The 57,086-nt window shown below is 66.7% G+C and carries 52 protein-coding genes and 2 pseudogenes (2 of these 54 only partly in view); 31 read left to right on the forward strand and 23 right to left on the reverse strand.

The genetic code is table 11. From position 1 onward, the window contains the following. Nucleotides 1-20, reverse strand: partial view of a LysR family transcriptional regulator gene (locus AC1DY7_RS19650; protein ID WP_477495376.1) — the 5' end (the start) only. The gene continues 931 nt to the left of window position 1, outside the view; only the first 20 of its 951 coding nucleotides appear in the window; its start codon is at nt 18-20; its stop codon lies beyond the left edge, outside the window. Between the two features lie 36 nt (nt 21-56). Then, nucleotides 57-1,253, reverse strand: a complete 1,197-nt coding sequence (locus AC1DY7_RS19655) for a cytochrome P450 (protein WP_477495377.1) — start codon at nt 1,251-1,253, stop codon at nt 57-59. A gap of 238 nt (nt 1,254-1,491) precedes the next feature. Between AC1DY7_RS19655 and AC1DY7_RS19660 the strand changes: the two are divergent. Continuing rightward, nucleotides 1,492-2,201: pseudogene (locus tag AC1DY7_RS19660) on the forward strand (SDR family oxidoreductase). On the opposite strand, the gene AC1DY7_RS19665 reads toward AC1DY7_RS19660, so the two are convergent. Both AC1DY7_RS19665 and AC1DY7_RS19670 read right to left on the reverse strand, forming a co-directional pair. Then, on the reverse strand, nt 2,166-3,464 hold the full coding sequence (locus AC1DY7_RS19665; RefSeq protein WP_477495378.1) for a TetR/AcrR family transcriptional regulator: 1,299 nt from the start codon (nt 3,462-3,464) through the stop codon (nt 2,166-2,168). The pseudogene AC1DY7_RS19660 and the gene AC1DY7_RS19665 sit on opposite strands and share 36 nt — an antisense overlap. A gap of 109 nt (nt 3,465-3,573) precedes the next feature. Further along, the gene (locus AC1DY7_RS19670) at nt 3,574-4,854 is read right to left on the reverse strand and encodes an amidohydrolase family protein (RefSeq protein ID WP_477495379.1); all 1,281 of its coding nucleotides are present in this window, start codon (nt 4,852-4,854) and stop codon (nt 3,574-3,576) included. Between the two features lie 255 nt (nt 4,855-5,109). Here AC1DY7_RS19670 and AC1DY7_RS19675 point away from each other — a divergent pair, with 255 nt between their 5' ends. After that, nucleotides 5,110-5,946: an SDR family oxidoreductase gene (locus tag AC1DY7_RS19675; protein ID WP_477495380.1), complete on the forward strand. Its 837-nt coding sequence runs from the start codon at nt 5,110-5,112 to the stop codon at nt 5,944-5,946. A 10-nt stretch (nt 5,947-5,956) separates the two neighbouring features. Here the strand turns inward: AC1DY7_RS19675 and AC1DY7_RS19680 are convergent, their stop codons facing one another. Both AC1DY7_RS19680 and AC1DY7_RS19685 read right to left on the reverse strand, forming a co-directional pair. Next, nucleotides 5,957-7,033 carry an NAD(P)H-dependent amine dehydrogenase family protein gene (locus AC1DY7_RS19680; RefSeq protein ID WP_477495381.1) on the reverse strand — a complete coding sequence of 359 codons (1,077 nt, stop codon included), beginning with the start codon at nt 7,031-7,033 and terminating at the stop codon, nt 5,957-5,959. An 8-nt stretch (nt 7,034-7,041) separates the two neighbouring features. After that, nucleotides 7,042-8,037 carry an LLM class flavin-dependent oxidoreductase gene (locus AC1DY7_RS19685; protein ID WP_477495382.1) on the reverse strand — a complete coding sequence of 332 codons (996 nt, stop codon included), beginning with the start codon at nt 8,035-8,037 and terminating at the stop codon, nt 7,042-7,044. 262 nt (nt 8,038-8,299) lie between these two features. Between AC1DY7_RS19685 and AC1DY7_RS19690 the strand changes: the two genes are divergently transcribed. The 7 genes from AC1DY7_RS19690 to AC1DY7_RS19720 are packed head-to-tail and all read left to right on the forward strand — an operon-like array spanning nt 8,300 to nt 15,946. Continuing rightward, nucleotides 8,300-9,487 carry an MCE family protein gene (locus AC1DY7_RS19690; protein ID WP_477495383.1) on the forward strand — a complete coding sequence of 396 codons (1,188 nt, stop codon included), beginning with the start codon at nt 8,300-8,302 and terminating at the stop codon, nt 9,485-9,487. Then, nucleotides 9,484-10,500, forward strand: a complete 1,017-nt coding sequence (locus AC1DY7_RS19695) for an MCE family protein (protein ID WP_477495384.1) — start codon at nt 9,484-9,486, stop codon at nt 10,498-10,500. Before AC1DY7_RS19690 ends, AC1DY7_RS19695 begins: the two co-directional genes overlap by 4 nt. Next, nucleotides 10,500-11,582, forward strand: coding sequence for an MCE family protein (locus AC1DY7_RS19700; protein WP_477495385.1), 1,083 nt, complete (start codon nt 10,500-10,502; stop codon nt 11,580-11,582). The genes AC1DY7_RS19695 and AC1DY7_RS19700 overlap by 1 nt, the downstream gene beginning before the upstream one ends. Then, the gene (locus AC1DY7_RS19705) at nt 11,582-12,871 is read left to right on the forward strand and encodes an MCE family protein (protein ID WP_477495386.1); all 1,290 of its coding nucleotides are present in this window, start codon (nt 11,582-11,584) and stop codon (nt 12,869-12,871) included. The genes AC1DY7_RS19700 and AC1DY7_RS19705 overlap by 1 nt, the downstream gene beginning before the upstream one ends. Next, nucleotides 12,868-13,995: an MCE family protein gene (locus tag AC1DY7_RS19710; protein WP_477495387.1), complete on the forward strand. Its 1,128-nt coding sequence runs from the start codon at nt 12,868-12,870 to the stop codon at nt 13,993-13,995. Before AC1DY7_RS19705 ends, AC1DY7_RS19710 begins: the two co-directional genes overlap by 4 nt. After that, entirely contained in the window at nt 13,995-15,461 is a 1,467-nt protein-coding gene (locus AC1DY7_RS19715; RefSeq protein ID WP_477495388.1) for an MCE family protein, read from the forward strand. Before AC1DY7_RS19710 ends, AC1DY7_RS19715 begins: the two co-directional genes overlap by 1 nt. Beyond that, a complete protein-coding gene (locus AC1DY7_RS19720) occupies nt 15,461-15,946 on the forward strand; it encodes an Rv2253/PknI dimerization domain-containing protein (protein WP_477495389.1) in 486 nt (161 codons plus the stop codon). Before AC1DY7_RS19715 ends, AC1DY7_RS19720 begins: the two co-directional genes overlap by 1 nt. On the opposite strand, the gene AC1DY7_RS19725 is transcribed toward AC1DY7_RS19720, so the two are convergent. From AC1DY7_RS19725 to AC1DY7_RS19740, 4 genes are all read right to left on the reverse strand, one after another. Beyond that, nucleotides 15,943-17,208: a TetR/AcrR family transcriptional regulator gene (locus AC1DY7_RS19725; protein WP_477495390.1), complete on the reverse strand. Its 1,266-nt coding sequence runs from the start codon at nt 17,206-17,208 to the stop codon at nt 15,943-15,945. The genes AC1DY7_RS19720 and AC1DY7_RS19725 overlap by 4 nt on opposite strands. Nucleotides 17,209-17,308: 100 nt before the next feature. Further along, a complete protein-coding gene (locus AC1DY7_RS19730; RefSeq protein WP_477495391.1) occupies nt 17,309-18,241 on the reverse strand; it encodes an SDR family NAD(P)-dependent oxidoreductase in 933 nt (310 codons plus the stop codon). Beyond that, complete coding sequence (locus AC1DY7_RS19735) at nt 18,238-19,344, reverse strand: acyl-CoA dehydrogenase family protein (protein WP_477495392.1); 1,107 nt, start codon at nt 19,342-19,344, stop codon at nt 18,238-18,240. The genes AC1DY7_RS19730 and AC1DY7_RS19735 overlap by 4 nt, the downstream gene beginning before the upstream one ends. Then, the gene (locus tag AC1DY7_RS19740; protein WP_477495393.1) at nt 19,341-20,483 is read right to left on the reverse strand and encodes an acyl-CoA dehydrogenase family protein; all 1,143 of its coding nucleotides are present in this window, start codon (nt 20,481-20,483) and stop codon (nt 19,341-19,343) included. Before AC1DY7_RS19740 ends, AC1DY7_RS19735 begins: the two co-directional genes overlap by 4 nt. 74 nt (nt 20,484-20,557) lie before the next feature. Here AC1DY7_RS19740 and AC1DY7_RS19745 point away from each other — a divergent pair, with 74 nt between their 5' ends. From AC1DY7_RS19745 to AC1DY7_RS19795, 11 genes are all read left to right on the forward strand, one after another. Beyond that, entirely contained in the window at nt 20,558-22,258 is a 1,701-nt protein-coding gene (locus tag AC1DY7_RS19745) for a nitric oxide reductase activation protein NorD (RefSeq protein WP_477495394.1), read from the forward strand. Between the two features lie 72 nt (nt 22,259-22,330). Beyond that, on the forward strand, nt 22,331-23,164 hold the full coding sequence (locus tag AC1DY7_RS19750) for an AAA family ATPase (RefSeq protein WP_477495395.1): 834 nt from the start codon (nt 22,331-22,333) through the stop codon (nt 23,162-23,164). A gap of 1 nt (nt 23,165) precedes the next feature. Next, entirely contained in the window at nt 23,166-24,278 is a 1,113-nt protein-coding gene (locus AC1DY7_RS19755; protein ID WP_477495396.1) for an ABC transporter substrate-binding protein, read from the forward strand. Between the two features lie 4 nt (nt 24,279-24,282). Continuing rightward, the gene (locus AC1DY7_RS19760; RefSeq protein ID WP_477495397.1) at nt 24,283-25,407 is read left to right on the forward strand and encodes a spirocyclase AveC family protein; all 1,125 of its coding nucleotides are present in this window, start codon (nt 24,283-24,285) and stop codon (nt 25,405-25,407) included. After that, nucleotides 25,400-26,425 carry an SDR family oxidoreductase gene (locus AC1DY7_RS19765; RefSeq protein WP_477495398.1) on the forward strand — a complete coding sequence of 342 codons (1,026 nt, stop codon included), beginning with the start codon at nt 25,400-25,402 and terminating at the stop codon, nt 26,423-26,425. The genes AC1DY7_RS19760 and AC1DY7_RS19765 overlap by 8 nt, the downstream gene beginning before the upstream one ends. Continuing rightward, nucleotides 26,418-27,908 (forward strand): aldehyde dehydrogenase family protein, encoded by a 1,491-nt coding sequence (locus tag AC1DY7_RS19770; RefSeq protein WP_477495399.1) that lies wholly within the window; start codon nt 26,418-26,420, stop codon nt 27,906-27,908. Before AC1DY7_RS19765 ends, AC1DY7_RS19770 begins: the two co-directional genes overlap by 8 nt. An 8-nt stretch (nt 27,909-27,916) precedes the next feature. Beyond that, a complete protein-coding gene (locus AC1DY7_RS19775; RefSeq protein WP_477495400.1) occupies nt 27,917-29,125 on the forward strand; it encodes a cytochrome P450 in 1,209 nt (402 codons plus the stop codon). Continuing rightward, entirely contained in the window at nt 29,118-30,029 is a 912-nt protein-coding gene (locus AC1DY7_RS19780) for an SDR family NAD(P)-dependent oxidoreductase (protein ID WP_477495401.1), read from the forward strand. Before AC1DY7_RS19775 ends, AC1DY7_RS19780 begins: the two co-directional genes overlap by 8 nt. 14 nt (nt 30,030-30,043) lie before the next feature. Then, the gene (locus AC1DY7_RS19785; RefSeq protein WP_477495402.1) at nt 30,044-31,303 is read left to right on the forward strand and encodes a cytochrome P450; all 1,260 of its coding nucleotides are present in this window, start codon (nt 30,044-30,046) and stop codon (nt 31,301-31,303) included. Between the two features lie 17 nt (nt 31,304-31,320). Continuing rightward, nucleotides 31,321-31,953 (forward strand): nucleoside/nucleotide kinase family protein, encoded by a 633-nt coding sequence (locus AC1DY7_RS19790; RefSeq protein WP_477495403.1) that lies wholly within the window; start codon nt 31,321-31,323, stop codon nt 31,951-31,953. A gap of 146 nt (nt 31,954-32,099) precedes the next feature. After that, on the forward strand, nt 32,100-33,362 hold the full coding sequence (locus AC1DY7_RS19795) for an HNH endonuclease (protein WP_477495404.1): 1,263 nt from the start codon (nt 32,100-32,102) through the stop codon (nt 33,360-33,362). Between the two features lie 8 nt (nt 33,363-33,370). Here the strand turns inward: AC1DY7_RS19795 and AC1DY7_RS19800 are convergent, their stop codons facing one another. After that, nucleotides 33,371-34,216: a helix-turn-helix domain-containing protein gene (locus AC1DY7_RS19800; protein ID WP_477495405.1), complete on the reverse strand. Its 846-nt coding sequence runs from the start codon at nt 34,214-34,216 to the stop codon at nt 33,371-33,373. Nucleotides 34,217-34,292: 76 nt separating this feature from the next. On the opposite strand from AC1DY7_RS19800, the gene AC1DY7_RS19805 reads away from it, so the two are divergent. The 4 genes from AC1DY7_RS19805 to AC1DY7_RS19820 are packed head-to-tail and all read left to right on the forward strand — an operon-like array spanning nt 34,293 to nt 37,203. Further along, on the forward strand, nt 34,293-35,327 hold the full coding sequence (locus tag AC1DY7_RS19805; protein WP_477495555.1) for a zinc-binding dehydrogenase: 1,035 nt from the start codon (nt 34,293-34,295) through the stop codon (nt 35,325-35,327). Beyond that, on the forward strand, nt 35,324-35,725 hold the full coding sequence (locus tag AC1DY7_RS19810; protein ID WP_477495406.1) for a nuclear transport factor 2 family protein: 402 nt from the start codon (nt 35,324-35,326) through the stop codon (nt 35,723-35,725). The genes AC1DY7_RS19805 and AC1DY7_RS19810 overlap by 4 nt, the downstream gene beginning before the upstream one ends. Next, nucleotides 35,722-36,531, forward strand: a complete 810-nt coding sequence (locus AC1DY7_RS19815; RefSeq protein ID WP_477495407.1) for an SDR family NAD(P)-dependent oxidoreductase — start codon at nt 35,722-35,724, stop codon at nt 36,529-36,531. Before AC1DY7_RS19810 ends, AC1DY7_RS19815 begins: the two co-directional genes overlap by 4 nt. A 21-nt stretch (nt 36,532-36,552) precedes the next feature. Then, nucleotides 36,553-37,203, forward strand: coding sequence for a nitroreductase family protein (locus tag AC1DY7_RS19820; protein WP_477495408.1), 651 nt, complete (start codon nt 36,553-36,555; stop codon nt 37,201-37,203). On the opposite strand, the pseudogene AC1DY7_RS19825 reads toward AC1DY7_RS19820, so the two are convergent. Further along, nucleotides 37,198-39,894 (reverse strand): annotated as a pseudogene (locus tag AC1DY7_RS19825) (MMPL/RND family transporter); the annotation flags it as partial. The gene AC1DY7_RS19820 and the pseudogene AC1DY7_RS19825 overlap by 6 nt on opposite strands. Before the next feature lie 135 nt (nt 39,895-40,029). Between AC1DY7_RS19825 and AC1DY7_RS19830 the strand changes: the two are divergent. The 3 genes from AC1DY7_RS19830 to AC1DY7_RS19840 all read left to right on the forward strand — a co-directional run bounded on the left by AC1DY7_RS19830 (nt 40,030) and on the right by AC1DY7_RS19840 (nt 42,787). Further along, nucleotides 40,030-41,238 (forward strand): sensor histidine kinase, encoded by a 1,209-nt coding sequence (locus tag AC1DY7_RS19830; RefSeq protein ID WP_477495409.1) that lies wholly within the window; start codon nt 40,030-40,032, stop codon nt 41,236-41,238. Nucleotides 41,239-41,243: 5 nt separating this feature from the next. Continuing rightward, nucleotides 41,244-41,909: a response regulator transcription factor gene (locus AC1DY7_RS19835; protein WP_477495556.1), complete on the forward strand. Its 666-nt coding sequence runs from the start codon at nt 41,244-41,246 to the stop codon at nt 41,907-41,909. 68 nt (nt 41,910-41,977) lie between these two features. Continuing rightward, complete coding sequence (locus AC1DY7_RS19840) at nt 41,978-42,787, forward strand: acyl-CoA thioesterase domain-containing protein (protein WP_477495410.1); 810 nt, start codon at nt 41,978-41,980, stop codon at nt 42,785-42,787. A gap of 2 nt (nt 42,788-42,789) precedes the next feature. Here the strand turns inward: AC1DY7_RS19840 and AC1DY7_RS19845 are convergent, their stop codons facing one another. Both AC1DY7_RS19845 and AC1DY7_RS19850 read right to left on the reverse strand, forming a co-directional pair. Then, nucleotides 42,790-43,800, reverse strand: a complete 1,011-nt coding sequence (locus AC1DY7_RS19845) for an alpha/beta hydrolase (RefSeq protein ID WP_477495411.1) — start codon at nt 43,798-43,800, stop codon at nt 42,790-42,792. Nucleotides 43,801-43,870: 70 nt separating this feature from the next. Continuing rightward, nucleotides 43,871-44,410, reverse strand: a complete 540-nt coding sequence (locus AC1DY7_RS19850; protein WP_477495412.1) for a cysteine hydrolase family protein — start codon at nt 44,408-44,410, stop codon at nt 43,871-43,873. 263 nt (nt 44,411-44,673) lie between these two features. Here AC1DY7_RS19850 and AC1DY7_RS19855 point away from each other — a divergent pair, with 263 nt between their 5' ends. Next, nucleotides 44,674-45,057, forward strand: coding sequence for a hemophore-related protein (locus tag AC1DY7_RS19855; protein WP_477495413.1), 384 nt, complete (start codon nt 44,674-44,676; stop codon nt 45,055-45,057). A 15-nt stretch (nt 45,058-45,072) separates the two neighbouring features. Here the strand turns inward: AC1DY7_RS19855 and AC1DY7_RS19860 are convergent, their stop codons facing one another. Both AC1DY7_RS19860 and AC1DY7_RS19865 read right to left on the reverse strand, forming a co-directional pair. Further along, a complete protein-coding gene (locus tag AC1DY7_RS19860) occupies nt 45,073-45,546 on the reverse strand; it encodes an RDD family protein (protein WP_477495414.1) in 474 nt (157 codons plus the stop codon). A gap of 9 nt (nt 45,547-45,555) precedes the next feature. After that, nucleotides 45,556-46,794: a mechanosensitive ion channel family protein gene (locus tag AC1DY7_RS19865; RefSeq protein WP_477495415.1), complete on the reverse strand. Its 1,239-nt coding sequence runs from the start codon at nt 46,792-46,794 to the stop codon at nt 45,556-45,558. Nucleotides 46,795-47,008: 214 nt separating this feature from the next. On the opposite strand from AC1DY7_RS19865, the gene AC1DY7_RS19870 reads away from it, so the two are divergent. Together AC1DY7_RS19870 and AC1DY7_RS19875 are read left to right on the forward strand one after the other, a co-directional pair. Further along, the gene (locus AC1DY7_RS19870; RefSeq protein WP_477495416.1) at nt 47,009-47,917 is read left to right on the forward strand and encodes an EamA family transporter; all 909 of its coding nucleotides are present in this window, start codon (nt 47,009-47,011) and stop codon (nt 47,915-47,917) included. 55 nt (nt 47,918-47,972) lie between these two features. Beyond that, nucleotides 47,973-48,323, forward strand: coding sequence for a hypothetical protein (locus AC1DY7_RS19875; RefSeq protein WP_477495417.1), 351 nt, complete (start codon nt 47,973-47,975; stop codon nt 48,321-48,323). Between the two features lie 9 nt (nt 48,324-48,332). On the opposite strand, the gene AC1DY7_RS19880 is transcribed toward AC1DY7_RS19875, so the two are convergent. The 4 genes from AC1DY7_RS19880 to AC1DY7_RS19895 are packed head-to-tail and all read right to left on the reverse strand — an operon-like array spanning nt 48,333 to nt 52,389. Continuing rightward, on the reverse strand, nt 48,333-49,160 hold the full coding sequence (locus AC1DY7_RS19880; protein WP_477495418.1) for an ABC transporter permease: 828 nt from the start codon (nt 49,158-49,160) through the stop codon (nt 48,333-48,335). Further along, nucleotides 49,157-50,032, reverse strand: a complete 876-nt coding sequence (locus AC1DY7_RS19885; protein WP_477495419.1) for an ABC transporter permease — start codon at nt 50,030-50,032, stop codon at nt 49,157-49,159. The genes AC1DY7_RS19880 and AC1DY7_RS19885 overlap by 4 nt, the downstream gene beginning before the upstream one ends. Before the next feature lie 2 nt (nt 50,033-50,034). After that, the gene (locus tag AC1DY7_RS19890; RefSeq protein ID WP_477495420.1) at nt 50,035-51,219 is read right to left on the reverse strand and encodes a polyamine ABC transporter substrate-binding protein; all 1,185 of its coding nucleotides are present in this window, start codon (nt 51,217-51,219) and stop codon (nt 50,035-50,037) included. A gap of 54 nt (nt 51,220-51,273) precedes the next feature. Beyond that, nucleotides 51,274-52,389, reverse strand: coding sequence for an ABC transporter ATP-binding protein (locus AC1DY7_RS19895; protein WP_477495421.1), 1,116 nt, complete (start codon nt 52,387-52,389; stop codon nt 51,274-51,276). Between the two features lie 308 nt (nt 52,390-52,697). Here AC1DY7_RS19895 and AC1DY7_RS19900 point away from each other — a divergent pair, with 308 nt between their 5' ends. Further along, complete coding sequence (locus AC1DY7_RS19900) at nt 52,698-54,107, forward strand: purine-cytosine permease family protein (protein ID WP_477495422.1); 1,410 nt, start codon at nt 52,698-52,700, stop codon at nt 54,105-54,107. On the opposite strand, the gene AC1DY7_RS19905 is transcribed toward AC1DY7_RS19900, so the two are convergent. The 3 genes in view from AC1DY7_RS19905 to AC1DY7_RS19915 are tightly spaced (at most 13 nt apart) and all read right to left on the reverse strand, a layout consistent with a single transcriptional unit that may run on beyond the window. Further along, complete coding sequence (locus AC1DY7_RS19905; RefSeq protein WP_477495557.1) at nt 54,079-55,233, reverse strand: epoxide hydrolase family protein; 1,155 nt, start codon at nt 55,231-55,233, stop codon at nt 54,079-54,081. The two genes, AC1DY7_RS19900 and AC1DY7_RS19905, sit on opposite strands and share 29 nt — an antisense overlap. A gap of 13 nt (nt 55,234-55,246) precedes the next feature. Beyond that, a complete protein-coding gene (locus AC1DY7_RS19910; RefSeq protein WP_477495423.1) occupies nt 55,247-56,713 on the reverse strand; it encodes an adenylate/guanylate cyclase domain-containing protein in 1,467 nt (488 codons plus the stop codon). After that, nucleotides 56,700-57,086, reverse strand: the 3' portion of a protein-coding gene (locus tag AC1DY7_RS19915) for a hypothetical protein (RefSeq protein WP_477495424.1). Its footprint extends 219 nt past the window's final position; 387 of the gene's 606 nt are visible here — the last part of the coding sequence; its start codon lies beyond the right edge, outside the window; its stop codon occupies nt 56,700-56,702. The genes AC1DY7_RS19910 and AC1DY7_RS19915 overlap by 14 nt, the downstream gene beginning before the upstream one ends.

Below are 57,086 nucleotides of genomic sequence, written 5' to 3' on the forward strand. Positions count from 1 at the left end.
TGCAACCGGCGGGGGTCCATGCACCCATTCTGCGTCGTGGCAGGCGCCCCGCGCGGCTATCCGACGTGGACGGGGAGTTGCGCCCAGCCGCGCACACTGGAGGTCCTGGCCCGGATGGCACTCGGGTAGTCGACCTCCCAGTCGGGCCAGCGCTTGAGGACCTCTTCGAAGGCCACCCGCGCCTCCAACCGGGCCAGCGCCGAGCCCAGGCAGAAATGCAGTCCCTGGCCGAAGCTGAGATGACCTCCGGTGCGGTGGATGTCGTACCGGTCCGGATCGGGAAAGTGGGATTCGTCGCGATTGGCCGATCCGTTGAGCAACAACATGTATGAACCCTCCGGCAGCGTGTGCCCGTGGAGTTCCACCGCTTGTGCGACGTAGCGGCCCTGAACCGGCGACGGCGGGTCGTAGCGCAGCGTCTCCTCGACCGCGGAGGGGATCAGCGCGGGATTCTCGACCAGTTCGCGGCGCTGGTCCGGGTGTTCACCGAGCAGCTGCCCCATGAAGCCGATCAGGCGTGCGGTGGTCTCGTCACCCGCCCCCGCGATCATCGCGGTGTAGGCCAGTACCTCGTTACGTTCCAGCGAGCGCATCGACCCGTCCGGCTCTTCGACCTGGGCGTTGAGCAGCTCGGTCATCAGGTCGTCGGAAGGATGGGCGGACCGCCACTCGATGTACTCGGCGAACATCGCGATGGACTCGGCGAAGATGGTCGCCCTGACCTCACCCTGTTCCGATGCGACGGTGATGTTCTGGTCGTTGCGGTCCCGGATGGCCTGCTGACCTTCCTCGGGAATGCCCAGCAGATAGCCGATGGTGCGCATCGGCATCACCGCACCGAGATCCTTCACAAAATCGAATCCCTCCCCACCGACCAGGGGATCCAGTGCGCGACAACACAAGTCACGCACCAGGTCCTCGACAGCGAGCATCCGGCGGGGAGTGAACACCCGGGACAGCAGCCGGCGGTGCAGGTCATGTATCGGTGGATCCTCGAAGAGCAGGATGCCCGGGGGTACCTCGATACCGCTGAACAGGATGTCCGCCGTGGTGCCGTGCCCCGACCGGTAGGTCTGCCAGTCCGGTAGGGCACGGGCCACGTCGTCGTAACGGCTGAGGGCGTAGAAGTTGTACTTCTCGTTGTAATACAGGGGTGCCTCTGCGCGCATCCGCCGCCAGACGGAGTGCGGGTCGTCATCGATGACGTGGTCGAACGGGTCGTAATACAGCTCGACAGTCTGGTTGCCCGTCACCCTAGTGTCCTCCAAAGCCGCTTCACCCAAACATTTGTTTCAAATTACCGCCACGTGACAGCGCGCGTCAATCCGACTTTCGCGCGGCCACCTTCCTGGTTTCGCGTAGGACCAAAACTTTGTCTCATTCCGTTGATTCAGACGGACGTCTGCCTTACGTTGGGATCGGCGGCCGCCTGCGCCGCGCCAACCAGAGTGGAGGTCGGATGCCTGGAAGCTCGACGGCAAGGTCGCATTCATCACCGGGGCGGCCCGCGGGCAGGGCAGAGCCCGTGAGGGCGCCGACATCATCGCGGTCGACATCTGCCGCGACACCCCTTCCAACCCATACTCTTTGGCGACACCGGACGACCAGGCGGAGACCGAGCGCTCGGTCAAGGAGGCGGGCCGCCGAATCGTGGCCAGGATCGCCGACGTCCGCGAGCGGCACGAGCTGCGCGAGGCGGTGGATGCCGCCCCGATCGAACTCGGCCGGATCGACATCGTCGTCGCCAACGCAGGCATCCTGCCGATGGCGATGGGCACGCCCGATCCGATGCAGTTCGTCGACGCATCGGATGTGGACCTGGTCGGGGTGATGAACACCTTCGCCGTCACCATCCCGCACCTCCGGAACGGCGCGTCCATCATGGTCACCGGGTCGACGGCGGGCATGATCCGGGTGAACGCCATGCACCCGACCAACTGCAACACCCAACCGCTGCAGAACGACGGTATGTACAGCATGTTCCGGCCCGACCTCACCAACGCCGGCCAGCAGGCCACCCGCGCGGACGCCGAGCCGTTGTTCACCCTTTTTCAGGCCATGCCCATTCCGTACGTCGAGCCGGAAGACATTGCGAACCTGGGGGTATTCCTGGCCTCCGACGACAGCCGGTACATCACGGGCAGCACATTCGCGTGGACGCGGGATCACTTCTGAAGTGGCCCAACGGTCCCGGCGGATAGGTCACGGCGCTGCGATACGCCGCGGAACACCGTCTCGCGCGCCAGCGTGAGCGCACCGCGGATGCCGGTATCGCGAATGATGTCCTCGGGGACCCACAACACGTCCATCACGCACCGCGTCAGCAGATCGCGCGAGATGCCGTGGCCGCGAAGGTCGCCCGAGTCGATGCCGGCGGTCAGCAGTTCGCGCAACTGCTGCATCCGTTCGCCGAACGCGTAGCCGGGATTCGGCGTGCCGGGCGGCGACTGGCGCATCCAAGCGAGCTGGATCTTCCACTCGTCGGGGAACTGCGCGACCGCGTTGATGAAGATCCAGCTCAGCGCGTCCAGTTTCTGCACCGGGGTCGCGGGCGCATCCATCGCCGCGACCGACGCCGTCACCGTCTTCGCACCGAAGTCGCGCATGATCGACGCCAGCAGGTCCTCCTTGGACCCGATGATCCGGTACACGGTGGCCGCGTTGAGGCTCGCGGCGGCCGCGATGTCGCGGATCGTGGTGACCTCGAAACCCTTGCGCCCGAACACGGTGAGTGCCGTCCGGCGAATGTGCGCGGCTTTGGCGTTCAGACCCGCAACGGCCGTCTGGTTGTCAGTCCAGGTGTCGATCACCTGTTGGGCGGCCCGCAACGCCGCGGACTCATCCAGACCGTCATCGGCGGGCGGGTCGAAAACCAGGCCTTTCAACATGATCCGGCACAGCGCGGTGGCCACTTCGGCCGGCGGTAGGTCGCCACGGACGACATCGAAACCCACATGCAGCATCGATTGACACAGCCGGTTCGCCAGCACCGGCAGGTCCAGCTCGGGTCTGACGGCACCGTTCCAGCGTCCGGCCCGCAGGGTCTGGACCATCGCGTCCACGGCCGATACCGGTGAGGCGCGCAGCAATTCCACCAGTTCCGCGTTGTCGAAGGGTGCCCCGTAGAAGGACATCTGCAGCGCGGCACGATTCCGGACCGCGCATTGGGCGATGGCGGCACCCAGCTCGATGATCTTGTCCTCGGCCGTCACCGAGTCATGGGCGTCGAGTCGCCGCAATCCGGCCGCACTGACGTCGGCGAGGTCGGAATGGTAGCGGCGCACCAAAGCCAGCAGCAGATCATCGCGGGAGACGAAGTGATGGTAGAGACTGCCGGTGAGGATGCCGGCGGCACTGGCGATCTCTTGCAGGGAGGTCCGCAGGCCTCGGGTGGCGATCAGGAATTCGGCGGTGTCGAGGATCTCGGATCGCCGGGTGTTGTCTGACGGCTTTGCCGGTGCCATCACACCTCCCGCGACTCGCCTCTGGTTACCTCCGAGCGAAAGCCCTTCGCTCGGAGGCTATCAGACCATCGCAGGCCGGCGGCTCAGCGCGACATGACCCTGCTAACCGTCAGACGGGTAGCTTTTGCGCCAGATCGAGCACCGTGACCGTGTCGGTGCCCGTCTTCTTGAGCCGCTCCGAGGAGCGGAAGCCGAGATCGACATCCTTGGCCAGCGCCCGCAGCGCACCGACCGTCAACTGCTCCTTGGGTATGTGGGAGAACATGTCGAAGGAGTAGAGCCGCAACGCGTTCCGGTGGGTGATCTTGTCGATCTCGTCATCGTCGACACCGTCGAGGTAGATCGCCAGGGTCTCCGGAGCCAGCGGCCACGTCGAGTCGGAGTGCGGGTAGTCGCACTCCCACGCCACCATGTCGAGGTTGAGTTTGTCCCTGGTCTCGATACCGAACGCATCATCGATGAAACACAACGCAATTCGGTCCAGGAAGACCTCGCTGGGCAACTTGTCGCCAAAGTCCTGGTGCGTCCAGGCCCGGTGCATCTTGTACACCCGGTCGATGCGCTCCAGGAAGTAGGGCACCCAGCCGATCCCGCCTTCGGACAGGGCGAATGTCAGGTCCGGGAACCTGCGCAGGGTCGGCGACCAGATGAGGTCCGCCGCTGCCTGCACGATGCTCATCGGCTGCAGCGTCATCATGGTGTCCACCGGGGCGTCGATCGAGGTGATGACCACCGATGACGACGATCCGATGTGCAGGTTCACGATCACGTTCTCGTCGCTGCAGGCCTGCCAGAAGGGGTCCCAGTGCTGATCATGCAGCGACGGATAGTTCAGCTTGGTGGGATTCTCCGAGAATGTGACGGCATGGCAGCCCTTCTTGGCCACGCGCCGAACCTCGTCGGCCATGGCCTGCGGATCCCAGATCGGGGGGAGAGCCTGCGGGATCATCCGGCCCGGGTAGGTGCCGCACCACTCATCGATATGCCAGTCGTTGTAGGCGCGCAGGACCGCCAGACCGAGGTCTTTGTCCTGCGCCCTGGCGAAGTACTGGCCACAAAATTGGGGATATGACGGAAAGTTGAGTGCCGCGGCAACACCATTGGCGTTCATGTCGCGGATGCGTTCGTGGATGTCGTAGCAACCGTCGCGGATCTCGGACAGCTTCGTGGGTTCGGCCCCGTACTCGTCGGGCGGGCGGCCGGCGACGGCGTTGAGGCCGACGTTGGTGGCCTCCTGACCTTCGAAAACCCAGGCGTCGGTGCCGTCGGCGCGCTGAATCAGCTTGGGAACGTCGTCCTTGTACTTGTCGGGGATGTGCCCCTCGAACATGTCGGGTGGTTCGACGAGATGATCGTCGACCGACACCAGAACAAACTCGTTCATATCCATGCGCTACCCCCTGAATGTGGACGGTGACGGATCCGCGCCCGCGGAAGCTGTACTGATTCGGACTGTAGAACTAAACAGATATTTGGTCAATCGCTGCGACTCCGATGATCTCGTTCGCGCGGGTTGACGCCGACCTAGTTTTCCGGTCTGAACTGCAATGAAAGTCTCCTGACGGGCATTGACCCGATCCGTTGCTCTCGGCTAACGTAGAACAATAATTAGGTATGAGACTTCGATCGACACAGAGGAGTGGACATGGGAATCGAGCAGTTCCGCTATGACGGCAAGAAGGTGCTGGTCGTCGGGGGTGCCACCGGGATGGGAGCCGCCGCTGCGCAGACCGCCGCGGCCCTCGGCGCACACGTCACCGTCATGGACTGCGCACCCGTCGACCATCGGGTGAACCGCGTCATCGCGATGGACCTGCGCGACCCGGCATCGATCGACACCGCGGTGGACAGCGTTGACGGTCCGGTGGACGCGGTCTTCGCGGCCGCCGGTATCGCCGACGGACCAGACCTGCTGCGCGCCAACTTCATCGGACATCGCCATCTCGTCGAACGGCTCGTCGCCCGAGACCAATTGGCGGCCGGGTCGGCCGTCTGCTTCATCTCATCGGTCGCAGGCATGGGCTGGGAGAACAACCTCGCGACCGTGCAGGACTTCCTCGCCACACCGGATTACGCCGCGGCCGTGGCGTGGGTGGAGCTGCAACCCGAGGGCTCGATGCACTACGGCTTCAGCAAGCAGGCCATCAACGGCTATGTCGCATTGCAGGCATATCCCCTGCTGAAGAGGGGGATTCGTATCAACGCCATCTGCCCGGGCCCCACCGACACGCCACTCGCCCGAGCCAATGCGGACCTGTGGCTCAGCTTCGGACAGGATTATCGCGACGCCACCGGAGTGGCGGTGCACCAGCCCGAGCAGATGGGTAATGCGATGATCTTCCTCAACAGTGCGGCCGCGAGCGGTATCAGCGGAATCACCCTGACGGTGGACAGCGGGCATTCCATGTCGTCCCTGACGGGTGCCTACGCCCCGGGCAAGCCGCTGATGGAGATCCTCACCGGCCGAGTGCAACTCGCCTAGCCGGTCGGCGTCAGTCGAAAGCATGCCGGGGATAGGTGGCCGGTAGGTCCAGTGAGCTCAGCAAGCCGCAGGGGGCGGCCACGACGAAGGGCACGGCGTTGACCACGCGCATCGCCGTGGCCACCATGGCCGCTCGTCCTGCACCATGGCCCGCTGCGGCACCGAGGGTCATGGTGCAGTGGATGTCCGGGTCGCCGTCGACGTCGACCCGGTAGGTCGCGTCGGAGTCCGAGCTCAGCCAATCCGGTGCGACGTCCCGTGCCATCCGGATGATGTGCTCGACGACGAGCGCCTCCCGGCCGTTCACCACGCCGGCCGCCCGGGTACGCACCGCCCCACAGGTTCCCGCCGGGATGGTGCCGAAGGCCACCTCGATATCGCGACCGGTCAACCGACGGTCCAGGGTGCCGCGCACCTCCTCGACCTCCACGCCGAAACCCTGCGCCATCAATCGGATCGGTGCACTCCACGCCATCTCGATGAAGCCCGGGGTCTTGAGCATCGGCACGAAGTCGAGCGGGCGCCCGAACCCCATGCCGTCCATCATGACGTCGGCAACCGGGTAGTGGTCGTTCAGCGAAACCTCGGTGACCGTGACGGTTCGGATCTTGCGCGACTGGGTGCACAGCGTCAGCGCGAGGTGGTCGGAGCCGAACCCGGGGAACACCCCGGAGGCGTAGAACGACGACTGACCCTGCGTGGCAGCCGTTTCCAGCCGGTCGCGCCAGTCCTTGACGTAGTACGACGGCGGGTACACCAAGCTGGTCGAGGTCGTCGACACCACGTTGATGCCGGCCCGCAGAAGTCGTTCGTAGTCGGGCAGCGCAGCCATGTCACGTTCCGGCCCGCTCGCCGCGTACACGACACAGTCAGGTGCCAGGGCGATCAGCGCGTCGGCGTCGGCGGTGGCGGTGACACCCACGGCGGCTCCGCCGGCAAGCCGGCCCGCGTCGCTGCCGACCTTGTCCGGGCTGTGCACCCAGACGCCGACGAGTTCCAGGTCGGGCCGCTCCACGACCGCGGTCACCGCGATCGACCCCACGCCCCCGGTGGACCAGACGACGACCCGGTGCGGTGACGCTGCCATGGTGCTCCTCACGTTGTTCGGACAGATGGTTCGAGGCGCGCCCGCTCCACGGCCGCGGCGGCACGTTCCAGGTACGGCCAGGCGATCTCGGGCGGTAGTCCGCCGCACAGGGGGAGCAGTGGCAGGGGCCGGCCGCCACGGATCATCCCCACCGCCTCGTCCGTGCTGATGACGCGGTACGGGCCGCGTGCCGAGCGCAGGGCACTGACGGTCTCCGCACGCGAGATGCTGGCCACCGAGTCGTCGCCATGCCGATAGGACGCCGCCATCCTGGCGTCGTGCAGCAGGTGGGCACCCAGTTCCGTCCAGGCTCGATCGACATCGTCGGCGACGAACACCGTCGTCGGCGCCCCGGGGTCCGGGAACCGCACGAATCCCGGGGTCTTTCCGTGCACCCGGCACCGGTCCTCGTAGTGGTCTTTGAGTTTCGGATCCGCCGTCTGGCAGATGAACCCCAGCCCGTGCTTGGCGGCCCGGTCCGCGGCAGCCCGACTTCCCCCGGCGATCAGCATGGTCGGCCCCGCCGACGAACGGCACCGCGGCGTCACCTGGATGCGCCGGCCGGCATGCTCGACGGGGTCACCCCGCAGGAGATCCAGCAGCAGAGTCAGCTTTGCGTCGGCCAGGCGGCCGCGCTCACCGAACCCGATGCCGAAGTGCTCGTACTCCTGTGGCCGGTGTCCGACGCCGAACGCATAGGCCACCCGTCCGTTGCTGATCAGGTCGAGCACGCTGATGTCCTCGGCCAGGCGGACCGGATCCCAGAACGGCAACACCACCGCGGCGAGCATCAGGTGCAACCGTTCGGTACGCGCCGCCATCGCCGAGGCGAGCATCAGCGGCGCCGGGAGATGCCCGTCCGAAGTCCCATGATGTTCGGAGAGCACGGCCATCATCGCCCCATGCGATTCGCCCCACTCACACATGTCGATCGCAGCCGCGTACAGCCGGTCGGCCGGCGCGCCGGACTCTGGCGCACGCATGTCGAAGCGGAGCGTGAACATCTCTTCGGCCCTCCATGGCTAACGCGCACGACTATAACCTAATTTTTGTTGCATACTGGTCGATCGAGCCTGGTTCGGCGAAATCGCAGGACGCGGCCCAGAACACACAATTGCACTGTCTTAAGGCATTTCATGCGTCGAACGCGGCGCGCGGCCACTCTTGACCACATCGCCGGCGACTAGTAGCTTCCGAATCAAACGTTAGGTTTTCAGAACGCCGCAGGCGAACAGGGGCTGGAGCCATACCGGGGAGGAGGACGCGGTGCGTGGTGCCGCGCTGAGGCCGCTGGCCGGTCTCGCGACCATCGGCGCGGTCGCCGGCGTGGTCGGCGTGTCGGCCTACTCATTCCAAGACGGATTCCGGGACTCCGCAACGATCACCGTGATGGCTCCCCGGGCCGGGTTGGTGATGAACCCCGATGCCAAGGTTCAGTTCCATGGGGTGCAGGTCGGCAAGGTCGCCGGTATCGATGAACGCACCGACGGGTCCGCGGCGATCCGCCTGGCGATGGACCCGGAGCGGCTCCACACGATTCCCGCCAATGCGGTTGCCGAGATCGCCTCCACCACCGTGTTCGGCGCCAAGAACGTCCAGTTCATCCTGCCTGACGACCCCGCCGGCGACTCGCTGCACCCCGGCCAGGTGATCGACGCCCAGCAGGTGATGGTGGAGGCCAACACCGTCTTCGGCCAACTGGTGTCCGTGTTGTCCACCATCGCACCTGAGAAACTCAACGAGACGCTCGGCGCCATCGCCGCGGCGACCGGAGACAACGGGCAGCGCGTGGGCACGATGCTCTCCGATCTCAATTCAGCTCTGCAGCAATTCAATTCGCATACCGAAGCGATGAACACCGACCTGTCCCTGACTCCCGGAGTGTTCCGGTCGTATGCCGATGCCGCACCCGACCTGATGACGGTGGTACGCAACGTCACCACCATCGGGCACACGGTCGTGTCGCAAGAACAGAACCTCGACGCGATGCTGCTCGGAACCATCGGATTGGCCGACGTCGGCAACGACGTGCTCACCGCGGTTCGGCAACCCTTCACCGACGCGGTCCGGCTGCTGACCCCGACCACCGAGCTGACCAGCCAGTACAACGATGCCCTGCGCTGCGCCCTGGGTGGTGTGGCACGGATGGCGACCAATCCGCCCCTGACAGTGCCGGGGGTGGAGATCCTGGCCGGCTTCATGTGGGGGCAGGAGCGCTACCGCTACCCCGACAACATCCCGAAGGTGGCCGCCAAGGGCGGTCCGCAATGCACCGACCTGCCGGTCGTCCCGTTCAACACGGTCCCGCCTTTCGTGGTCACCGATGTCGGTGCCAATCCGTGGAAGAACACCAACCCGGGCATCATGCTGAATGCCGATGGCCTCAAACAGCTTCTGCTGGGCCCGCTTTCCGGTCCGCCCCGCAACACCGCACAGATCGGCCAGCCCGGGTGAGGGGGCTGGGAATCAAATTCGGCGCCTTCGTGGTGGCGATGGTCGTTGTCACGATCGCCCTGTTCGCCACCTTCGGGCAGTACCGGACCGGCGCGGTCAACGCATATTCGGCCGTCTTCACCGATGTTTCCCACCTGAAGAAGGGGGAGTCGGTCCGGTTCGCCGGCGTCCGGGTGGGCACGGTCGACAAGATTGCCATCCAGCCGGACAAGTCGGTGATCGTATCCTTCTCGGCGGACCGCGATGTCGTCATCACCGACGGCACCAAAGCGATAGTGCGCTACCTGAATCTCGTCGGTGATCGCTTTCTCGAGCTCGTCGACGACCCGGGCTCCACCCGGCTGCTACCGCCGGGCGCGCAGCTCCCGCTGACCCGCACCGCCCCGGCACTCGACCTCGACCTGTTGCTCGGTGGTCTCAAACCCGTTGTCAAGGGGCTCGATCCGGGGGATGTCAACGCACTCACCGGATCACTCATCCAGGTGTTCCAGGGGGAGGGCGGCGCGATGGAATCCCTGATGTCCCAGACCGCGACGTTCACCAACGCGCTGGCGGACAAGAGTGCCACCATCCGGCAGGTTATCGACAACCTGCGCAGCACGCTGGGCACGCTGTCGAATCAGGGGTCGGACTTCTCGACGACGATCGATCGGTTGCAGCAGATGGTCACCGAACTCGCCGCCGACCGCGAACCCATCGGGACGGCCGTGGAGGCGCTCAATGCCGGAACGGCCTCCCTGGCAGACCTTCTCGGCACGGCGCGGGCTCCGCTGGCCGGTACGGTCGATCAGCTCAACCGGCTTGCGCCCGAGCTCGAGCACCAGAAGGACTTCATCGACACGGCCCTGCAGAAGGCGCCGGAGAACTACCGCAAGCTGGTGCGGATCGGATCGTACGGCAGCTTCGTGAACTACTACATCTGCTCCATGGCGGTGCGGGTCACCGACCTGCAGGGGCGGACCGCGGTGTTCCCGGTGTTCAAGCAGGCGCAGGGCAGGTGTCAGGAACCCTGATGCTGAAATACCGTTCCGGCAATCTGATTCGGGCCGGCGTCATCGGCGCCGTGCTCTGCGCCCTGGTGGTGGCGGTGGGGCTGCAACCCCAGCAGCTCCTCACCTGGGCCACCGCCGTGCGCTATCAGGCGGCGTTCGAGGACGCGGCGGGGCTCAACGTCGGCAACAAGGTCGCCGTGTCCGGCACGGATGTGGGTGCCGTGTCGGACATCCGCCTCGGTAAGGACGGTGCCCTGGTCACGTTCACCACCGATGCACGGCTGCAGTTCGGCGCGGGCACCACGGCCCACATCCGTACCGGGACCATCCTCGGTCAGCGTGAACTGACGCTGGAGTCGGCCGGCGCGGGAACCTTGCGGCCGATGTCACTGATCCCACGTTCGCGCACCTTCACCCCCTACAGCCTCACCGACGCGGTGGGAGAGATCACCACCAACACCGCGGCCACCGATACCGCTGCGATCAACCAGTCCCTGGATACCTTGTCGGCGACCATCGACCAGGTGGCGCCGCAGTTGGGGCCCACCTTCGACGGTCTCACCCGAATCTCGGCGACCCTCAACGCGCGGGATGAGTCGCTGGGCGAGTTGTTGCGCAGCAGCCATGCGGTGACCGACATCCTGGCCCAGCGCGGAAATCAGGTGAACACGCTGCTGTTGGATGCGGACGACTTGGTCGGGGTGTTGTCCGAGCGCCGTTGGGCCATCGTCGAACTGCTGTCGCACATCTCCGCGGTATCGCGCGCCCTGACCGGCGTGATCGGCGACAACGAGAGCAAGCTGGCGCCGACGCTCGACAAGCTCAATGCGGTGACCGCGGTGCTGCAGCGCAACCGGGACAACATCGCTGCGGCCCTACCCGGGCTCGCGAAGTACCAGATCACCCTCGGCGAGACCGTCGCCAACGGCCCCTTCTACAGCGCCTACATTCCCAACCTCGACCTGCCGCCGTTGCTGCAACCGTTCCTCGACTACGCCTTCGGTATGCGGCGTGGGGTGAATGCCGGCCAGCCACCCGACAACGCCGGGCCGCGGGCCGAATTCCCGTTCCCGTACAACGGGATCCCCGAGGGGCCACACTGATGAACCGCCGCCATCTGCGTACCGCCGCCGGGGCCATACTCATCACCGTCCTCGCCATCGGCGGGTACCTGGTGGTGACCGAACGCTACTTCGCTCCGCGTACCGTCACCGCGGTCTTTCAGTCCGCGACGGGGATCTACCCGGGTGATGAGGTCCGGGTCGCGGGCGTGAAGGTCGGCACCATCACCGCCATGAAGCCCGACGGCACCCAGGCCGTGGTGACCATGACGGTCGACCGCGACGTGGCGGTTCCCGCCGACACGCGCGCGGTCATCGTCGCGCAGAACCTTGTCTCCGCCCGTTTCGTGCAGCTGGCCCCGTTCTACACGAGCGGACCCGTCTTGGCCGACGGTGCCACGATTCCGTTGGACCGCACCGCCATCCCCGTCGAATGGGACGCAGTCAAGGATCAACTCACCCGGCTCGCCACCGACCTGGGGCCGCACGGGGATGTGTCGGGGACCGCCGTCGGCCGGTTCATCGAGAGCGCCGCAAACGCACTCGACGGCAACGGCGCCAAGCTTCGCGAGACCATCGCCCAATTGTCCGGCACTGCCAGGATATTCGCGGACAGCAGCGGTGACATCGCTGGTACCGTCCGGAATCTGCAGACGTTCGTCACCGCCCTGCACGACAGTGGCCGGCAGTTGGTGCAGTTCCAGGACCGGCTGTCCACCCTTTCCGCGGCGGTCGATGGCAGCCGAACCGATCTCGACGCGGCCTTGACCGACCTGTCCCGGGCCGTCGTCGATGTCCAGCGGTTCGTGCACGACACCGGCGACAAGACCAGCGAGCAGGTGCAGCGCCTGGCCGATGTCACGCAGAACCTGGTCGATCACCGGATGGACCTCGAGCAGGTGCTACACGTCACCCCGACGGCGCTGGCCAACGCGTACAACATGTTCGATCCCCGAACCGGCGGCGCCAGCGGGGTATTCGTGCTCAACAACTTCTCCAACCCGACGAAGTTCATCTGCGGAATGCTGGGCGCACTGGAGAACGTCACCGCGCCCGAAACCGCCAAGCTCTGTGATCAATACCTGGGGCCGGCCCTGCGCACCGCGAACTTCAACTATCTGCCGTTCCCGTTCAACCCCTTCCTTACCGCCGCCCCGTCGCCCGGCAAGCTCGTCTACAGCGAACCGCAACTGGCCCCCGGGGGCGATCAGGGCGGACCGCCCGCCGGTCCCGATGCCGCGGTCTCCGCCTATACCGGCGCTCCGGGGGATCCGTCTGCCACCGTCGACGACCTGATCTTCCCGCCCGCGGCAGAGGCGCCGGCGCCGTGACCCCGATCCGATTGGCCGCGACGGTCACTGCTCTGCTGCTCACGGTGCTGTGTTGCGCCTCCTGCGCATTCAGCGGCGTCAACTCGTTGCCGCTGCCCGGCACGGTAGGTCGCGGATCCGACGGCGTCCAATATCACGTCGAACTCGCCAATGTCGCCATGCTCGAACCCAATTCGCCGGTACTGATCGACGACGTGGTGGTCGGGACGGTGGACCGGATAGCTGTCGCCGGCCGGCACGCCCAACTTGACATCTCCGTGCGGCGGGAGGTGACGGTGCCCGCCAACACCGTCGCCGCGGTGGGCCAGACCAGTCTGCTCGGCTCGATGCACCTGCAGTTGGGGGCGCCGTTGGGGCAGGCGCCGCAGGGCCGCCTGCCCGCCGGGGCGACCATCCCGCTGGGCAAATCGTCGACGTATCCCACCACCGAGCAGACCCTGGCGGCGCTGTCTGCCGTCGTCAATCCCGGTGGGCTGGGCCAGATCGGCACCATCATCCCCGGACTCAACGCGATGTTCGATCAACGCCAAGGTGATATCCGGGAGCTCATCGAGCAACTCAACACCTTTGTGGGAACGCTGAACAACCAGCGCGACAACATCATCGACACCGTCACCGAGGTCAACCGCTTCGCTTCGACGCTGGCCGCCGAACACGACACCATCGCCGGGGCGCTGCGCTCCCTGCCGAAGGCACAGGAAGTGCTCCTGAAAGAGCGTCCCAACCTTGTTGCCGCGCTGAATCGGCTCGGGGTGTTCAGTGACACCGCGTCTGCGGTCATCAACGACACCCAGTCCTACCTGGTGCGAAACCTGCAGAATCTGGAGCCCACGCTGCGGGCGCTGGCTGACGTAGGACCGGAACTGGGCAGGACCATCGCCTTCTTACCGGTCTTCCCGATCGGCCAGAACATCATCGACCGCGGGATCCGGGGTGATTACATGAACCTCTGGGTCACCGTCGATCTCACGCACGCACGTCTCAAGCGGGGATTGTTCGCCGGCACCAGATTCGGTGACGAGAACGCGCCCTTGGTGCCTGCCCCCGGCGATCCCGGCTATGACGCGTTCTACTCGACCAATCCCTTGGGTGCACCGGTGGGTGCTCCGGCGGGGGGTGGCTGATGCTCACTCGCCTGGTACGGATCCAGCTGATCGTCTTCACCGTGGCGGCGGTGGTGGGGTCGGCGGTGATGATCGTCAAATATCTACAGATTCCAACGCTTCTCGGGATCGGCCGAATCACGGTCACCCTGGATCTGCCTGCAGCGGGCGGGTTGTACCGGTTCGCCAACGTCACCTACCGCGGGATCCAGGTCGGCAAGGTGACCGAACTCGACGTCCACCGCGACGGCGCCGTCGCGACGCTGTCCCTGGCCACGTCACCGCCCATCCCGGCCGATGTACAAGCCGCGGTACGCAGTGTCTCCGCCGTCGGTGAGCAGTATGTCGACCTGCTTCCCCGCACGGCGGCCGCGCCCTACCTGCACGACGGATCGGTCATCGACCGCGACAACACCACCGTTCCCCAGCCGGTGGGCCCGATGATGGACCAGCTCAGCGCCTTGATCGGCAGCGTGCCCAAGGACAAGCTCAACCAGGTGATCGACGAATCCTTTCAGGCGTTCAACGGTGCGGCACCGGATCTGAGGTCGCTGATGGATTCCGGCGGCCGGCTGAGCGCCGACTTCAACGACGCCGCCGCCCAGGCGGGCACGTTGATCGACGACGCCGTACCCTTCCTGGACGCCCAGGCGCAGAGCGCCGATTCACTGCGGTCGTGGTCGCAGCACCTGGCCGGTGTCACCGATCAGCTGGTCTCCGACGATCCCCAGATCCGCGCGGTACTCCGTGACGGGCCGGGCACCACCCACGCGGTGACCAAGCTGCTCGATCAGCTCAAGCCGACTCTGCCGGTACTGATGGCGAACATGTCCACCCTGGGTCAGGTCGCGGTGACCTATCGGCCTGCGCTGGAACAGGTCCTGGTCCTGCTGCCGCCGCTGGTCAGTTACTACCAGGCCTCCAACGGAAGTCAGAACGCCACCGGACTGCCGGTCGGCGACTTTCGCGTCTCGGTGAGCGACCCGCCGGCCTGCACCGTCGGGTTTCTGCCACCTTCGTCCTGGCGCAGCCCGTCGGAGACGAGCACCGTCGACACCCCGGACGGCCTGTACTGCAAGTTGCCCCAGGATTCACCGATCGCGGTGCGCGGCGCGCGGAACTATCCGTGTATGGGTGTCCCCGGCAAGTACGCGCCCACGGTGCAGGAGTGCTACAGCGACAAGCCGTTCACGCCGCTGGCGATGCGCCAGCATGCGTTGGGTCCATACCCGTTGGACCCCAATCTAATTGCCCAAGGCATTCCGCCCGATGACCGAGTCACCGCGGACGACAGGATCTTCGCACCGGTGCAGGGGACACCACCGCCACCTACCGGACCGGCGCCTCCGGTAGCGGTCGCCCACTACGACCCGGCCACCGGCCAATTCGCCACCCCGGACGGCCACGTCTCCACCCAGACCGACCTGGCCGCGCCGGTACCCCCTGGCGACTGGAAGCGCCTACTGCTGCCGCCTGGAGTGGGCTGATGAAAGTCATCCACCTCATGTTCGCCGCCGTCCTGCTGACCGCGAGTGCGCCGCCCGCCTCCGCGACGGTCGATGGGATCGCGCTCGACGGCACCTTCACGGCGGTCTCCGACGGGACCTGGGCCAAGACCAACGACTCGTTCCACGACGAGGCGACGACCACCAGTACCTGGACCATCACCTCGATCTGCACCACCTTCCAGGATTGCACCGGACAGGTCGTCAGCGATCAGGGGTGGACCGCACCGCTGGTGTACCTCAGTGGCCGGTGGCGGGCCGTCCGCACCGTCCCGGACTGGGAGCGCTGCGCCGACGGCAGCACCGCGCCCGGCCGGCAGTCCTTCAGCTTCTGGCCGGCTCGGGCCGACGACTACGATGCGGTATCGCTCGGTGGCTGGGATGAGACGACCGGCCCCAGTGGAGCGTGCGGGATCAACAGGTCGCTGGTGGTTCGAATGCCGTTGCGCCTGAACCGAATCGGCTAACGGCGGACCGCGACGCCCCGGATCACCGTGTCCCGCGAGTGGGCCAGCGCCCGGTCGGTGCCGAGTTCGGCCAGGATGTTCTCCGGAATCCACTGCACGCCGATCACACACCGCGCCAGCATCTCCGCGTTCGGGCTCTCGATCCTGATCTCCCCGGATCGGATACCGGCGGACAACATCGATTTCGTCTGGCGCACACGGGTGGTGAAAACCCAACCCGGGTCGGCGATATCGGGCGGGGACTGGCGCATCCACGCGAGCTGGATGCGGAACTCGTCGGGAAACTGGTCCAGCGCATTGATGTTGAGCCAGCTCAGCGCGTCGAGCTTGGCCAATGTCCCGGAATCCGACCGCAACACCTCGGTCCAGCCGTCACCGACCTTCTGGCCGAAGTCCATCATGATCGACATCAGCAGTTCGTCCTTCGAACCGATGATGCGGTACACCGTCCCGGTGCCCATTCCGGCCGCCGCGGCGATGTCGCGGATCGTGGTCATCTCATAGCCGCGTCTGCCGAATTCGCTTCGTGCGACGGCACGCACATGGGCGGCCTTGCTGTCGATACCCGACTCGTCACCCGCCGACCAGCTCTTGACCACCTCGTCGGCCGCCGCGAACGCCGCGGACCGGTCCAGGTCAGCGTCGGCGGGCTCCTGAGCCGCCAACCCGTGCAGGTGAATCCGGCACAGCAGGGTTGCCACGTCGTCGCTGGACGCCTTGTGCCGAATCATGTCCAGACCGACGTGCAACATGCTCTGACAGATCCGGTCGGCCAGCGTGGGCAGGTCGATCTCGGGTCTGATGAATCCGCTCCATCGACCGGCGCGCAGCATCTGCAGCATCGCCGACAGAATGCCCTCTGGCCTGCGACGCGTGAGCGCCGCGAGTTCGGGGTCCGCGCTCGGACCTTCGTAGAACGACATCTGCAGTGCCGCCCGGTGCGCGACGGCACAGCCCGCGATGGCGCGGCCGAGATCGATGACCTGGTCCTCGATGGGCCGCGGATCCGGCTCGTCCAATCCACTGAGCGCGCGCTCACCGATCCGGTCCAGGTCGGCGTGGTACCGCCGGGTCAGCTCCGCGAGGATGGCTTCCTTGGATTCGAAATGGTGATACAGGCTGCCCGCCAGAATTCCGGCGGCATCGGCGATCTGTTGCAGGGATGCGCGCAGACCGGATGCCGCGATCACATCGTTGGCGGTCCGAAGGATCTCGGTGCGGCGTGTGTCGATGGGGGAGTCTGCCGGGATCGACGGGTTCAATGCCGCGCACTCCCTTCCGGTTCGCGAAGTTCGACACCTCTGAAAGGTCGAGTCTACGACCTTTGCCGTTCCGAGCGGCTGATTGCTCCGCCCAGAGGCCTCACAGGGCGCTCACGCCCAACCGGTGACACAGGGCGAACACCTCGTCGAAGATCGAGCCCGGCACCGTATACGGGTCGGTGGCGCTTACCTCGGCGATGTGCTCGGCAAGTTCCTCGGCCGTCGGCACGGTGCCTGGTTGCGCACTCCAGCCCTCTGCGAGACCCGTGAACACCCGGGCGAAGTGCCCGGCGCCCGCCGAGTAATTCTGGTGCGTCAACTGACATTCCCGGCTGGCCAGATACACCACGATCGGTACCACCAGTTCCGGGGCGATCAGTTTCAGGAAGCCCGTTTCCGCCAAAGCCTCGGGATCGCCCAGGGTCTCGGTGACCATCCGCGAGAACCCGAACGGCAGAACCGAATTGGCTTTGATGCCGTGTTCTGCGCCTTCGATCGCTATCACGTTGGTCAGCCCGACCAGTCCTGTCTTGGCGGCGGCGTAATGGGCTTCCCAGGGTTGGCCGAACATCCCCGCCGACGACGAGATGAAGACGAACCGGCCGTAGCCTTGGCGCTTCATCGCCCGGTAGGCGGGCTGGGCCAGGTAGAAGCCGCCGTCGAGGTGGACCTGCAACATGGTGCGCCAGTCGGACTCGGTGAGTTCGTCGAAGGCCACACTGCTGAAGATGCCGGCGTTGCTCACCACGGCATCGACGCGGCCGTACGTGTCCAGGGCGGCGTCGACCACGGCCGCGCCACCGGCGGCCGTGGCCACCGAGTCGTAGGAGGCGACAGCCGTGCCGCCGCCGGCGCTGATCTCGGCAACGACCTCATCGGCGACGTCGCGGTCGGAACCCTCGCCGTGCATGGACCCACCCAGATCGTTCACCACGACGGAGGCTCCGCGGCGCGCAAGGTCCAGCGCGTAGAGCCGGCCGAGTCCGCGACCGGCACCGGTGACGATCGCCACCTGTCCTTCGAATTCGATCATGCCGACGCCGTTTCCGTTGAGGTGCGCAGTGTTTCCGCAAGGAGCGACGCCCCGAGATCAGTCAAGTAGGTGTCGCTACGGCCGAGATACCCGCTGAACGCCAGGAGGCGGCGCAGGTACAGATGGGCGTCGTGCTCCCAGGTGTAGCCGATCCCACCCAGCACCTGAACGGCATTGTCTCCGACGCTCGCCAACCGCGCCGCGAAGCCCTTCAACCGCGCGGCGGCGAGATGATGGACCGCAGGCGCGGAATGGTCTGCGGTCCACAGGGCTCGCAACACCCCGCCACGGAACAGTTCCACCGTCTCGAACGTGGCGACGCACAGCTGCTGCACGGCCTGAAAGCTGCCGATGGGTTGTCCGAACTGCCTGCGGTCCTTGGCGTGTGCGACGGTGAGGTCGAGCAGTCGCTGTGCCGCCCCGAGCGCCTCGGCTGCGGTGATGGCGAGGGCGTCGTCGCGCAAGGCCGCCGCCGCACCGGCATCGGCGACCGCCAGCAGCCGCGCCGGAAAGTCCTCGAGATGGACGCGGGCGCTCTTGCGGGTGGGATCGATGCCGGTGGCCGGGCTGGTCGGCAGATCCTCGGTGGACACCGCGAACAGTGCCCAGCGATCGTCGTAGCGGGCCGGCACCAGCAGCACATCGGCGGCCTCGACGTCGGCGACCACCGCCGGTGCCGCACGCAGGGTGACGGATTCACCGTGCCCCGTGGCCACCACCGAGTCGGCGCTCAGCGGCCCCACCGCGACCCGGACCGAACCGTCGGCAATGCCCCCGAGCATTGCGCCGTCCTCGGCGCCGAAGCGCAGCAGCGCCCGCGGCGCGAGGACCGACGTGGAGATCCACGGCCCGGGGTCTGCCGCCGCGCCCAGTTCCTCGGCGACGATCCCCGCTTCGTCCATCGTCAGTCCGGTACCGCCGGCTGCGACGGGGACGAGCAACCCGGTGGCGCCCAGTTTCGCGAGACCGCGCCAGAGGGCAGCGGTGGTGCCCGACGGCTCGTCGAACATCGCCCTGGCATGGCCCGGCCCCGCACGCGCAGTGAGGAATTGACGAATTGTGTCGCGCAGCGCCAGCTGCTCGTCGCTGTATTCGAGGTTCATCGTCGTGGCAGCCCCAGCACACGCTGGGCGGTGATGGTGGTGTTGATCTGGGTGGTGCCCCCGGCGATGCTCAGCGCCCGGGCGTTGAGTCGATGGTCCGCCCAGCGTCCGTCCGCCGCGTCGTCACCGAGCATCTGGTAGCCGAAAGCCGCCAGATCCTGGCCCAGGCGCGCCCACACCGTCTTGGCCAGGCTCGCGGTGCCGAATCCAGTTCCACCGTACAATGTTTCGGACACCGATCGCTGACAGAGTGTCTCCAACAAGCCGATCTCGAGTTCCAACTCGCCCAACCGTTTGAGCACCGATGTGTCGGTCAGAGCCCCGGCCGCGGCCAGATCCGATACCAGATCATGCAGCCGCATCTGCAGCTCCGCGTAGAGTCTTGCGGCTCCGGCTCGTTCATGGGACAGGGTGGTGGTGGCCACCTGCCAACCCTGATTCAGCGGACCGAGCAGCGCCGCCGCCGGCACGCGGACATCGGTGAAGAAGATCTCGGCGAAGTCGGCGTCCCCGTTCAGCGTCACCAGCGGGCGCGCCTCGATACCGGGCAGCGCCATGTCCACGACGAAACACGAGATACCTTGATGTTTGGGCGCATCGGGATCCGTGCGCACGTACAGCTGACACCAGTCGGCGCGATGTCCCAGCGAGGTCCAGATCTTCTGGCCGTTGACTATGTAGTCCTCCCCGTCCCGCACGGCGCGGGTTCGCAGCGAAGCCAAATCCGAGCCGGCCTCCGGTTCGGACATGCCCTGGCACCAGATGTCGTCGGCGCGCAACATGCGGGGGAGCAGACGGCGGCGCTGCGCCTCGGATCCGTACTGCATGATCGCCGGAGCGATGTTGTTGATCCCGATGATGTTCAGCGGCAGCGGTACCCGGGCCCTGGTGGTCTCCTCGGCGAACACCAACTGTTCGAGTACGGTGGCACCGCGTCCGCCGTACTGCTCGGGCCAGGACACCGCGGCCCACCCGGCGTCGGCCATCTGGGCGTTCCAGTCCCGCAGCACCTCGAACGCGCCGTCGTCGCGACCCTGCCGTCCGCCGCTGCGGATGACCTTGTCGGTGAGGAATGCGTCGAGCCACGCGCGGAACTCGCCGCGGAACCGGACCGCTTCTGGTGAGTAGGAGAAATCCACGCTCTTCCGTCTGCTCGGACGATTGACTGCCTGTGGCCGGGACTCTACGGTTGAACGAATATTTGGTCAATACGATGTCAACAAACTGGAGGCGAGCCGGGTTGACGGGCGACGAGTCGCGGAACAGGCTGCAGGCGCTGGCATTACTGGGCTCAGCGCTGGCCGGACGCACCATCGGTGTGCAGCCCGCGGCGCCCGGCGCCCCGGCATGGTCGGATGGCACGATCGTGTACCTCGACGAGTCCGCGGCACCGCGGGAGCTCCTGGAGCAATTGTCGGTACAGGCCTGCCTACTGTCCGCGGGCAGCCTCACCCCCGCAGTGATGCGCAAGCTCGGCAGACGCGAGACGCTGGCCCGGCGGTATCTGGCCATCGAAGGTCACCGGGCCTTGGCTGGTCACGAGGATCTGCTGCCACGCGGCGTGCGGACGCTGCTCGACCGCGACGTGGCCGCGCGCAGCGATTCCCCCGAGTCCTCGCTGGCCCTGGCCGGTACGCGGGAAGCGATCGCCGCGACGCCCGCAGCATTCGGCGCCATTCGGGCCCGCGAAGTCCTTGCGGCACTGCGTGATAGCAGGGCCGTCCACCGCCCACGTGGTGAACGCGACCAGGACCTGGGGGAGTTCGACGATGACAGCGAGGACGAGACCGGCGCGCTCACCGATCCATTCTCCACCCCGGTGGGCGGCGGCGGCGCGATCGGCAAGTTGCTGCAGCGACTGCTGAAGGGGGCCCGGCAGTCGGGCGGTGACGGCCAACCAGGCGCCGACACGCCGAACCGCCGAAGTCGCTCCGGCCGCGCCGGCACGGGGACGGTCACCTCGTACACCCCCGGCGCCACGCCGGACGACGGCGCCGGCGGCGAGGGCGAGGGCGGGGAGTCGACCTATCCCGAGTGGGACACCGGCCGGCGGCGGTACCGGCGGGCATGGTGCACCGTCACCGAGGTGGATCCGCCGGCGGGTGACGGAGAAGCACTGGCCCGCCCCGATGTCCATGCCCTGCGGCGACCGCTGACCAGGTTGGGCACCGGCCTGGACACCTGCCACCGTCAGACCCAAGGCGACGACATCGACATCGACGCGGCGGTCGAATGCCTGGTCGACGTGCAGGCCGGATTCTCCGGTGACGCCGCCGTCTATCTCGAGAGCAGGCACCGGCGTCGCGATCTGTCCGTGCTGGTCCTGCTCGACGTCTCCGGGTCGGCGTCCGAACCCGGCACCGGCGGGCGCACCGTGCACCACCACCAGGTGACGACGGCTCATGCGCTCACGGTCGCGTTGCACAGCCTCGGTGACCGGATCGCGCTGTACGGCTTCCGGTCCCACGGCCGGACCGCCGTCCAGGTGGTCCCGGTGCTGCGATTCGGCGAGGTCGTGGGCGCCGAGATGGATCGACGGTTGGGATCGCTTGTGCCCGGCGCTTATTCACGGCTCGGCGCCGCCATCCGGCACGGTGCCGTGGTCATGGCCGCCGAGGCGGGGACGGCCCGCCGACTGCTGGTGGTGGTGTCCGACGGCCTTGCCTACGACCATGGCTACGAGCGCGCGTACGGCGCCGCCGACGCCCGGCACGCATTGGCCGAGGCACGCCGGGCAGGAACCGGCTGCCTGGCGCTGACCGTCGGCGCTGCCACCGGCGCCGATGATCTGCGCCGTGTGTTCGGCACGGCGGCGCACGCGTCGATCGCGCGGCCCGAGGACCTCGCCGATGTGGTCGGTCCACTGTTCCGTTCCGCGTTGCGTTCGGCCGATCTTCGGCGACACGTGTCCTGACTTCCCCGCAGGCCTTGAACCAAACATCTGTTCCGCGCTAGAGTCGGGGCACTGGTTGCCAGAGAGGAAGTCATGCACCCGGTTCACCCGAGCCCMCCCCCCTCAGCACGCCCCTATTACGTCGCCGTCGCCGACGAGGAACAGGTCTTCAAAGCCTCCTACCGGCAGGGCCTGCCGGTGGTCCTCAAAGGACCCACCGGATGTGGCAAGACACGATTCGTCGAAGCGATGGCGCACGACCTAGGCCGGCCGCTGATCACCGTGTCCTGTCACGACGACCTCACCACCGCCGACCTGGTGGGCCGGTTCCTGCTGCGCGGCGGCGAAACCGAATGGGTGGACGGGCCGCTCACCCGCGCGGTCCGCGACGGCGCCATCTGCTATCTCGACGAGGTGGTGGAGGCCCGCCAGGACACCACCGTCGTGTTGCACCCGCTGGCCGACCATCGCCGCCAACTGCCCATCGACCGCCTCGGCATCACCCTCGATGCGGCACCGGGATTCTGCCTCGTGGTGTCCTACAACCCCGGCTACCAGAGCGTGCTCAAAGACCTCAAGGATTCGACCCGCCAGCGGATGGTGGCCATCGAATTCGGCTATCCCAATCCCGAAATCGAGGAGAAGATCCTCGTCGAAGAGGCCGGTGTGGACTTCCGCCGCGCCGGCTCCCTGGTCAGACTCGGGCAGGCCATCCGGCGTCTGGAGCGCGGCGGGCTGCGCGAGGTGGCCTCCACCCGTGTGCTGATCGCCACAGCACGCCTCACGGTCGAGGGGCTGCGCCCACGCGCCGCTGCCCGTGCCGCCATCGCCGGGCCGCTCACCGATGACCCGTCCGTGACACGCGGGTTGATGGAAATGATCGATGTCTATCTGGAAGACGATGTCCACCTCAGCGAAGAGGACTGAAATGAGTTACGAGAGCACCGCCGAACCGATCAAGGTCGGCTACCTGATGGATTTCCGTCTGCCCGACGCCTACCCGCAGGAGATGAAAGACGACTTCTTCCAGCCGTTTCACCTCGTCTTCGAGGAAGCACTGGCGGCCGGACAGATCGACCGTCCCATCGAGATGGTCTACCGCGAGGTCGAAGGCCTGCCCAAGGGATCGGTGAAGAAAGTCATCGACGCCTACGGCGAGTTGGTCGACGAGGGGTGCCTCGCGGTGTTCGGTCCGCACATCACCGACAACGCGGTACCGACCCGCGAGGCCATCGAGGAGCGGTTCCGCGTACCGGCCCTGAGCGTGACGGGAAGCGATGACTGGCTGGGGGAGTGGACGTTCTCCTTTCCCCAGGGGTCGCTGACCGACGAGCCCATCTTCTGGGCAGACCTGCTCGCCAAGGCGGGCCACACCGAGGTCGGCGTGCTGATCGAGGCATCCCTCGTCGGCCAGTCCTACCTGAAGAGTTTCCGGGCAGCCTGCCGCCGCAAGAACATTCGGATCGTCGCCGAGGCGCAGATCGCCCAGACCGCACAGAACGTCAACGAGGCGGTACGCACGGTGTACGAGGCCAAGCCGACCGCGCTCGTGCACTGCGGATTCGGCTTCGGCATCGTCTTCCTCAACGCCGTGCTGGCCGAACTGGGCTGGGATCCAACGCGATTCACCAGCACCGCCTTCCAGAACGCGTGGGTCAATCCGGTGATGTGGAGCGCCTTCATGGGCTGGACCGGTGTGGACCAGTACGACGAGTCCAATCAGGTGGGCCAACGGTTCCTGGACCGCTACCAGAAGGCGTACGGACGGCGGCCCGAGTACTGCGTCCCGGTGGTGAACCACGACGTCGCCAACACGCTGTTGCAAGCCTTCACCGATGCGCACCCCTTGAGCCCGCGGGGCGTGAAGGAGGCCCTGGAACGGGTCAAGATGCTGCCCGCCGCCGCAGGCGCCCCTGGCACCCGGGTGTCGTTCGGCAACTGGACGCGGCGCGCCTGGATGGGCGCCGGTTATCTGGTCGCCCGGACGCTGGATGCCGACGGCGTGAATTCCCACCTCGTCGACCGGTTCGGCGAGGAATAGGACCATGAGCACCGATCACATCGCACCCACCGACGAGGCTCCCGACGTCGAGAAGCGCCACTTCCCATGGGGATTCGTCTGGATCGCCGCAGGACTGCTGTGCCTGGCGGTCATCGCCTATCACGCCCGCAGCGGGGCCGTCTCACCACGGATCCGCAACCCCGAGATCGAGGGCGCACCCCGTCCCGTGGATTTCCTGTTCGGCTTCGAGCACTGGATCGACCTGTGGCAGATCTTCACGATCTTCTCGGTACCCGCTCTGCTGATCGTGTGCATCATCGCCTGGCGCCGCAACCCGGGCAGCCCGATCGTGATGATGGCGGGCATCACCACGGCCATCGTATGGCAGGACCCGTACATGAACTGGGCTCCGTACGCCGTCTACAACCCCGAGCTGTGGCACTGGCCCGAGGACTGGCCGTGGGTGTCCCTGTCACCGACGGTCGAGCCGTTCGTCGTGATCGGCTACGTCATGTTCCAGTTCGGGCCGTACTTCCCGGCGGTGTGGATCCTGCGGAAGTTGCAGGCACGCAGAGAGGTCGACGCGTTCGTCTGGCGTCATCCGCTGATCACCCTGGGTGGCCTGATCTTCGTCATCGGTTTCCTGTTCGACATGATGCTCGAGCTGACCCTGGTGCGCACCGGGCTGTACATCTACTCGCAGGTGATCCCGTTCGGGTCCATCTTCACGGGCAGCACCTTCCAGTTCCCGCTGATCTGGGAATCGGTGATGGTGACGTTCGTGATGGTGCCCGCCGGTCTCCTGGTGTACCGGGACGACACGGGCAAGACCATCGCAGAGAAGCTGGCCCAACGGTCACGGCTGTTCCTCAATCGACCCCGACTGGGGATGTTCGTCGTGATGTTCGTGATGATCAACATCGCCTACTTCGCCTACGGCGCCGGCTTCACCCTGATCCGGCTCTCCGGTGCGGCCACCTCGGTCGCTTGTCCGTGGCCCTATCCAGAGGCGAAAGTCTATGACCCGCAAGGCTATTACGAAGAGAATGGCGCCGAGGGACCGTTCGCGGTCGGCATCATGTCCACCTGGATGAGCGGGCAACCCGACGGACGCCCCGACGTCCAGGCGGGGTCCGTCAGTAACCGATGCGGAGACGCCCATGAGTAGAATTGTCGTCATCACCGGGGCATCCCGGGGTCTCGGACTCGCTTCGGCGATCCACCTCTACCGCGAGGGTTGGCAGGTCGTCGCGGCGATGCGCAATCCGGAGACAGGCATGGCCCGGATCCGCGCTGCCACCGGTGCGGCCGAGGATGATCCGCGCCTGATCGGGGTGGCCCTCGACCTCGAATCCCCGGAATCGATCACGGCCGCGGCCGCGGCGATCGAGGCCGCCGTCGGCGCGCCCGACGCGGTGGTGAACAACGCCGGGATCTCCGCGGCCGGCATGGTCGAAGAGACACCGATGGAGCTGTGGGAGAAGATGTTCCGCACCCACCTGTTCGGGCCGGTGCAGTTCACCAAGGCGTTGCTGCCGAGCATGCGCGCCGCCGGACGCGGACGGATCGTGCTGATCTCCAGTCAGGGCGGGGTGCGCGGGATGCCGTCGATCGCGGCGTATTCGGCGGCCAAGGGCGCCATGGAACGCTGGGGCGAATCGATGTCCGGCGAGATCGCACCGTTCGGGCTCGGCGTGACCATCCTGGTGACCGGCACCTATGACACCGAGATCATCACCGATGCAGGCACCTCCGACTTCCGCGAGTTCAACGGTCCTTACGCCCGTCATCACGCCAGCATCGACAAACGCGGCCGGATGGCCATGAAGCTGGCCCGGCCACCGGAGATCTTCGCCGCCGGGTTGGCCAACGCACTGGAGGACACCTCCGCGTTCGTCCGCCGGTCGGTGGGTCCCGACGCGCGGATGCTGCTGCTGGCCAATCGAATCCTGCCTGCGGCCGGTGTCCATCACATGGCGCGGCTGGCGATGGGTCTGCCGAAGCTGGGTGCGCTGCGACCCGGCATCATCACCCTCACGCCGGCCCAGCACGCCATGGTGCTCGCCGCGAAGGTCCTTCCCACACCGGTGCTGATGCGCCTGGTCACCATCGCGAACAGATTCACCCCGTCCCCGCCACAATCCCACGACAGCCCCACAGTCACAGAGGTCGACGTCAATGGTTGATACCCCGGTAGTTGTCAGGTCCGAATCGCGGATGCTCATCGACGGCACGCTCGTCGACGGCGCAGCGGGCGCCTTCGACGTCATCAATCCGGCGACCGAGGATGTCATCGGCCAGGTCTCCGATGCGTCCACCGCCGATATGCGCCGCGCGATCGACGCGGCCCGGCGCGCCTTCGACGAGACCGACTGGTCTACCAGCCATGGCTTCCGCAAGCGCTGCCTGGAGCAGCTGCAGGACGCGTTGGAGGCCGAAAAGGAAGACCTTCGTGAGGAACTCATTGCCGAGGTCGGTTGTCCGCGGGCCATCACCTTCGGACCCCAACTCGACGCCCCGCTGTCCGACGCGTTGCGCTACCCGGCCGAACTGATCGACACCTTCCCGTGGGAAACCGATCTCGGTGAGGCCATGGTCTCGGTGACGGGCCGCTTGACCCGGCGCAAGGTCTGGCGCGAAGCGGTCGGGGTGGTCGGCGCGATCACACCGTGGAACTTCCCGTTCGAGGTCGCCATCCACAAGGTGGCCCAGGCGTTGGCCACCGGAAACACCGTCGTGCTCAAGCCGGCACCCGATACGCCCTTCAACGCCACCCGGCTGGGCCGGCTGATAGCCGAGAAGACCGACATCCCCGCGGGTGTCGTCAACGTGGTCACGTCGTCGGATCACTTTGTGGGAGAGGAGCTCACCCTCTCACCGAAGGTGGACCTGATCTCGTTTACCGGCTCCACCGCCGTCGGGCAGCGGATCATGGAAAAGGGCGCCGCCACCATGAAGCGGCTGTTCCTGGAGCTGGGCGGGAAGTCCGCGACCATCGTGCTCGACGACCTTGATGCCGAAGCTTTCAACCAGGCCTGCCTGATCGGCATCGCACCGTGCATGCACGCCGGACAGGGCTGCGCCAATCCGACCCGGTTGCTGCTGCCGCGATCCCGCTATGACGAGGGCGTGGCGATCCTCAAGACCATCTACGAGAACGTCGCCCCGGGCGATCCGCAGGATCCGTCCACCCTGTGCGGACCGGTGATATCGGCCAAGCAGCGCGACCGCATCCGAAGCTATATCGACAAGGGCGTCGAAGAAGGCGCGACGCTGCTGGTCGGCGGCACCGATTCGCCGTTCGACAAGGGGTTCTGGGTCAAGCCGACCCTTTTCGTCGACGTCGACAACTCGATGACGATCGCCCAGGAAGAGATCTTCGGCCCGGTGCTGTCGGTCATTCCCTACGACGGGGAGTCCGACGCGATCCGCATTGCCAACGACAGCAAGTACGGCTTGGCAGGCAACGTGATGTCCGGGTCGAACGAGCGCGCCCTCGCGGTCGCGCGCAGGATCCGCGCCGGCTTCATCGGGCTCAACGGCACGGCGGGCTACGGCGCCGACGTGCCATTCGGGGGATACAAGGCCAGCGGTGTCGGCCGGCAGAACGGACAGGCCGGTTTCGAGCAGTACACCGAAATCAAATCCGTAGCTTATCCAGCTGATTAGGGGATGCAATGCAACTCTTTGACGATCTCGAGGATTTCGGGGCGTTCGACGACGTGGTGTCCGGCGATGTCCGCGACCCCTACACCGAACTGGCCCGGCAGCGCCGGGAGGATCCCATCCAGCGCATCGACATGTCGGGGATGCCAGGAGAGGAGGGCAAGCCGGTGTTCATCGTGTACCGGCACGAGGACATCACCACGATGCTGAAGGACAACGAGACGTTCTCGTCGGCGATCGTCATCACTGCCTTCGGCGACGTGCTGGGCAAGCATGTGATGCTCGGCATGGACGAACCCGAACACGGCAGGCACCGCGCGCTGGTGTCCAAGGCGTTTTCCCAGAAGGCGTTGGCGCGCTGGGAAACCGAGCTGGTGGCGCGGATCGGCAACGAACTCATCGACTCCTTCGCCGAACGCGGCAGCGCGGACCTGGTCAAGGAGTTCAACTTCCCCTTCCCGACCCAGATCATCGCCGGGTTGCTCGGCCTGCCCGAGGAGGATTTCCCGCAGTTCCAGCGGTGGTCCATCTCCCTGCTCAGTTTCATCATCAACCCCGAGCGCGGCAAGGCCGCGTCGTTGGCGCTGGAAGAGTACTTCGCTCCGATCCTGACGGCCCGCCGCAGCGAGCCGCGTGACGATCTCATCAGCAGCCTCGCCGCGGCCGAGATCGACGGGGAGCGGCTCACCGACGACGAGATCTATTCGTTCCTGCGGCTTCTGCTGCCTGCCGGTATCGAGACGACCTACCGCTCGCTGGGTAACCTGCTGTTCGCCCTGTTGAGCAATCCGGCACAACTCGACGAGGTCCGCAACGACCGTAGCCTGATCCCGCAGGCCATCGAGGAGGCGGTGCGATGGGAGGCGCCCCTGCTGACCATCACGCGGGTGGCAACCCGCGACACCGAACTGGGGGGCGTGCCGATTCCGGAAGGGTCCTCGGTGATGCCGATGCTGGGCGCGGCCAACCGGCAGGACGACCGCTATGCCGACCCGAACGGTTTCGACATCCACCGCGAGGCCCGGGTACCGATCTCGTGGGGACACGGTGCGCATGTCTGCCTCGGGATGCATCTGGCCCGTCTGGAGATGCGGACAGCGCTGAACCTGCTGTTGGACCGGTTGCCGAATCTGCGTCTGGATCCCGATGGCGGCGATCCGCACATCCGCGGGCAGGTGTTCCGGTCACCGACGTCACTTCCGGTGCTCTTCGATGTCTGAGCTGCGTTTCGACGATCGGGTCGCCGTCGTCACCGGGGGCGGGCGCGGGGTCGGGCGCAGCCACGCGCTGCTGCTCGCGGCGAGGGGCGCCAGGGTGGTGGTGGCCGACCACGGCGGCGGGATCGACGGTGCGGGTTCGTCCTCCGCCCCCGCCGAAGAGGTGGCCGCCGAGATCAGGGCGGCCGGCGGCGTGGCGGTGGCCTGCCATGCCTCGGTGGCCGACGAGGACGGTGCGGCGTCGATCGTGGCGGCCGCCATCGACACCTACGGCCGGCTGGACATCGTGATCAACAACGCCGGAATCCATGATGCCGCCCTGTTTTCGGACCTGACCACCCCTCAGTTCCAGCGGATGCTCGACGTCCATTTCTTCGGAGCGCTGTTCGTCACCAGAGCGGCCTGGCCACATTTCGTCCGGGCCGGGTACGGGCGGGTGGTCAACACCGTCTCCGAGGCGATGCTGGGTGGGATCCCCGAGTTGAGCAGTTACGGTTCGGCCAAGGGGGCGGTGTTCGGGCTGACCCGCAACCTGGCCACCGAAGGCGCCGACGCCGGCATCACGGTGAATGCCGTTGCCCCACGGGCGTATACCCGGATGTCCGCGTCGCACTCGGACAAATTGTCCGCCCTGATGGGAATGCCCAAAGAGGTCATGGACCAGATCAACGCCAGCATGCCACCCGAACTCTGCGCTCCGGCGATGGCCTTCCTCGCCCACGAATCCTGCCCGCTCAACGGCGAGGTGCTGCAGGCCGGGATGGGCAGCGTCGCCCGAATCGCCGTCGTGTATGCCCAGGGCATCAATGGCACGTCCATCAGCCCCGAGGACATCGCCAGCAACCTGGATCAGGTCATGGACCTGTCCGGCGCCATCGCCCCAGCCACCGCCGCCATCGCGCATTGACGGGAGAACCCCCTGTGTCACAGTTTGATTCGGTTGACTTCTTCACCGATCCGAGCCTCATCCCGGACCCTTACGAATACTTCGACCATCTGCGGGACCAATGCCCGATCCTGCCCGGCGCGGTGACCGGATCCATCGCCGTCACCGGTCATCAGGAGGCGATGGCCGTCTATCGGGACGCCGCTTTCTCGTCATGCAATTCGGTGGTGGGCCCGTTCGCCGGGGTCACCTTCGAGAACGCCGGGGACGACATCAGCGCCGAGCTGGAGGCCCGCCGGGACCAGATCCCGATGGCCGAGCACGTCGTGACGATGGACGATGAGGCGCACGCCCGCACCAGGGGCCTGCTGAGTAAGTTGCTCACCCCCCGCCGGCTCAGCGAGAACGAAGAGTTCATGCACACGCTGGCGAAGCGGCAGCTCGATTCGTTCCTGGAGCGGGGCGGGGGCGAGTTCATGGGCGGTTATGCCAAACCGTTCTCGATGCTGGTGATCGCCGACCTTCTCGGGGTCCCGGAGCAGGATCACCGTGATTTCGAGGCCGTGATGGGCGACCAGGTCGTCGGTGCGCTGGATGACGAACTGGCGCACAATCCGTTGATGTGGCTGGACGACCGGTTCACCCGGTACGTCTCCGACCGGCGCAGCGAGCCGCGCGAAGACGTGCTCACCTCGCTGGCCCAGGCCAAGTACCCCGATGGATCCACGCCCGAGGTGAAGAACGTGGCCCAGCTGGCGACGTTCCTGTTCGCCGCGGGTCAGGACACCACCACCAAACTGCTCAGCGCGGCCCTGCGGGTGATCGGGGAGCGTCCCGACATCCAATCCCGACTGCGCGAAGACCGCAGCCTCATCCCGTCATTCCTGGAGGAGGTCTTGCGGTTGGAGAGCCCGGTGAAGAGTCACTTTCGGATGGCGCGTACCACCACGACCGTCGGCGGGTGCCCGGTTCCCGCGGGCAGCACCGTGATGCTTCTGCCGGGAGCGAGCAATCGGGATCCTCGAAAGTTCGAAGAACCCAACGAGTTCCGGGTGGATCGGCCGAATGTGCGGGAGCACATCGCGTTCGGCCGCGGCTCGCACTCCTGCCCGGGCGCACCGCTGGCTCGGGCCGAGGGCCGTATCTCGATCAATCTGATCCTCGACCGGTTGGCCGATATCACCATCGACGAGACGGTGCACGGCCCCGAGGGTGCGCGCGAATACACCTTCGAACCGACGTTCATCATGCGCGGGTTGACCGAGCTGCACCTGAAGTTCACGCTCGCCGACTGACGCGATTCAATGAGGTCATGAACTTCGACGACCTCGTGGCGCGCGTGTTGGCATGCGCCGGGGAGCCGGGCACGTCGATCGTCGGTATCGCGGGTGCGCCGGGAGCCGGGAAGTCCACGCTCGCAGAGGCCTTGGTACCGGCCGTCGCAGCGGTGCTGGGCGCCGACGCGGTGGCGCAGATACCGATGGACGGGTTCCATCTGGCCGACGTCGCGTTGCGCGGCCTCGGCCGTCTGGAACGAAAGGGCGCACCCGACACCTTCGACGCCGCCGGGTACGCGGCGCTGTTGCGGCGCGTCCGGCAGTCGCACGCCGTTGTCTATGTCCCGGCCTTTGAACGTGACTTGGAACAGCCGCTGGCGGGCGCACTCGCCATCGATCCCGATGTGCGGGTGGTCATCACGGAGGGCAACTACTTGTTGCTCCAGCATCCGGCGTGGCGGGAGGTGGCCGCCGAGATCGACGAGATCTGGTACCTGCGCGCGGACGAGGACCTCCGGTTGCGAAGGTTGGTGGATCGGCACATCCGGTTCGGGAAGTCACCGGACGACGCACGACGCTGGGTGCGCGATGTCGACGAACCGAACGCGCGACTGATCGAAGCAAGCTCGGCGCACGCCGATCTCCTGATCGACACCGCGAGATTGTAGTTATGGCGCGGTTCACTCGAACAACCGCACCATAACTACAATCTCGCGGCCGCGTCGACCAACCGATCTCACGGTGCCCGCGCAGACCATGCTGACCCGGGTAAGAAGTGCTCCGACTTGTCGGCGGGGTGACGTAGGGTGAACATATGTTCGAATGGCCGGTCGACGATCCGAATGCAGGCGAGGCTGCGTTGCGTGACCGGATAACCGAGCTGGAAAAGCAGAAGTCGGCGGCGGCCGCCGAACAGGCTCGACTGACCGTCGAATGGGAGAAGTTACGGCGCGCCGCCGAAGCCACGGCGGGAGTGCCGGTTGCCAAACGTGGCCGCGGGTTGGCCACCGAAATCGGCCTGGCCCGCCATGATTCGCCGAAACGGGGATCTCAGCATCTCGGTTTCGCCAAAGCCCTCGTCCACGAAATGCCGCACGCCCTGGCCCTCCTTCAGGCGGGGTTGCTCTCCGAATGGCGAGCCACATTGATAGTCCGGGAATCGGCATGTCTGACGGTCGAGGACCGCCGCCGACTGGACAAGGAACTTTGCGCTGACCCGAACGCCTTGGAAGGCTTCGGAGATGCCCGGATCGCCGCCGAGGCCCAGAAAATTGCTTACCGTCTCGACCCGCAAGCGGTGGTCGACCACGCGGCCAAAGCCCCCGCGGAACGCTACGTCTCCGTCCGCCCGGCGCCGGACGCCATGGCCTACGTGACCGCATTGGTGCCGATGCCGCAAGGTGTCGCCGTATACGCCACCCTCGACAGGGCTGCGAAAACCTGCGCCGACGACCGCACCCGCGGGCAGGTCATGGCCGATACCTTCGTCGAACGCCTCACCGGCCGGCCCGCCGCAATACCGGTGCCGGTCACCGTCAACGTGGTGCTCTCGGACGAGGCACTCCTCGCCGGTAGCACCGAACCGGCCAAGGTTGAGGGATACGGACCGATCCCGGCCCAGATCGCACGCGATCTGATCACCGAGTCTCTCGACAACGACGGTCAGATCGCCCTGCGCCGCTTGTATTCACGTCCAGCCAGCGGCGCGCTCGTCGCCATGGAATCGATGTCTCGCACCTTCCCGAAAGGCATTGCTCAGTTCATCCGGTTCCGCGACGGCACCTGTCGCACCCCGTACTGCAACGCACCTATCCGGCACATCGACCACGCCAAGCCGCATCGCCAGGGTGGCCACACCCATGCAGTCAACGGGCAAGGCTTGTGCGAACGCTGCAACTACGCCCAAGAGCAGGCCGGCTGGGCGGTCCGCGTGGTGTCCGATCAGTCGGGCCGCCACAGCACCGAATACACCACCCCGACCGGCGCGGTCTACCGTTCCACTGCGCCACCGATCGCTGGTGGCATGCGGGTTCTCACCCGCGACATCCACATCGTCATCCCACGCAAGGCGGCATGACTCACCGCCTAGTACAGGCCAGTGGTCTCGGCGACCAACCGGGCACCGATCTCGGTGATCTCACCGATCGCCAACGGGCGCAACGGATGTACGGCCACGATCAGCGCGACGCGGCCGTGCTGATCGAACACCGGCGCGGCGATGGTGGCCACCGGCCGCGTCTCGCTGCTCTCCAGCAGGCCGATGGTGGTGAACTCAACCAGCAGGCGCTCCATCAGCTGCCGCACCGACTCGGGCAGGTCGGTGGCGGTGCCCATCAGTTGGGCCGCCTGCGCCAGCGCCGGGGTCGTCCAATCGATGTCGAAACCGCGCTCGCGGGTGTGGTCCAATACCTGCTCTAGCCGTTGGGCCAGTTCGGCATTCGAGGATGCGGCCCGGGCGATCCAGTCCTGCCGGCCGTCCGGGGTGTCCCACGCCGCGAAAGCCACCCCGAACGGTGGGGCGTAGGGGATCCGGTCACCGGGGGCGCTGGCCGCGCCGCCTTCGAAGGCCGTGATCACCAGGGTGGCCCCCACCTGTTCCACCACCGACGCCGGATAGCCGATCTCCGCCGACAGGCGCCGTATCGCCATCCGGGCCGCGACCACGACGGGACGTGCCGCGTCGACGCGTTCGGCCACCAACGCCAGTGCGGGCCCCAACGTGAAGGTCTTGTCGGTCTGATCCCGGCTCACCCAGCCGCGATCCCACAGCGTCTTGAGAATCGCATGCGCGGTGGCCTGGGTGAGTTCGAGTTCGCGGACGATGTCGGAGAACCGCAGCGTCTCATTGCCCGGCCGGGCCAACAGTTCGATCACATCGAGTGCTCTGGCGGTCGGCGCCGAGCTGGATCCGCGAATGTCTTGACTCCTCACCGACGGCACGCTTAGCGTGATGGCAAATATTCGAGATTATGTCTCGAATAGTCGAGAAAGGCAACCGATGCGGGCTGTGCTGCTACGACACGGTGAACTCACTGTCGGTGACACCCCCGACCCGGTTCCCGGACAGGGCGAGTTGCTGCTGCGCACCCTCAGCACCGCCATCTGCGCCTCAGACGTGCACTTCATGGACAACCCGAACCTTGATGATCCGACCGGCCGGTCCTGTTACGACGCCGAACGTGACATCGTGCTCGGCCATGAGTTCGTCGGCGAGGTCATCGGGCACGGGCCCGGTTGTACCGATCAACACCCGGTCGGTACGCGCGTCACGTCCATCCCGATCCGACTCATCAACGGAGGAGCAGACGGGGTCCGGATCATCGGCCAGCATCCCGAGGCGCAGGGCAGTTTCGCCGAACAACTCGTCGTCGGCGAGATGGCAGCCAAACCCGTGCCGCCGACGGTATCCGCCGATGCGGCCGCACTCACCGATGCTTTCGCCGTCGGTGAGTTCTACGTACGTTCCGCGGCGGTGCGACCCGGCGAAATCCCCATCGTCATCGGCGCCGGCGCCATCGGGCTGTCGGCCGTGGCGGCGTTGCGCGCCAGAGGGATCGAGCCGATCGTGGTCTCCGACCATCAGGCTGACCGCCGCGCGCTGGCCGAGTCGTTCGGGGCGCACCTCACCGTCGATCCGGCCGTGCAGTCCCCGTTCGAGGTTTTCCGGGAGATCCGCGCCCAACGCCACCTGCCCGGACCCGCAGTTGTTTTCGAATGCGTCGGCGCGGCCGGCCTGATCCAGCAGATCGTGAAATCGGTCGAGATGACCACCCGCATCTACTGCGCGGGCGGCTGGTACACCGGCGACTCACTGAGCATCACCGACGCCACCCAGGTCGGCGTCACCATCCAGTTCGGCGGGGGACCGATGCCGCAGGACTGGTACGGCACCCTCGACGCCATCGTCGACGGCCGGTTGGACCCGCTGCCCGCGGTCGGCAAGATCATCGGACTCGACGACGTGCCAGAAGCCCTCGACCTCGCCCGCCGCTCCGCGGGCCCACCCCGAATCATCGTGCACCCGAACGGAGACCCGGAATGAGTGACCGCGAAGACATCACCGATGTCCTGATCCGCTACGCCACCGGCATCGACCGCAGGGACTGGCCGCTGTTCCGCACCGTGTTCACGCCGGACTGCGAGCTGGACTACGGCCAGATCGGCACCTGGAACGGAGTGGACGCCGTCACCGAATTCATGGAGCTGTCCCATGCCGGCGCCGGACACACCATGCACCGGCTCAGCAACATGGCCATCACCGTCACCGGCGACACAGCGACGACCCGCACCTACATCGACGGCCTCATCCTGGCGGCCGACAACGCCTCCGGTGTCAACGCCGTCGGCTTCTACGACGACGAACTCGTCCGCACCGGGGACGGCTGGCGGATCGCACGCCGCCGGTTCACCTCCGTGCGACTCACGACGGTGGGGTCATGAGCTTCGCCCAGACGTACGGGCCGTGGGCCCTGGTGGCCGGCGCCTCCGACGGTGTCGGTGCCGCCTTCGCCGAAGGCCTGGCCGAACGCGGCGTCAACGTCGTGCTGCTGGCCCGCCGCCAACAGGTGCTCGACCAGGTCGCAGAATCCATCGCAGCCCGGACCGGCGTCCAAACCCGCACACTGGCAATCGATCTCAGCGATGACGGCGCCACCGAAGCAATCGCCGCCGCCACCGCGGATCTGGAGATCGGCTTCCTCGTCTACTGCGCGGGTGCCGACCCGACCTTCGCGCACTTCCTCGATCAGCCCGTCGCCGCCGCCGAGGCCATGGTGGTGCGCAACTGCGTCACTCCTATGCGACTGTGTCATCACTTCGCCGCACCGATGGTGACCCGCGGCCGGGGTGGCATCGTGCTGTTCGGCTCGGGCGCGGGCTTCGCCGGCGGACCGAACATGGTGGCCTACGGTGCTTCCAAGGCTTTCGACATGGTGTTCGCCGAGGCTCTGTGGGCCGAGTTGCACGACAAGGGCGTCGACGTCGTCGGCCTGATCCTCGGCAAGACCGATACCCCGGCCCTACGCACACTCGAACACAGCCGGGGCGTGCTGCCCGACACCGGCACCGCACCCCCGGACGCCACACCCGCCGCCGACGTCGTCGAAGAGGCCTTCGCGAGCCTCACCCACGGCCCCACCGTGCTGGTCGGTGAGCAGATGAAGACAGTCGCGCCCCTGCTGGCGTCGATGACCCGTAATGAGGCCGTCGCCCTGATCACGGCGGCCAGTGCGGCGGCGATGGGGTGAGCCCGCGCTAAGGTGCCCGCTATGCCGAATGCGAGCAGTGACGTCTGGGAAGTGTTGTCCACCGCGCGGACCATCCGCCGGTTCACCGCCGAGCCGGTCGACGACGCCACCCTGACCCGGTGCCTGCAAGCGGCCACCTGGGCACCCTCGGGCGCCAATGCCCAGGCGTGGCGGTTCGTGGTGCTGCGTTCACCCGAACTGCGGGCGGCCGTGGCGAGCGCGGCGGCGCACGCATTGTCGGTCATCGAACCGGTCTACGGGATGACCCGGCCGACCGCCGAGGACACCGGCCCGGCGGCCCGCAACAATCGGGCCACCTACGAATTGCACGACCGGGCAGGCGAATTCACCTCGGTGCTGTTCACCCAGAAGAGGTTCCCCACGGCATCGGAGCTGCTGCTGGGCGGATCCATCTTCCCGGCGATGCAGAATTTTCTACTCGCCGCCCGGGCGCAGGGCCTGGGTGCCTGCCTGACCAGTTGGGCCTCCTACGGGGGTGAGGCCATTCTGCGGGAAGCCGTCGGGGTGCCCGAGGACTGGATGCTCGGCGGGCACATCGTGCTCGGCTGGCCCAAGGGCAGGCACGGCCCCCTGCGGCGGCGGTCGCTGCGCGACGCCGTCTACCTCGACCACTGGGGCACGCCTGCCGATTCGGTGCTCGGGACGGACTGACGGCCACCAGAACCACCGGCCCAGCAGCACCACGATCGACGGCAGCACGAAGGTCCGCACGATCAGGGTGTCGATCAGCAGTCCCACGCCGACGGTGAGGCCGATCTGCGCGACGCTGGTGACGGTGCTGGCCACCAGCGCCAGCATGGTGATGCCGAAGACCAGACCGGCAGTGGTCACCACCCCGCCGGTGGCACCGAACGCGCGGATGACGGCCACCCTGTCACGCCCCTCCTCCCGGATGCGCATCGCCAACAGCAGGTTGTAGTCCGCGCCGACGGCGACCAGCGCGATGAAACTGATCGGACCGACCACCCAATGCAGTGGCGCGCCCAGCAGGTGCTGCCAGATCGGCACACTGGCGCCCAGCGCGGCACTGAAGGAGATCGCGACGGTACCGACCACCACGAGTCCCGCCACCGGACTGCGCAGCAGCAGCGCGACGATGGCGAAGATCAGGGCCAACGTGGTGGCGGCGAGCAGCACCGTGTCGCGGTGCACCAACGCCTGCAAGTCGTGGGTGGCCGGGCCCGCACCCGCCAGGTACACCCCGGTCGGGACCAGCGTGCCCTCCTTGGTCGCCTCGGTCACGGCGCTGTCGATCAGCTCTGTACGCGCGGCACCGTCGTTGCCCCATTCCTCGCCGCGGCCGTAGACCATCAGATAGGTGGACCGGCCGTCCGGCGAGATCAGTTGGTCCAGAGCGGCTTTGAGCCGGGGATCGGCCAGCGCCCGCTCGGGCATGTAGAAGCCGCCCGCAGCGCTGCCCTCGAAGGCCACCGAGGTTTCGCGTAGGTAGTCGGTGAGCGCGTGCAGTCGCGGCCCCACCGCGGACAACTGTCCACGCACATCGGCCATCGTCGACCGGGCCTGGCGGACGGCCGAGGACATCGCGTCGATGGCAGCCGGGACCCCGGCCAGAGCTCCTGTCGCCGTGGCGGATCCGTGGCCCATCCGATCCACGCCGGCGGTCAGCGCCGTCGTGGACGTCATCACCGCATCGACGGGCGAGAGCACCCGCGCCGCCACCGCGCACAGTGGATTGTTCGCGCAGTCCGGGGTGGACGCGACGAATCCGCGGACCGGATCCAGATACCCCGCGGTCTCGTCGACGGTCTGCTGCAGCGTGTCGGTGCCCCGCCGCATGTCCTGCGCCGCCACCGACACCTCACCCAGGCCCGATGCGCTGCCCTGCAGGCCGTTGCGCATCCCGGTCAGCGCCGAGCTCATGGCGGCCAGCATCCCGTCCAGGTCGCCCAGTCCGTTCAGCCGGGCGACGATCTCGTCGACGCCGCCGCCGAGTTGGTCGCCGATGGTGCCGGCCTGCCCGCTCAAGGTGGCCTGCTCGGGAACGGTGCCCGACGGTCTGCTCGCCGACTGGACCAGGCGCACACCGGGTATCGCCATGAGGGCGCGGGTGATCCGCTCGATCGCGATGAGACCAGCCGGATCACGCAGATCGTGATCGGCGGCCACCGTCACCACCGTGGGCAACAACTGGTTGGCGCCGAAATGACGGTCCACGGCCGCATACCCACGGTTGGACTCGGCGCCCTTCGGGGGCGCGGTCGTCTCGTTCCATTCGCTGTGCAGGGTGACTGCGGGCAGTGCCAGCACCGCGATGGCGCCGATCGCGGCGACCAGGATCGGAGCGGGCCAGCGGGTCACCGCCGCCCCGACGCGCCGCCAGCGTCGCCCGGTCCGGTCGGGTGGCGGACGCGTCCCGGTCAGCCGAGAAGTCAGCGTCATCAGTGCCGGCGTCAAGGTCAGGGCCGCGCACATCGCCACCACAATGCCGATGGCACAGGGTATTCCGGTGCTGCGGAACACGGCGACGCGCGCCAGCCCCAGGCAGCTCAACGCCGCCGCGACGGTCAGCGCCGAACCCACCACCACCGGTGCGATCCCTCGGCAGGCGCCGGTCAGCGCCTCGGCGTGCTGCTGCCCGCGCCGTAGGCCCTCCCGGTGCCGGCCGGTCAGGAAGATCGCGTAATCGGTTCCCGCCCCGAGCATCATCGCCGCGACGAGCGCAATCGAGAACATCGACACCTCGATGTACCCGGCATCGCCGAGGGCCGCGACGATCGGGCGCGCCACGGCGAGCGCCACTCCCACCGACAGCAGTGGTATCGCCGCCGCAATCACCGAGCGGTACACCACGAGCAACAGCAGCGCGATCAGGGCGATGGTCGCAGCCGTGATCATCAACATCTGTCGATCGATGGCGGCGAACTCGTCGGCGATGGTCGCGCCGGGCCCGGTGACGTACACGGTCAGGCCGTCGGGCGGGCCTGCTCGTGCCGCCGCATCCCGCACGGCCCGCACCGAATCCCCGGCCTGCGTGGTACCCAGCGAGCCCGCCAGGCGCATCATCACCACCGCCGACCGCTGGTCGGGGGGGGCCCCCCCATCGACCAGCCGGTCGTAGTACTGCCGGTCCGCCTCCGACAGCGGCCGATCACGCTCCAGCACAACGTAGTTCAGGTTGTTGTCAGGCGCACCCCCGAACAGTGCGCCGGACTGCGCCGMCGCCMCCGMGCKCGGGGCGKCGGTGGGCATGAACGCGCGGGCGTGCCGATGCACCACCTGTTCCAGTTGCGGCACCGCCACATTGGCCGCCGCAGCGATCACGAGCCAGCAGCCGACGACAACCATCGCACCCCGCGTCGAAACCAGCGCCGACCATTTCATATGGCTAGACGTTAGGAAGCGGAGCACCGGCCGCGCGTCGTCCCGAAGGCCGAACGTGGCCTCCTACCGTGGTAGGAAGCCGAACCCGCCCGCAGCATGATGGTCAACGCGGGCCCGCGGCCCTACGATTGGCCGATGCGCGTCGCCGTGCCCGAGTTCGTGCGTGTGCGCCTACAGCGCCGCGGCGAGTTGATACCGCTCGGGTTCAACTGGGCCTTCGTGGTCACCACCGATGCCGCGATGATCCTCATCACTATCGGGGCCACCCTTCAGCGCCCCCATCACGATCACCTGGTTGCCGTGCCGGTCGCGCTGTTGATCGCGCTGTGCCCGTTGGTGCTCTTCTTCTTCAGCGGGATGGGTTTCAGCCCGCTGCTCATGTGGGTGTCCTGGTCGGCCGCCGCTTCCATTCTGCTGTTCGGGACGTCCACGCCCATCGCATACGACTTCGCTCCACTTCTGCTGGTCCTCATCGTGGGTGCGGTCGCGGCAATGACGTCGCTCGCCGGCGGGCTGCTCTCGACGGCGTCCGCGCTGGCGATCCTGCTGCTGGCCGCGGCCCTGCACCGCCTGGACGGCGTGCTGCTCTACGTCTGCATCCTGGGGATGGGCTGGCTGGTCGGCTACCTGATGCACGTGCAGCAGCAGCTGCACGCCCAGCAACATGCCGCGCAGGAGGCGCTGGCCGAGCATGCCGCCGCCGATGAGCGCCGGCGCATCGCCAGGGAGGTGCACGACGTCATCGCGCATTCGCTGTCGGTCACCCTCTTGCACCTGACCGGCGCCCGCCGGGCGCTGCAGCAGGATCGCGACATCGATGACGCGGTCGACGCGCTGACCGACGCGGAGAAGCTCGGGCGCGAGGCGATGGCGGACATCCGCCGGACCGTGGGGCTGCTCGACGATGCACCGATGAAGATCGCGCCGGAACCGGGCGTCGAGGACATCGAGCGGCTCATCGACGATTTCACCGGCGCCGGGCTGAACGTCATCCTGCGCACGCACGGGCCGATGGTCCGGGTCTCCCCGGGCACCGGTCTCGCGCTGTACCGGATCACCCAGGAGTCCCTTGCCAACATCGCCAAGCATTCACCGGACTCGAAATCGTCTGTCACGTTGACGACATCGGAGGACCACGCCGATCTGTCGATCGTGAACGAGGTTCCGGTCGCAGTCACGGTGCAGGCGCAGCGGGTGACCGACGGCAGGGGAGTGCGCGGGATGCGTCAGCGGGTCGAGTTGCTCGGAGGGGTGATCAACATCGGCCCGACGACGCAGGGGTGGTCCGTGCAGGCGCGGATCCCATTGCACGACAACGCAAGCCAGAGGTGGTGCGGTACGTGACCGCCATAACAAGCGCCGACATCGCGGTCCTGCTCGTCGACGACCAGGAACTGGTGCGCTCTGGGCTGCGACGGATCCTGCGCCGCAAGGACGGGTTCGTCATCGTCGCCGAGTGCGCCGACGGGGATGAGGTCGCCGCGGCACTGGCGCAGCATCGGGTCGACGTCGTGGTGATGGATCTGCGGATGAAACGGATCGACGGGATCGAGGCGACCAGCCGGGTGGCCGCCGTCGGGGGGCCGCCGGTGTTGGCACTGACCACCTTCGACGAGGACGAGCTGCTCTCCGGCGCGCTACGGGCCGGTGCGGCCGGGTTCGTACTCAAGGACTCGTCGGCCGAAGAATTGATCCGGGCCGTGCGGGCGGTGGCCCACGGCGACAGCTATCTCGACCCGGCCGTGACGTCGCGGGTGCTCAGCACCTACCGCAGAGTGGCAGACACCGCGTCCCCGAGGATGGGCCCGACGGTCACCGAACTCACCGCGCGCGAGTTGGACGTGCTGACCCTGATCGGCAAGGGTCTCTCCAACGGCGAGATCGCCGACGAGCTGTTCATCTCTGGGGTGACCGTCAAGAGCCACATCGGCAGGATCTTCGACAAGCTCGACCTGCGGGACCGCGCCGCGGCCATCGTGTACGCCTACGACCATGGCATCGTCAGCCCGTTGTAGGACTGCGCTCCGGCGCACGATGAGCACTGCGCTGTGGCGCACAATCAGCATTGTGCGACGATGCGGCAATGGCACGTCCGTTTCATTTCACCCAGACCGAGCAGGACACGTTCCTGCCCACCGCATACGCGCAGAGCCACTGGGGTCCTGACCACCTCAACGGCCCGGCCCTCGTCGGTCTGGTGGCCCGCACCCTGGAAAGCGCGTTCGGGCGGCCCGAATTCCTACCGGCCAGGCTGACGGTCGACCTGTTCAAGGCCGCCCGCGGCGTGCCCACCACCGCCAAGCTCGCCCTGGTGCGCGACGGCCGCCGGGTGCGCAACGCCGAGTGTGAACTGGTTCAGGAAGGTGTGACCGTCGTGCGCGCCACGCTGGTGCAGTACCGGCTCTCGGAATCGCCTCGCGGCCAGGAATGGTTTGCACCAACGACTTTCACCGGCCCCATGGAGCGCGACGACACCCGGGGGATCGGTATCGGCAGTGACGACGTCGGCTGGACCAACGCCATCGCCGACCACCAGAACACCTCACGCAAACGCTTCGTCAATCGCACCATCGACGTCGTCGCCACCGAGGAGAATTCACCATTCGTCCGGGCGGCCATGGCCGCGGAGGGCACCAGCCTGGTCACCAACCTCGGGACGGCAGGCGTCGGCTATATCAACGGGGATCTCACCGTCGCGCTGTCCCGACTGCCCCAGGACGACTGGATCGGCGTGCAGGCCGATTCGCACTGGGCCGACGACGGTATCTCCGTCGGGACGTCGACGCTGTTCGACAGCACAGGCGCCTTCGGAACGGGCATGGTGACCGCCGTGGCCAACCCGGCCGCGCAGATCGATTTCTCGGACGACCCCTTCCCAGACCGCACCCGCTGAGCTCAGCCTGCAGCCGCGTGCCGACCGATCGCCGCGCCGGCCGCGGTCACCTTCTTCGCGAAAGCACCGACGTGCTCGAGCGCGCGACGTCCCTCCGGCAGAACGTCCGCGGCCAAGGGGAAATCGTGGATCTGACCGTCCCACAGGTGCAACTCGCACGGGGTTCCGGCCTCTTGCAGGCGCTCATACATCAGTTCGGCGTCCGGCAGCAGGATCTCTCCGGTGCTGGCATGGATCATCACCGGCGGCATCGCGGTCAGATCGGCGTCCGCAGGAGAGAGCACCTCACCGCCGCCCTCGGCGGGCAACGTTTGGTCGCCGCGACGCACGTAGCGGGCGAACATCGCCAAGGCATTAGCCGGGAACATCGAACAGGATCCCGCGCCGCGGCCCGCAAGTTTCCGGCGGGGATCGAGGTCGGTGAGTGGCGACAGCGCCGCGACCCCGGCGACCGGGCCGCCGCCGCGGCGAATCAGTTCAAGGGTGCTGGCCAGCGCCAGGTAGCCCCCGGCCGAATCGCCGGCGATGACGATCTCATGGGACCGATATCCCCGCCGAAACAGCCAGTCCAGCCCGTCGAGCGCGTCCTCGACGGCACACGACAACCGATTCGCCGGCAGTAACCGATAGCCCACATTGAGCACTTCGGCGTCCGCGGCCTCGGACAGCCGAGCCACCATCGAGCGGTGGGTGTTCAAGCCACATGTGAGAAAAGCCCCACCGTGCAGGTACAGAATCGCCCGCTGCGCAGCGGGATTCCGCTTGCCGACCAGTTCGGCCCGGCAATGCGGCAGCGCAATGCGCTGTGACACAGCCGAAACCGACTGCGGAACGAGTCCGGCCATGCGGTCCACCGAGGCCAGTGGCCAGCCCAAGTCGGGGAATCTGGCCCAGATACGCAGTGTGTTCTTGAGGATCAGGCGCGACCAGGCTGCCAGCGCCACCGATTGCGGGCTACGCGAGGTGTGGTGCCGCAGAGCGGTGATCGAATCGGCACCGTGATCGACGTCCACGTGTTCCTCCCTTGTGAAAAGCAAAGGAAAAGTACCCGATGGCGACCGCTTGAAACGTGAACGGGCAAAGCTAGGGCAGACAAGAAGTGCAGTCCGCGATGGTGGCACGCATGTTTCGCTCCATCATCTGCAGGGCCGCCCGCCCGAGATCAGCATCGATGTGCGCCACCGCATCGCGGGCGATCACCACATCGAAGTGGCGCACGTAGGCGTCGAGCGCGCTGTAGAGGATGCATTGTTCGGTAACCTGACCAGCAAAGACGACAGTTGTGGTGCCCAACCGTTGCAACAGATAGTCCAGCGCGGTGGAGTAGAAGACGCTGTGCCGAACCTTGGTCAGAAACAACGCATCACGGTCGGGCACCAAAGGCCTCACGAGTTCCGGACGGCGCCCGCGCAACGCTTCTCGCACGAGGTCGTCTCTGCTCGCCGTGAAGTCACCGCGATTGTCGTTGACGTACACCAGGTCTACCCCGTCATGAGACCTCGCGGCACCGATCAATGTCACCAACGGAGCGACGATGTTCTCGACGTTGGACGCGAGCTGATCGGCGTCCTCATGTTGATATTCGTTGAACATATCGACCACGACGAGTGCACATTCAGCCACCCTGGCGGGATACCCGATAACAATTCGGTCACGCAAAACGCCACGATCTGTCCTGCTTTGGCCTCGACGTCATCAGCGACCGATCCATCCAGCGCAACAACCCTCCATCGGGCGCAAAACTGCGAGCGACCTCACGTCTGTTTGCTGTAACGGCCCGAAATCGGGCCGACGCCGTCGTTCGTCGTGTTTGAAGGTTTCCGTATGGTGGAAATCGGGTCGGGTCCCGAACAAAACTGAACGACTCGAAGGAATATCTGTTCATCATGAAAGTCACGTTCCGCAATCGCATCGCCTTCTCCGCCCTCGCTGCAGCCGGAGCTTTCGGCATGCTGCTGGCCCCCATCGCGTCCGCCGATCCGGCCGATTGCAGCCGGCCGGCGCTCGACGCCACCGTCCAGCAGACCACCGGTGCCGCGCAGGGCTACCTGAACGCCCACCCGGGCGCCAATCAGGCCGTCTCCGTCATCTACACCCAGCCGCGCGAGGCTGCGTCGGCGAGCATCCGGACGTACTTCACCGCCAACCCGCAGGAGTACGTCGAGCTGAAGAACATCCTGTCGCCGATCGCCGACAAGCAGCGTGCGTGCAACACCACGGTGCTCTCACCGGAGATGGCCTCGGCCTACAGCGAGTTCATGGCCGGCTGAGCCGCCCAGCCGCGCTCAACCCTTGACGACCTGCGTCCCACCGGCCAGGTCGTCATGGGTGCCCTGGCGCCACGGGCTGTTCTTGATCGACACCGCGATCATCACGTACGCCACGAAGGCCAGCAGCCCGCCGAGGTAGGGCACCGCGGCCAGCAAGGTGAACGCGTTGCGGATCGCCGACTGCTTCAGGTCGGGGTGTGGCCGGCCGTGTGGCCCGCGCACGTGTAGCCCCAATATCTTCTTGCCCGGCGTCCAGCCGACCGAAACTTCGAACGCGACGAAGTAGATGAAGGTCAGCAGTCCCGAAAACAGCCCGGTGACAAGGATATTCGAGACCGAATCGAGTGAGACCACCGCGAAGCCACTGGCGATGCTGACGATGATGCCGTCGATCAACCGGGCGAAGAACCGGCGACCGAGGTTGCCGGCGACGGCGGGCTTCTGGGCCTGGTACTGCCACGGCTGAGACACCTGGTCACCACTGGTCATGGCATCAATCTACGCAGGGGAACGGCCGCCCACCAGCTTCGACTCGTCCTCGAGTTCGTCATGCTGTTCGGAGTCGTCGAAGACCCGGCCGCGACGTTCGGCCTGCGGACTCCCGCTGAACAGCGCCGAGTCGGCCTGACGGGCGGGCTGCGGGGCGACCGCCGGCGTGCGCACCTGATCGTCGGTTTCGCCGAGACCATCGATGCGGCCGCGCGGGAGCGCGCCCGGATTGGTCTGCAGCCACTTGACCATTCCCTCACGTACATCGCAGCGCAGATCGAACAGCGCGCCCGCGTTCTCCGCGCTCACCAACATCCGAACCCGCACCCGTCCATCGACGGCGTCGGTCACCTGCAGCACACCGACCCGGCCGTCCCACAAGGGATCCGCCCGCAGCAGCCGGTCGAGTTCGGCCCGCATCGATTCGAACGGGACGGTGAAATCCACGTCGAGTTCGGCGGTGCCGAGCAGTTCGGTGGCGTTGCGCGTCCAGTTCTGAAAAGGCTTGGTGGTGAAGTACGTCGAGGGGAGTACCAGCCGTCGCTCATCCCACAGGTGGATCACGACGTAGGTCAGGGTGATCTCTTCGATGCGGCCCCATTCATCCTCGAGGACCACGACATCGCCGACCCGGATGGCGTTGGAGAAGGCGATCTGGATCCCCGCGAACGCGGCGCCCAACGAGGTCTGCGCGGCCAGGCCGGCGACCACGGAAAGCACTCCCGCAGAAGCGAACAGCGTCTTGCCGATATCACTGAAGGACGGGAACGTCATGAGCGCTGCGGCCGACCCGAGCACGACGACGACGGCGATGACGAGCCGCCGCAGCACCGTCACCTGAGTGCGGATCTTTCGCCGGTGCCGGTCGGCGTCCGTCAGACCCTCGTCGCCGCCGGCGAAGCGCGCGATGGCCTGCCGCTCGGCCACCATCACCAGGCTGGCCGCCACCCAGGTGAAGGTGGCGATGAGGGCGATCACGAGCGCATGGTCGACCCAGCCGCGCCAGCTGGCATGCATGTCGGAGGTGCGGCGTACTGCGGCGGACGCCGCGATCACGATCAGGGCGGCCCGCACGGCGTTGCGGGTCAGGTGCCCGATGTCGCGGATCAGGCGACTGCGTCTCCCCAGCCGGGCGAGCAGGCGTGACAGCGCGAAACTGAGTCCGTAGGCGATGACGACGGACCCGGCCACCCAGGCCGCCGTGACGGCGAAGTTGGTGGCGGTATCGAGCTCGGTGGTGTCGGTCATTAACGACGTGCTCCTGAGATCGGGGGCAGTGTGCATCCGACGACGATGTCGACCTGTGGAGCCTTCCCACGCCGCCGCCGCGGGTAAACGCGATGACCCGACGATCGCGATCATTGGGATGAGGGTCACAGCCCTCGAATGTTCGATGACCGTGAACGATATGTCAGTAGATATCACGTGGACGTGAACGTTCTGGCTGCCGTTCAATGCAGAGATGACCACCACTGCCGCCCGAACCGGCGCATTCATGGCGATCGCCGCGATGTGCTCGGTGCAGCTGGGCGCGGCCATCGCGGTCGGGCTCATCGACGACATCGGACCCGAGGGCACCGCATGGCTGCGCCTGGCCTGGGCAGGTCTGTTGATGCTGGCATTGGTGCGGCCACGCCGCTCGGCGTTCACCCGGTCGGCGTTCCTGGCGTGCGTGGTGCTGGGCGTGGTGACGGCCGGTATCACGCTGCTGTTCATGATGGCCGTGGCGCGGATCCCGTTGGGCACGGCCAGTGCGCTGGAATTCCTCGGGCCCCTGGCCGTTGCCGTGGCCAAGGGCTCGGGCCGGCAGCGCCTGCTGTGGCCCGGGCTTGCCGCTGCGGGTGTGCTGCTGCTGACCGAACCCTGGGCGGGGTCCGTCGATCCCGTCGGGGTGCTCTACGCGCTGGGCTCGGCCGTCTGCTGGGGTCTGTACATCCTGCTGACGCAGCGGGTGGGGGACGAGGTCGCCGGGATCACCGGGCTGGCCGTGTCCATGCCCGTCGCGGCCCTCGTCGCGACGGCGGTGGCCGGGCCGACGGTGTTCGGCAGGCTCACCCCTGAGATCGTGCTGATCGGCATCGGCCTGGCGATCATGCTGCCCATCATTCCGTTCGCCCTCGAACTGCTGGCCCTGCGCAGGCTCACCACTGCCGCCTTCGGCACGCTGATGAGCCTGGAGCCGGGTTTCGCGATGCTGATGGGGCTGCTGATCCTGCACCAGGTGCCCGCGCCGCTTGCCGTCGTCGGCATCGTCGCGGTCGTCGCCGCCGGTATCGGCGCGGCCCGCACCGGTGCGCGGTCCTCGCCGCCCGTGCCCGACGCCTCTATTTCCCGCGAGCGCGCGTGTTTGCACAGGGGCGCGCCGCAATAAGCGTGCATTCCGCGCACACTCGCCGAGGACGGGCGGTATCGATACTCTCGGTCAGATGGCCAAAGGTTTCGCTGATTCGCCATTCGTCCGCGCGTTCAACGGGGCGTTCGTCGCTGTGATGCACGCTCCGGTACTGGGCGCCTTGCTACGCCGCGGCAGCGTCGTCATCCGCTATCAGGGCCGCAAGTCCGGCCAGACCTTCGAACTGCCGGTGAGCTACCGGCGCTCAGGCGACACCGTCACCGTGCGCGTCGGCATGCCGGACAAGAAGAACTGGTGGCGCAACTTCACCGGGGACGGCGCACCACTGGTGTTCCTCGGGCTCGACGGCGCCGATCGACCGGCGCATGCCGTGGCCACCCGGGACGCCAAGGGTGCCGTTTCGGTCACCGCGACGCTGACCTGAAGAGGGAGCTCAGTCGATCCGCTTGCGCCGGTACAGCGTTCCCCCGGCGAGCAGGATCAAGCTGATCACCAGAATCGCCGTGGCCAACACGTTGATCTGCGGTGGCACAGCCGCTTTCACCGCCGCGTTGACGTACAGCGGGTAGGTGACGGTGGAACCGCTGACGAAGTAGGTGATGATGAAGTCGTCCAGCGACAGCGCGAAGGACAGCATGCCCGCGGCGATGATGCCCGGCACGATCAGCGGCAAGGTGACCTTGAAGAAGGTCCGCCCCGGGCCTGCACCGAGATCCAGCGACGCGTCCTCCAACGTCCAGTCGAAACCGCGCACCCGCGCCCGCACCGTCATCGCGATGAAACTGACCTCGAACGCGACGTGCGCGATCACGATGGTGGTGTAGCCGGCCGCCCAGTGCAGATCCAGGAACAACGTCAGCAGCGAGGCACCCATCACCACCTCGGGTGCGGTCAGCGGCAACACCATGAAGGTGTCGACTGCCTTCTGGCCGCGAAACCGCTGGCGCACCAGGGCGATCGCCAACAGGGTGCCGAGTACCAGCGCGATCAACGTGGACACCAGCGCCACGTTCAAGCTGAGCTTGAGCGCCTCCACCAGGGCGGGATATTTGAACGGGTGCAGCCAGTTGTCGAAGGTGAAGCCCTGCCAGGTGTAGTTGAACTTGCCTGCCGGGTGGTTGAACGAGAACAGCACGATCACGAAGATCGGCAGGAACAGGTACAGCAGCACCAGGCCCGCGATGATTCGCAGCACCAGGTCACCCCACTTGGGGCGGGCCCGAACGGGTTTGGCGACCGACTGCGGCAGCGTGGCGGTCATACCAGGTCCTCCGAACCCAGGGCGCGGGTGTACATGAGCACGCCCGCGAGGATCAGCACCATCAGCCCGAGGCTGAGCGCCGCGGCGACGGGGTAGTCCTTGACCACCAGGAACTGTTTCTGGATGACGTTGCCGATCATGGTCGTCTGGGTACTGCCCAGATAGTCCGCATTGATGAAATCACCTACCGCAGGAATGAATACGAGCATGCCGCCGGCGAAGACGCCGGGCAGCGAGAGCGGCAGGATCACCTTGCGGAAGCTGCGCGGTCCTGACGAGTACAGGTCACGGGAGGCTTCCAGCAGGCGCGGGTCGATCTTCTCAAGGCTGACGTAGAGCGGCAGGATCATGAAGATGATCCAGTTGTAGATCAGGCCACCGATCACGGCCCAACTGGTCGACAGCAGCCGGCCCTCGCTGGGCAGCAGGCCGATGGTGTTGAGGATGCTCACCACCCAGCCGTCATCGGCCAGGATGGTCTTCCACGCCAGCGTGCGGATGAGGAAGGTGACGAAGAACGGCAGGATCACCAGACCAAGGATCAGATTCTTGAATCTGCCTGCCTTGAAAGCGATCACGTAGGCCAGCGGGAAGGCCAGCAGCAGGCACGCCACCGTGGCGACGGCCGCATAGCCGAACGACCGCAGGATCTGATCTTGGTAGAGGTGAAACGCCTTCGTGAAATTGCCGAAGTTCCAACCGAATTCCAGCGTCGGCAGATACACCGACCCGCCCGAGGTGGACAGTGAGGTGCGCGCCAAGGAGAACAACGGCACCACGAAGAAGATCGCGAGGTAGCCCAGCGCGGGCAAGATCATCAGATACGGCGCGATCTTGCTCCGCTGCCTGTTGCTGGTGGCGGCTCCAGCCATGATCAGCCGCCGGTGACTGCGGCGTACAGACCGGTGTACTCCTGGGTCTGCTCGTCGGTGAGCGTCGCCCACGACTTCAGCTTCGCCTGGACGTCGGCGGGCGGGTTGATCAGCTGGTTGGCCGCAAGCTTGGGATCGATCTTGTTCAACTCGTCGGTCATGTCCGAGAGCACCGGCACGTACTGGGTGAACGCGATCAACTTGGCGTAATTGGCGCGGTCGTACACGTAGTCGATCCAGGCCTCGGCGGCCTTCTGATTCTGCGTGGTGTAAGGGATCACCTGAGTGTCGATGAACCACACACCGCCCGACTCGGGAACGATGAACTCCAGGTCCGGATTGTCGGCCTGCAACTGGACCACGTCGCCCGAATATGCCTGTGCCACTGCGATGTTGCCGGCCGCGAGATCGTCGGCGTAGTCGTTGCCGGTGAAGCGACGGATCTGCCCCTTGTCCTTCTGCTCGCGGATCAGGTCGACGGCCTTGGTCACCGACTCGGTCGACGGGCTCTCCGGCGAATTGCCCTGCGACATCATGATCATGCCCAGGCCGTCCTGGATGTCGGAGAGCAGGCTGACCCGGCCCTTGAAGGCGGGATCCCACAGATCGTCGATCTTGGTGATCGGCCGTTTGGTGGCGGCCTTGTTGTAGGCCAGGCCGACCATGCCGGTCATGTACGGCGCGGTGTATTTGCGGCCCGGATCGACGGGCGAGTTCAGCAGGTCCGGGCGCAGGTTCTTGCGGTTGGGCACCCCGGCATCGCTGATCTCGTTGAGCCAGCCCAGCCCCTTGATCCGAGCGGCCATGAACTGCGTGGGTACGACGAGGTCGGCACCGATGTCCTGCTTGCGCGACAGCGGCTCCTTGTTCTTGGCGAACCACTGCTCGTTGTCGTTGAAGTCTTCCTTGTAGTCCACCGTGATTCCGGAGGCCGTCTGGAAGGCGGCGACGAATCCATCGGCCATGTACAGGGGCCAGTTGGAGACGCGCAACGTGCCCGACGCCGGGCCACTGTCCTGGGTGCTGCTGGCTGCCGTCCCGCTGTCGCTGGAGCCACAGGCCGCCAGGAACGACGGGCCCAGTATCGCCGCCGCGGCTGCCGCCGCACCACCGCCGATGAAGCGCCGCCTGCTGGTCCGGTTGGAAGCCATGCGGGACAGCAGCCGGGGGTCGATCTCGTTGGACATGCGGGACCTTTCGTCAAATTCTGAACAGTTGGGGGACAGGATGTTCGGCGACCGCTACGAGTCGTCGAGCATCTCCTCGAGGTCCTCGGTGGTGGGGATGTCGGCGGCGGGCAGCACCAGGGAAGCGTCCGGGCTCCAGCTCACATAGACCTCGTCACCGGGCCGCAACATCGGCAGATCCTGCTCGGGCCCGACGTGGGCCACCACCACCGACTCGTCGGGAGCGACGACGGCCAGTCGCACGACCGGGCCCTGGAAGGTCATATCGCGCACCGTGGTTCGCACCGACACTACGTCGCCGACCGGCTCCTCGGTGGTGACGCGAACCCGTTCCGGCCGGATCATCAGGGTGGCCTGGCCGCCCGGTTCGATGGTCGTGTCGCCGGGGCGGGATTTCAGGGTGGAGCCCAGTACCTCGATCTCCACGAAATCGCGGTTGGCCCGCCCGGTCTGACGGCCCGCCCACAGGTTGGCCTGACCGATGAAGCCGGCGACGAACACCGTCGCGGGCCGGTCGTAGATGTCGGTGGGGGTGCCGATCTGCTCGACGTTGCCGGCGTTCATGACCGCGATGCGGTCACTCATCGTCAGCGCCTCCTCCTGATCGTGGGTCACGTAGATGAACGTGATCCCCACCTCGCGCTGGATGCGCTTGAGTTCGAACTGCATGGCGTGGCGCAGTTTGAGGTCCAGCGCGCCCAGGGGTTCGTCGAGCAGCAGAGCGCTGGGGTAGTTGACCAGGGCACGGGCCAAAGCCACCCGTTGCTGCTGGCCACCGGAGAGCTGACCGGGCTTGCGTTTGGCGAAATCGGTGAGCCGGACGATCTCGAGGATCTCGTCGACGGCGCGTTTGATCTCGGCTGGGTCCTTTTTGGCGGACTTCTTGCGACTGCGTGGCCCATAGGCGACGTTGTCCCAGACCGTCATGTGCGGGAACAGCGCGTAGTGCTGGAAAACGGTGTTCACGTTGCGCTTGTGCGGCGGAACTGTGGACACGTCGACGCCCTCGAGGCGGATGGCTCCCGATGTCGGCGTTTCGAAGCCGGCGATCATGCGCAGCGTCGTGGTTTTCCCGCAGCCCGACGGGCCGAGCATGGAGAAGAACTCGCCGGAGCCGATGGTGAAGTCGGCCTCGGCCACCGCGACGTAGTCGTCGAAGCGCTTCGTCACGTGGTCGATCTCGATGACCGGGGCCGCCTTCGTCGACGTGGCCCCGTCCTCTCCCGTCGCGTGATCCGCGGCGGTGGTATGTGTGCCGGTCAGAACCGGACCTCCCTCGGCATGGTGGTCGTTGCGCCCCTAACCTTTGTCCATCGCAAGAACCTTCGCAAGCGATTCCGCAACGAATTTACATTTTGACAATGGAATCCATAGTAAAGATCCGAAATATAGGCAGAATCCGGCGCGCCGATGGGGCGCGCCCCGCCATCGGTGGTGAGGGAACAGGCTGGTCCAGCCGCCCGTGATCGAATAGTCGCATGACAGGTGGGGCAGTACGCACGTTCCGGGGACTCAACGCAGAACCATTCTCAGGGCGTACGCCCAGCGGAGCCGGTGATCTCTCCGTGGAGACGCACGGTATCGCTCCCGTGACGGCCGAGCAGCGCTACGGCACCCCCGGGCGCCTCTTCACGGTGTGGTTCGCCCCGCAGGTCAACATGACCGGAGTGTTCACCGGAACCCTGGCCATCACGCTGGGACTCGGATTCTGGCTGGGACTGGTGGCCATGGTCATCGGCACCGTTCTCGGCGGACTGGTGGTCGGCTACCTGTCGACCTGGGGGCCGCGCACGGGCACCGCTCAGTTGCCCGCCGCCCGCCTGGCCTTCGGGCCCGGGGTGGTGCTGCCCGCCGCGCTGCAGTGGCTGTCGTCGATCGCCTGGGATGCGCTCGTCGGACTGTTCGGCGGCGAGGCGCTCTCGGTGCTGCTCGGCATCCCGTTCTGGGCCGCGGTGCTGATCGTGCTCGCCATCCAGGGCGCCGTCGGATTCTTCGGCTACGAGGTGATCCACCGACTGCAGGCCGTCCTCACGGTGGTGCTCTTCGTGACGTTCGTGGTCTTCGCGGTCAAGTTGGTCAGCGGTCATGACGTGGTGACCGCCGCGGCGGTGGCCGGCCCCGATCTGGTCGGTGCGTTCGTCCTCGAGGTGACCATCGCGCTCAGCCTGTCGATCTCATGGGCCAGTTACGCCGCCGACTTCAGCCGCTACCTGCCCGCGCAGTCGTCCCGGCTGAAGGTCTTCGGCTACACCTTCGGCGGCATGGTGCTGGCGTACGTGTTCGTGCAGGCCATCGGGATCGCCGCAGCCGGTGTGATCGGTGACCACACGGCCGCCGGGGTGCGCGACGTGATGGGCGGCGGCATCCTGGGCGCGGTGGCCCTGCTGATCATCGCGCTGGCCTCGATCGGGTCCGGCGTGATGAACGACTACAGCGGCTCCCTGGCCCTGCAGACCATGGGAGTCAAGGTGCGCAGGCCGTTCTCGGCCGCGCTGGTCACCGTGGTCGCCTTCGCCCTGATCCTGTGGTTGCACGGCGCCGACACCGCGACCCGCTTCCAGGATGTCCTGCTGCTCGTCGGCTACTGGATCCCGGCTTTCGTGGCCGTGGTGGTCATCGACTGGCTGCTGCGGACCTGGGGACGCGTCGACCCCGCCGTGGACGTCGCCACCGAGCCGACGCGCCGCGCAGACGGGTTCGCCGCGCTGCTGGTGTTCGTGGTGTCCTACGCGGCGGCGATCCCGTTCATGAACACCACCTTGATCCAGGGCCCGGTCGCCGTGGCATGGCACGGCGCCGATGTCGCGTATTTCGTGAACTTCGTTGTCGCCGTGGTGCTCTACGGCGGCTACCGGCTCGTCAACGCACGGTCCCGAAAAACGTCCTGACATCCTCTACGAACAGTTCGGGCTGTTCGAACGCGGCGAAGTGCCCGCCGCGCGGCATCGTCGTCCAGTGGGTGATGTTGTAGGCGTCCTCGCACCAACTGCGCCGGGTGCGCAGGATCTCCTTCGGGAAAGCCGCGACACCCGTGGGGAGTTCGACACGTTCACCCTGCCCGAAGCCGGTGAAGCTCTCCCAGTACAGCCGGGCCGATGAGGCGCCGGCGCCGGTGATCCAGTACAGCATCACGTTGTCGAGAAGTTCATCGCGCGTGAGCACATTCTCGGGGTGGCCGTCGCAGTCGGTCCACGCCCAGAACTTCTCCACGATCCAGGCCAGTTGTGCCACAGGGGAGTCCACCAACCCATAGCCGAGCGTCTGGGGCCGCGTCGACTGCTGTTTGGAATAGCCGGTGCCCCACTTGCGATGGGCGTGCAGCGCGGTGAGGATCGCGGCGTCCTCCTCGGCGGGGGATTCCAGGGCGGCTTTGGGCGGACGGCCGATCGGCATGTTGGTGTGGATGCCGATGCACCCGTTGATGTCGCCGCCAGAGCGGCTCCGGCCGCCCCCGTTTCGCCCGATCTGCGTCGTCACCGCGGATCCCCAATCCCCACCCTGGGCGCCGTAGCGGTCGTAACCGAGGCGGTGCATCAACGTGTCCCAGGCCTGCGCGATGCGCTCCACACCCCAGCCGGTGGACGTCGGCTTGCCGGAGAACCCGTAGCCGGGCAGCGACGGGCACACCACGTGGAAGGCGTCCTCGGCGCGGCCGCCGTGGGCGGTCGGATCGGTGAGCGGGGCGATCACCTTCTGGAACTCGACGATGGACCCGGGCCAGCCGTGGGTGATGAGCAACGGGAACGCGCCGTCGTGCGGCGAACGCTGGTGGATGAAGTGGATGTCCAGGTCATCGATGCTGGAAGTGAACTGTGGGAAGCGATTCAGCGCGGCTTCGCGGACCCGCCAGTCATAGTCTTCCGCCCAATACCGGGCCAGCTCACGGGTGTAGGCCAGCGGAATGCCCTGACTCCAGTCGTCGACGCATTCGGCTTCGGGCCAGCGGGTTGCGGCCAGGCGCCGCCGCAGATCGGTCAGCTCGTCGTCGGGCACCGCGATGCGGAAGGGCGCAATGTCGCTCATGCCGTCATCGTGGCACGAACAATCGGGTCGGTTCGGAGCGCCCACGCAGGACTTCCTCGTGGTGCGCACACCAGAACCCGCGCTCGGTGTCGTCGGCGCGGTCCACGGCCGCACCCGAGCACGCGATGCGGGCGCTGGTCGTCTTCGCCGCATCGGCCAGCCTTGCGGCCTCGTTCACCGGATCGCCGATCACGGTGTACTCGTAGCGGTTCTCCGCACCGATGTTGCCCGCGAAGGCGGGTCCCGCCGAGACCCCGATGCCGTAGTCGAGCTCCTGGCGCCCCAGTGCGGCGGCCAGGGTGCGGGCCGCGGCCAGCGCCGAGGTGGCCGCGGTGTCCGACGCGATCGGCGCGCCGAACACGGCCAGCGCCGCATCACCCTGGAACTTGTTGATCAGCCCGTCGTGGGCGTCGACGGCCGCCACCACGATCTGGAAGAAGTCGTTGAACACCTCGGCGACTTCGGCCGGCGTGCGGGTCATGGCGAGCGCCGTCGAACCGGTGACGTCGACGAACAACACGGCCACTTCGCGGACGTCGCCGGACAGCACATCGTCGGCCTGGACCGCCAGCCGCACCACGTCGGGGCCGACGTGGCGGCCGAAGAGGTCGCGCAGCCTGTCGCGTTCCTGCAGGCCCGCCACCATCCGGTTGAACCCGCTCTGCAGCCGCCCGATCTCCGACTGCTCGTACACATCGACCTGTTTGCCGATATGCCCTTTCTCGACGTCGGCCATCGCGTCGATGATCTCGCGCAGCGGATCGGAGATGGAGATGGAGACCAGCATCAGGGTGCGCAGCCCGAGGAACACCGACACCAGCGACAGCAGCACCACCGGAACGTCCACCGAAGCGGTCTCGGGGATCAGCCAGCCATTGGCCCGGCAGATGACCATGATCGCGATCGTCGCGCTCGGCCCGGCGGTGGTGAGTGTCCACATCAGCACCAACCGAGCCTGCACACCGGGCGCGGTGACACGGCTCTCGAAATCCCTTGTCGCCGCCGCCACCACGGGACGGGTGACACGCTGGGTGAACAGCAGGCTGCTGCTGGCCGTGGAGATGCCGCCGAACAGCACCGACAGCTCGATCAGCAGGATCGGCATCCAGCCGGTCACATCGTTGGTGACGATGAAGATCGCCCCGCTGAGCAACCAGATCAGCAGCAGCAACACCGACTGTGATCGGATCATGTTGATCGCCGTGCGGCGCTGACGCACATCGGGTTCGATACCGGCCTCGAACCAGCGCAGCGACGGCGCGATGATGCGGTAACCGCCGATCGCGGTCAGTACCGTACCCAGCAGCACCACCACGAGCAATGCCGGAAGGTCGGCCTTGGGCACCAAAGACTGCGCGGCACTGGAGTTCTGGCGGCCCAGCGAGACCAGGACGATGACCACCTCGGCGGAGGTGAGCAGGTGCGCGAAGACCAGACCGGCGGTGAAACGGGTCGCCCTATTGAGGGACATCGGTGTAGGCCAATGTGTAGCCGTCGGAGGAGAACGTGAACCCTCTGCCGCTGGCCTCACTGCCGCACGACACACCGGAGGCTTCCTGGACGTTGCAACGGAATCCGGCCACCGCAAGTACCGTTCCGAACGGCAGGGTCGCCGCGGGCCCGGGCTGCAAGCTGAATGGATCACCTTCGGCCGCAATGAATTGCGCATCGCCGTCGCGGTCGATCACCAAGGCGTTCGGGGTAGCCGCACCGCCGTCGGCACCGGGCACGGTAGTGGGTGCGCCGGTGATCGACAGCGCCGCAGACCCTGCGGCCTGGCAACCGGCCTGCGCGTGCGGAACGACCGCGCACCGCCACCGGCCGCTGGGCGTGGTGAAGTAGTA

The organism is Mycobacterium sp. P2_H7 (assembly GCF_056403275.1).

What these genes read in the sequence shown, in the direction of transcription:
- AC1DY7_RS19865 (WP_477495415.1), bottom strand. Translation starts at nt 46,794, where the DNA reads ATGACCGACACCACCGAGCTCGATACCGCCACCAACTTCGCCGTCACG.
- AC1DY7_RS19790 (WP_477495403.1), top strand. Translation starts at nt 31,321, where the DNA reads ATGAACTTCGACGACCTCGTGGCGCGCGTGTTGGCATGCGCCGGGGAG.
- AC1DY7_RS19885 (WP_477495419.1), bottom strand. Translation starts at nt 50,032, where the DNA reads ATGGCTGGAGCCGCCACCAGCAACAGGCAGCGGAGCAAGATCGCGCCG.
- AC1DY7_RS19730 (WP_477495391.1), bottom strand. Translation starts at nt 18,241, where the DNA reads ATGATCGAATTCGAAGGACAGGTGGCGATCGTCACCGGTGCCGGTCGC.
- AC1DY7_RS19720 (WP_477495389.1), top strand. Translation starts at nt 15,461, where the DNA reads ATGAAAGTCATCCACCTCATGTTCGCCGCCGTCCTGCTGACCGCGAGT.
- AC1DY7_RS19705 (WP_477495386.1), top strand. Translation starts at nt 11,582, where the DNA reads ATGAACCGCCGCCATCTGCGTACCGCCGCCGGGGCCATACTCATCACC.
- AC1DY7_RS19670 (WP_477495379.1), bottom strand. Translation starts at nt 4,854, where the DNA reads ATGGATATGAACGAGTTTGTTCTGGTGTCGGTCGACGATCATCTCGTC.
- AC1DY7_RS19830 (WP_477495409.1), top strand. Translation starts at nt 40,030, where the DNA reads ATGCGCGTCGCCGTGCCCGAGTTCGTGCGTGTGCGCCTACAGCGCCGC.
- AC1DY7_RS19890 (WP_477495420.1), bottom strand. Translation starts at nt 51,219, where the DNA reads ATGTCCAACGAGATCGACCCCCGGCTGCTGTCCCGCATGGCTTCCAAC.
- AC1DY7_RS19815 (WP_477495407.1), top strand. Translation starts at nt 35,722, where the DNA reads ATGAGCTTCGCCCAGACGTACGGGCCGTGGGCCCTGGTGGCCGGCGCC.
- AC1DY7_RS19745 (WP_477495394.1), top strand. Translation starts at nt 20,558, where the DNA reads ATGTCAACAAACTGGAGGCGAGCCGGGTTGACGGGCGACGAGTCGCGG.
- AC1DY7_RS19775 (WP_477495400.1), top strand. Translation starts at nt 27,917, where the DNA reads ATGCAACTCTTTGACGATCTCGAGGATTTCGGGGCGTTCGACGACGTG.
- AC1DY7_RS19910 (WP_477495423.1), bottom strand. Translation starts at nt 56,713, where the DNA reads ATGTCCCTCAATAGGGCGACCCGTTTCACCGCCGGTCTGGTCTTCGCG.
- AC1DY7_RS19780 (WP_477495401.1), top strand. Translation starts at nt 29,118, where the DNA reads ATGTCTGAGCTGCGTTTCGACGATCGGGTCGCCGTCGTCACCGGGGGC.
- AC1DY7_RS19840 (WP_477495410.1), top strand. Translation starts at nt 41,978, where the DNA reads ATGGCACGTCCGTTTCATTTCACCCAGACCGAGCAGGACACGTTCCTG.
- AC1DY7_RS19765 (WP_477495398.1), top strand. Translation starts at nt 25,400, where the DNA reads ATGAGTAGAATTGTCGTCATCACCGGGGCATCCCGGGGTCTCGGACTC.
- AC1DY7_RS19735 (WP_477495392.1), bottom strand. Translation starts at nt 19,344, where the DNA reads ATGAACCTCGAATACAGCGACGAGCAGCTGGCGCTGCGCGACACAATT.
- AC1DY7_RS19900 (WP_477495422.1), top strand. Translation starts at nt 52,698, where the DNA reads ATGACAGGTGGGGCAGTACGCACGTTCCGGGGACTCAACGCAGAACCA.
- AC1DY7_RS19855 (WP_477495413.1), top strand. Translation starts at nt 44,674, where the DNA reads ATGAAAGTCACGTTCCGCAATCGCATCGCCTTCTCCGCCCTCGCTGCA.
- AC1DY7_RS19860 (WP_477495414.1), bottom strand. Translation starts at nt 45,546, where the DNA reads ATGACCAGTGGTGACCAGGTGTCTCAGCCGTGGCAGTACCAGGCCCAG.
- AC1DY7_RS19760 (WP_477495397.1), top strand. Translation starts at nt 24,283, where the DNA reads ATGAGCACCGATCACATCGCACCCACCGACGAGGCTCCCGACGTCGAG.
- AC1DY7_RS19810 (WP_477495406.1), top strand. Translation starts at nt 35,324, where the DNA reads ATGAGTGACCGCGAAGACATCACCGATGTCCTGATCCGCTACGCCACC.
- AC1DY7_RS19700 (WP_477495385.1), top strand. Translation starts at nt 10,500, where the DNA reads ATGCTGAAATACCGTTCCGGCAATCTGATTCGGGCCGGCGTCATCGGC.
- AC1DY7_RS19875 (WP_477495417.1), top strand. Translation starts at nt 47,973, where the DNA reads ATGGCCAAAGGTTTCGCTGATTCGCCATTCGTCCGCGCGTTCAACGGG.
- AC1DY7_RS19685 (WP_477495382.1), bottom strand. Translation starts at nt 8,037, where the DNA reads ATGTTCACGCTCCGCTTCGACATGCGTGCGCCAGAGTCCGGCGCGCCG.
- AC1DY7_RS19795 (WP_477495404.1), top strand. Translation starts at nt 32,100, where the DNA reads ATGTTCGAATGGCCGGTCGACGATCCGAATGCAGGCGAGGCTGCGTTG.
- AC1DY7_RS19680 (WP_477495381.1), bottom strand. Translation starts at nt 7,033, where the DNA reads ATGGCAGCGTCACCGCACCGGGTCGTCGTCTGGTCCACCGGGGGCGTG.
- AC1DY7_RS19755 (WP_477495396.1), top strand. Translation starts at nt 23,166, where the DNA reads ATGAGTTACGAGAGCACCGCCGAACCGATCAAGGTCGGCTACCTGATG.
- AC1DY7_RS19880 (WP_477495418.1), bottom strand. Translation starts at nt 49,160, where the DNA reads ATGACCGCCACGCTGCCGCAGTCGGTCGCCAAACCCGTTCGGGCCCGC.
- AC1DY7_RS19870 (WP_477495416.1), top strand. Translation starts at nt 47,009, where the DNA reads ATGACCACCACTGCCGCCCGAACCGGCGCATTCATGGCGATCGCCGCG.
- AC1DY7_RS19715 (WP_477495388.1), top strand. Translation starts at nt 13,995, where the DNA reads ATGCTCACTCGCCTGGTACGGATCCAGCTGATCGTCTTCACCGTGGCG.
- AC1DY7_RS19770 (WP_477495399.1), top strand. Translation starts at nt 26,418, where the DNA reads ATGGTTGATACCCCGGTAGTTGTCAGGTCCGAATCGCGGATGCTCATC.
- AC1DY7_RS19665 (WP_477495378.1), bottom strand. Translation starts at nt 3,464, where the DNA reads ATGGCACCGGCAAAGCCGTCAGACAACACCCGGCGATCCGAGATCCTC.
- AC1DY7_RS19820 (WP_477495408.1), top strand. Translation starts at nt 36,553, where the DNA reads ATGCCGAATGCGAGCAGTGACGTCTGGGAAGTGTTGTCCACCGCGCGG.
- AC1DY7_RS19675 (WP_477495380.1), top strand. Translation starts at nt 5,110, where the DNA reads ATGGGAATCGAGCAGTTCCGCTATGACGGCAAGAAGGTGCTGGTCGTC.